This is a genomic window from Chitinispirillales bacterium ANBcel5, assembly GCA_029688955.1.
In the GTDB taxonomy this organism is placed as follows: Bacteria; Fibrobacterota; Chitinivibrionia; order Chitinivibrionales; family Chitinispirillaceae; genus Cellulosispirillum; species Cellulosispirillum alkaliphilum.
In genome coordinates this window covers 1-57,671 of the sequence record JARUKZ010000009.1, presented here as the reverse complement: position 1 = coordinate 57,671, position 57,671 = coordinate 1, and the positions used below count along the sequence as shown (strand labels likewise).

Below are 57,671 nucleotides of genomic sequence, written 5' to 3'. Positions count from 1 at the left end.
TCACATCAAAAGCCGGATTGAATACATCAACTCCCTGTGGCACAGTTTCCTTCCCGAAGAATGAAGCGATCTCTTCCCTGCCCCGCTCTTCAATAGGAATTTCGGTTCCATCAGCAATAGAAAGGTCGAAGGTAGTGGATGGAGCCGCGACATAAAAGGGGATTTTGTGTGCTGCAGCTATCAGTGCCACCCCATAGGTGCCGATCTTGTTAGCAGTATCACCATTTGAAGCAATCCTGTCAGCCCCTACGATTACAGCATCAATCATTCCTTTGTGCATTACAGTGGCCGCCATGTTATCACAAATTACGGTGATTGGGATGCCAGCCTTGTTCAATTCAAATGCTGTGATTCTGGAGCCCTGCAGAAGTGGTCTGGTCTCATCAGCGTATACTTGTATGGTTTTCCCTTGTTCCTTGGCAACATAGACAGGGGCAAGGGCGGTACCGTATTCAGCAGTTGCAAGGCCTCCTGCGTTACAGTGAGTCAGAATGGCCTTTTTTCCCTCAAGAAGCGTAAGTCCGGCTTCCCCGATAGCTCTACAGGTGTTTTTATCCTCCTGTAGTATAAGCTGTGCTTCCTTAAGAAGTTCTTCTTTAATCTGAGCAATTCCTAAGTTCTGAGCCGAAAGTTGTTTAACTCGTGCTTTCATTCGATCTATGGCCCAGAACAAATTTACGGCAGTAGGACGTGAGCTTGCCAGATAATCGGCATTTTTTTCAAATACCGTCACCAGATCATGCACCGAGCCCCGCTCAGGAAAGGAACGAAGTGCAAGGCAAAGCCCAAAAGCCGCAGCGATACCGATCGCGGGAGCCCCCCTTACCTTCAAAAGCTTTATGGCTTCATGCATCTGCTCAATTGTTTCAACCCTTAGATAAGCAAGTTCGCAGGGAAGTCGTGTCTGATCTACTAACGTTACAGCTCCATCTTTCCACTCAATTGTCCTTAAGCGATCCATACGGTTATTCTAAATACCTTTCTAAGTAAGTGAGTACCATTGCACCTTTGTGCTACAATTAAAAATACCTCTCTGCAGTGCAGAGAGGTACCACTATTTCGACTAACCTGATTTGGTATTTAAAAAAACTTACGCTTCCTGGAGCTCAGCTTTTGATTGTTCGATTACTTTTTTAGCCACATCACCGGGGACCTGTTCGTAGTGTGAGAACTTTTTGGTATAAAACCCTCTGCCCTGAGTTAGAGACCTGAGGTTAGTGGAATAGCTCTTCACTTCTGATTCAGGAACTTTAGCAGTGATGGTCTCAAGTTTACCTATGGGCTCCATACCGCCAATTTTCCCTCTTCTGGAAGAAAGATCTCCCATTATATCACCTGTATACTCAGAAGGTATGGTTACTTTCAACTCCACCACCGGCTCAAGTAAAATAGGATTTGCCATCTCAAATGCTTTTTTGAACACTTCCCTGCCTGCAATTTGAAAAGCCACATCTTTGGAATCTACCGGATGAGTCTTTCCATCAACCAGGGTTACCTTTACATCTACAATAGGGTAACCGGCAATAATACCTTCCTGCATTTTTGATTTGACACCCTTATCGACACTTGGTCTGAATGGCTGATCGATAACCCCACCAACTATTTTATCGATAAACTCATACCCTTCACCTCTGGGCTGTGGTTCCAGGTCAATGAAGACACGTGCGTATTGTCCAGCTCCACCCGACTGTTTCTTATGGGTGTATTCAACATATTTTACCGGTTTGGTAATGGTTTCTCTGTAAGAAATTTTGGTTGGTTTACGATCAACATCTACCTTAAACCGGCTCTTTAACCCTTCAAGGATGATTTCGATATGAACATCTCCCATAGCAGAGAGGATTGATTGATGAATATCGGGATGGTACTTATAGGTAAAACTTGGATCTTCTTCATGAAGTTTGCCGATACCCAAAGCGATCTTTTCTTCATCACCCTTATTTTTGGAGTCTATGGCCACACTTACAAGGGGTTCAGGAAATTCTAAGGGAGTTACAAAATATTTACTACCCTTTTCTACCAGAGTATCATTTGTATGTGTATCTTTAAGTTTGAGCAATCCGCCAATGTCTCCATACGAGATCTGCTGAGTATCAGTTCGGTCTTTGCCGCGCATAAAGTACATATTACCGACTCTTTCGGGCATTTCACGTTTTGAGTTAAACATCTCATGACCAGTCTGGACTTTACCGCTAAATGCCCTTACCAGATTTATCTCACCAAGATGCTCTTCAGAGAGCGTTTTAAAAACAAATGCCACAGCAGGTCCAGATTGGTTACATTCAACAGTTTTTACCTCATCCCCTTCACTAACCTCTATCTCTTTTCTGCTGTCGGCAGCAGGAGCAAGATTAACAATTTTTGTAAGTAACTGATCGACTCCCATATTCAATAGCGCGCTGCCGGCAAGCACCGGAAAAATCGTCCCCTCAGCCACACCTTTTGCCAAACCTTTGCGCAACTCTTCATCCGTTAACTCACCAGCCTCAAAATACTTATTCATCAGATCTTCATCGGTTTCAGCGATCGATTCCATCAGTGCGATTCTCAGAGTATCTACAGTGTCGAGCATTTCCTGTGGTATAGAGACACTTTTGGCGATTCCATTTCCTTCACGCTCATACTCAAAAGCTTCACGCGTGACCAGATCAATAACTCCTTTAAACTGAGCACCTGTGCCGATCGGAATAGCAAGCGGAGCCACAGAAGACCCGAAGTTTTCTTTAAGCGATGAAAGCACAGTATCGAAATCAGCATTATCCTTGTCCATACTATTGACAAAAAACATTCTCGAGACGTTTGTTTCATCCATGTACCTTGATACAAGCTCTGTCCCAACCTGTATGCCATCTACTGCATCAACCATCACTACCGCACTCTCTACAACCTTAAGAGCCAGTTTGGCTTCACCCAACAGATCGAGAAATCCCGGTGTATCCAGAAGGTTGATCTTGCAATCATTCCACTCACAGAAGCCAAGATGAGTGGAGATAGTCATATTGCGCTCTTTTTCATCTGCTCTGGTATCAAATGAACTGCTTGCATTGTCCACCTTACCCAGTTTTGAAGTAGCTTTTGAAGTAAAAGATATAGCTTCCATCAAAGAGGTTTTGCCAACACCACCATGTGAAAGTAAACAGAGATTGCGAATTGAACCAGCCTCATATTGTTTCATGAATCCTCCGTCTTGTATACACAAAGTAATAGATCAGGCAGCAGCACAAAGATACTTTAAGCCCTTAAAGATAATTTTAATATATTAATACGCTCCAAGATGTGCAACGGGGTAACCACAACTTTTATTAAATTTTTATGTTTGAACCTGTATACCTGCATTCAAAACCCTAAATATCCTACCAGGGACCAAGCACAAAATGAAACCTTCCGGAATCAAAAGGAAACAGAGGAAAGGCATAGTCTAATCTTGCTACAGCGAAAGGAAATTGCAGCAAAATCCCTGCTCCGGCAGAATAGTTTAAATCTGCAATACCAAAATCAGCTATTTCCCTCCATGCACCCCCTGCTTGGGCAAATACTGCACCGTGAACAAAACGCCAGATCCTAAAGCGCAAATCCATCACATTGATCAAAAGTGCGGCATTTGCTCCCCTCACATTGCCCTCTTGATCAACGGGCATAATATCCGATTCATCATACCCCCTAAGCGGCCATACCCCTCTTTGTCCTATCCAAAAACGCTCCTGAGTGGGAAGAAGTGTCATATCAGCATCCAAATTTGCTCCAAATACTACCTGAGCACCTGGTGCTATATACACAACATCTCCCAGCAGAGGAACAAAGAAGTTATTATCGATCCTTACTTTATAAAATTTATACCCTACGGGGATTATAACCCCTGCCAGTTCGATATCGGTTCTTGAAAGCGAGCTTAATCCCGGAAATAATGGATGAGCCCTTGTGTCCCTGGTGATACCACTGCCAAAGACAACACTACTTTGAAGATCTGTTTGGGGATAGAGTGGTGTGGGTGGTGGCTCATTAATCCAGCCTGGTCGTTCAGCTCTAAGCCAGGAGCGAAAGAAATAGGGCTCAAAACTTGTGCTGTAAACTGAGCTACCTCCAAAAAAGAACCCATCAACCTCATCAAGAATTCTTTGCTGTGCATAAGTGTTAAGGGAAAGAGAGCCGGGGAGGTTGAAGATGTAAGGATAGACGTAATAAAGCTCCCCACCTCTTTCATATTCAGCCAGGGTTCCGGTTAACCCTATCCTGTGTCCCAGAGAAAAAAGGTTTCTATATAAAAGCTCAAGCTGCAGATACCACCCCAATGTTCCATACCCACCACCAGCCTGAATATCAAACATATCCCTCTCCATAACAGAAATAAGCACCGGGGCAAAAACGGTGTCACCTGCTGGAGCTTCAACTACCTGCAATGGGTCAATCTGTACAGAATGGAATAGAGTTGTGGCAAAAACTTTTCTGGTCGACTCTTCAAGTATTTCAAGTGACAGAACATCACCATGAGTGAAAGTAAGTTCCCTTTCAACGACTAGTTCTCTTACATCATCCAGTCCAAAATAGATATACTCCCCTGCAGCAACGACCGGACCTTCATTAACTAGATACGTAACTGTACCATAGTTTGTAGTACCATCTATGGAAAATTCAAAAGTAACCTGAGCAAACATATACCCTCTGTTTCGAAGCGTATCCTGAAGCATATCCCCGGCAGTCAGCAAAAGTGTAGAGTCGAGTGGGTCGTCTGTCTCAACAGGAATCCGATCTAAATAGAACTGATCGTTGAATACCTCATTTTCCTCAAACCTAATTTGCCCTACAGTGTTGAGTTCTCCTTCATCTATATAAAGTGTAATATCAACAAGCATTTCTGCGGTGTCTCTTTGAAGCGAAAAATTCTCTACATTAGCGAAATGATAACCGATTCTTCTGTAAAGTGCTTCAATACTTCCGATATCACTTGCAAGCTCAGCAAAAGAAAATTCAGTTTGGGAAAAGAGGCCTTTGGGTTGCAGGTTCATTCTGTCCAGAAGTTCAGTATCTGATAGTACCTCATTGCCCCTGAAGCTGATTTCATTAACTATCCAAGTTTCCTGTGAATAAACCACTTGTACAGTTATAAAAATAACAAGCCACATTTTCATTAAATACAACACCCCTTCTAAAATTTAATATCAGAGGGGTGCAATTCCCGGACCTAACCCATTTCCTTTTTGGCACAAAAGTTGCAAAATGTGTTCCTTTAACTTCAGAATACAACCATTCTAAACCATCCAAACGGAGGTATATAATGAAAAATCTAAAAAAAGGTGTGATTATCAGCGCTGTTCCTCTTACAGTTTTAGGAATTTCAGGGATTATAGCTAAGAAAACGCTGGGTCACAAAAACGGGAAGGTAAGCCATGAGATTAAAGAAGCTGCCAACGAATCGGTACAGCAGATAAATAACGCCGTTTCGGAGTTAAAAGAGGATATTGAGAAAAAAAATGCTCCACAACTAGAGCGAAGTATCGATTCAATTGTTCAGAATACGAAAAATAAAATCGATAAAATTGGTGAGCAGCTAAAAAACAAAATTCATCAACAACAACTTAAATCCCGTCTCTCTCATCAGGAAGGCAAACGTGATTCCTGAGAAATTTTGCACACCATCTTTTTTTGTTTTCCCCGTCACTTTTAAGCATCGAAGAAGTTTATTTCTTTTGCTAAGAGAGACGGGGTTTAACTACTAAGGCACACTTTTTGCAGAAATCTTATCCCCAAAGCATTCCAGTTACAGTGCATCGGGTGAATACAAATGTCAGATGAAAAACAGCCAAAAACAACTAAAAAAAGAGGTTTACAATCTAACCCCAGACGCAAAAAAAAAGTCTCTTTACCTAAAGGACAAGTTTGGCAACAAAAGACCAGTCGCAATACCCTGGTTGTATTTCTTATCTTATCTTTTTTATTATTTCTTCCCCTACTCTCGATTTTTTTCATTCCCCTGATCCTTGCAACCACCTTTACCACTCTTATATACCCTGTATACAAAGGTATCCTTAAAATTACAGGGCAACGAAGAAAAACCTCTTCCTTTATCTGTCTTTTTCTCTTCTTTATCGGACTTCTAATTCCTGCATATTTGATCATTAATCTTGTAATACAACAAACACTTGAAGTGTATGCCAGTGCTGAGCCCGCTATAACTGACCTGCTTGAACATGGCAGAGAGAGTGATGTTGTACAGTACTTTGAAGAAACCCTAATCGGTGATTTTTTTCGTCTCCTTGATATTGATTGGGGTGAGGTGATTGAAGAGATGGTACGTCAAGCATCAAGTATGGTGACAGTTATTATAAACAGAACGTATGCAGGGGTGTTTGGACTTTTTTTTAATCTGCTGGTTATGGTCTTTACCATGTTTTACTTCCTCTTGGATGGCAAACTAATCTTAAGCAGAATCAAAGAGCTTATTCCGATAAAATTTGAATATGAAGAGATGATCATTGAACGCTTCAACCTGATCTCACGTGCCACCGTACTTGGAACATTAATCATAGGGCTTGCGCAGGGAACCGCCGGTGGCATTACTTTGCTCCTCTTTGGCATAGAAACATGGCTTTTGTGGTCCTTTGTGATGGTGATCCTTTCAATTATTCCCCTGGTTGGAGCGTGGCTGGTACTTATTCCAGCAGCAATTATTCAACTTCTATTTGGGAATTATTGGGCTGCTGCGGGAATATTTCTCTCAAGCACACTTATCGTTTCCAACCTCGACAACCTTATTCGTCCAAGAGTTGTGGGCAGAGGAGCCCGTATACACGATCTGATGATCTTTTTCTCAACTCTTGGAGGACTAAGCCTGTTTGGAGTGATGGGATTTATAATCGGTCCGGCAATAGCGTCCTTTTTTCTCACGTTTCTTGATATCTACAAACTAGAATTCAAAAACAAAGTTGAAAGCGTGAAAAACATTTGAAATGATGCATACGATAAACACCCGGCTGAAAACAATCTTTTCAGAGTTACAGCAGTATTATCATCTATGCTTAAACAGTGTTATTGGAATATTTAAAAGGCCCTTTTACTTCAGAGATGTTGTTGAGCAAATGGAGTACACCGGCTCAGGAACACTTGGTATATTAGTACTGGTATTTTTGTTTATCGGGATGGCCCTCTCCATTCAGATTGCTGCCGAATTTCAGGTAATGGGTTTTCAGATGTATACGGGCAGAGTAGTGGGGATAGCGGTCATTAGTGAAATAGGGCCGGTGTGTGCTGCGCTTGTATTTGCCGGAAGAACCGGCTCAGGGATGGCTTCAGAACTTGGATCAATGGTTCAGAAAAATCAAATCGACACCATGAGAGTGTTTGGAATGGACCCTGTAAAAAAATTGATCACTCCAAGAATACTCAGTGCATTGATTATGGTTCCAGCACTCACAATAATCGGAGACCTTATTTCGATTCTTGGAGGACTTTACACCACAACTGTAGTGAACAACCAAAGCAGTGCAGTGTACTGGGATTCAATTCGGGTAGTATTGGAACCACGATACATGATTGCAGGAATTACAAAACCATTACTGTTCGGTTTTATTATTGCAAGCATAAGCTGTTATTCAGGTCTTAGTACAAAGGGCGGAGCCAGTGGACTAAAAATCTCTACTACAAACGCCTTTGTTCTCTCAACGATAATGATAATTGTGGTAAATTTCATGGTTACGAAATTACTACTTATTCTGTTTGGATATTCTTGATGATTCGTTTTGAACATGTGAAATTTTTTCGCAACGATCGGGTAATACTTAAAGATATCAGCTTTTCCATAGGGCTTGATGAACGAGTTGCTATTGTGGGAGGCAGCGGTGAAGGGAAAACGACTATACTAAAGTTAATCTTACGGCTGCTTGAACCTGATCAAGGGAAGATTATTATTGATGATGAAGATGTAACAAGTCTTAAAGAGAGTCATTTAAAAAATATGCGACGCAAATTCAGTATAGTTTTCCAGGATGGAGCACTGTTCGATTCACTCAATGTAAAAGAAAATGTGGCCTATTATCTTAGAGAGTTCTCAAAACTTTCAGAGCCTCAGATAGATGAAAAAGTAAAACAGTTGTTAAATCTTGTGGGGATAGAAAATGCAGAAGAGATGATGCCTGAAGAGTTAAGCGGTGGAATGCAAAGACGAGTAGCTATTGCACGCTCTCTTGCCATGCATGAACCAAAGATGTTTTTGTATGATGAACCTACCAGCGATCTTGACCCAATGAGTGCCGCAAAAATCACCAACGTAATCAAAGAACTTGCCAAAGCTGGCAGTGGCTTTATAATGGTTACTCACGAAATTTCTGATGCACTTAAGACGGCGCAGAGGTTTATGTTTCTAAAAAATGGGTTCCTGCAGTTTGATGGTAGCAGAGAGGAGTTTTTAAACTCCAAAAATTCTGAGCTTAATGAATTTCTCTTAGACTGGAAAAACCAGTCCTAAGGACAACTTAGGAGATATTGATGTATCAGCGTCAAAAAAAACTGCTCTGGTCCTCTCTTAAATCGGGGGTAATTATTACCTCTGCAATCGTTATCGTTTTGCTCGCTATTTTTTTCTCAGGCAATATTTCATCACTGTTTTCACCAAAAGTACAATTTAGAGCATCAGTGGAAAATGTAGCTGGTATGCGCCCCGGCGCACCGGTATGGCTTTATGGCATAGAGATAGGAAGGGTAGATCAGATCAAACTCAAAGAAAGCGGCACCGATGTCTATATCTCAATTGATCACAATATCTCAGCACTTATCAGAGCCGATGCCTTTGTGATTGTTAAAACCATGGGTATGCTGGGTGACAAATACCTCGAAATAATGCCAGGCTCTCCCGATGCGCCCCCAGCCGACAGAACAACCGCACTTAAAGGAGTTAGCGCACTTTCGATGGAAGAACTTATGGACGGTGCAATGGAGTCCCTCATAAACCTCCAAAACATCAGTGCAAAATTCGATAGCATCATTGGTGATTTTCAAAAAAGCGAAGGGAGTTTAAATAAGCTGATTCATGAGCCTGACCTTTATAGTAACCTAAAAAAAAGCTCAGAAGAATTAGCAGCTTTCACCCATTCAATTCGTCACTCCACCGGCTCATTGAAAATGTTTATAGAAGATCCACAATTATATCATGACCTACAAAGCTCCACTGAAAAACTATCTAAGATTCTTCAAAGCGTTGAGCAGGGTGATGGAATCGCTGGAGCCCTGATTAATGAAAAAGAGCTTGCAGATGATCTCAGAAAATTACTTACCGAACTAACAACAACAGCACAAAATTATGGGTCAACAGCCCAATATTTAGACTCCCTTATCAGAGACATAAAAGACAACCCTGATGATTATTTCAATTTCAGTATTTTCTGAATCTGAGTTTTTGAAATAGTAATTCCCCCTCTATTCCAAAAATGATAAACTGAGATGTGCGCAGTTTATATTTTTGCACTGTAGCTTACTTTTTCTTTCAACTTTTAAAGAATCTGATCATGAATATAATTCTCATAGGTTTTGCCTCCTCAGGAAAGACAACGACTGCCAAAGCACTTGCTAAGCTCTTAAACTACCCACATCTTGACCTGGATGAACAAATTGAGCTGATGCATGAAAAAAAGGAAGGCAAGAGCCTCAAAGTACGTCAACTTTTTTCAAATTGCGGTAAAGAAGGGTTCACAAAACTTGAACATGAGGCGCTTAAAGCAATTGCGGGAGCTGAAAATACCATAATCTCAACAGGTGGCCATGCCCCCCTTTGTGCTAATAATCAGATGTTGCTTAAGAAGCTGGGCAAAATCATTTACCTCAGAGCGGATTCTCAAACTATTATAAAAAGAATGCAAAATAAGGGTTTCCCATCCTCAATAAAGGGTGGTAAGCAGGGACTTCTTGAAGAGATCAGGTTCAGAAATCCTGTTTACAGAGCAATTTCAGATATCATTATCGAATCTGATACCCTGAGTCCGGAGCAAACTGCTCAGGAAATTATTAGAATCTGCAACCTTGAATCACAGACAAAATCCATCAGGAGATAAATATATGTCAAGCACATTCGGCAAAATTTTGAGTGTTACAACTTTTGGAGAATCGCACTGCAAGGCTGTTGGAGCGGTCGTAGATGGGTTTCCTTCCCAAATATCTGTTAAAGAAGAGGATATTCAGGTCCAATTAAACCGAAGACGTCCCGGACAGAATGTTTATAGTACTCCAAGAACTGAAGCCGACAAAGTTTCTATCCTTTCAGGAGTTGAAAACGGTGTCACTTTAGGCACTCCTATAGCTCTTATGGTTTTAAATAAAGATCAGCGCCCCAACGATTATAACGCTATGGCACCAATCCCCAGACCATCACATGCCGATTTCACCTACCTTCAAAAGTACGGTATTAAATCATCGAGTGGTGGAGGGCGTTCAAGCGCACGGGAAACGATAGGTCGCGTTGCAGCAGGAGCGTTGGCGGAGAGCATGCTTAAACAGTTTTTTGGAACCGAAATAGTAGCCTGGGTGAGCTCAATCGGCAAAATAGACTGTTCTGGGATAGACCACAATACCGTTAACCGTCAGCTTGTTGATTCATCCCCAGTACGATGTCCCGACCCTTCTACATCTGAAGAAATGGAGAAGGAACTGATCAGTGCAAAGGAGGATGGCGATTCACTGGGTGGTATAATTAGCTGTGTGTGCAGAAATGTTCCTGCCGGATGGGGAGAACCTGTATTTGAAAAACTTGATGCAGTTCTGGCTCAGGCGATGCTTTCTGTCCCTGCCATCAAAGGCTTTGAGATAGGGTCCGGGTTTGGTGGCTCACGAATGCGTGGTTCAGAGCACAATGACCCTTTCTGTATGAAAGAGGGCAAAATTGGTACGGTCACCAATAACAGTGGTGGTGTTCAGGGTGGGATTTCCAATGGCGAGCCACTATTTTTCCGGGTTGCTTTTAAACCCGTAGCTACAATATCCAAAGCACAACGCACCATCGATTTTCAGGGCAAAGAAATAGCGTTTGAGGCTCAGGGAAGACATGATCCCTGTGTTGTGCACAGAGCAGTACCTGTTATAGAAGCTATGGCTTCACTTGTGTTGGCAGATATGGCTCTTGTTCAAAGTACCCGGTTTATTAAAAACAGGTAACTTTATCCTAACAGATTGGTGAAAGTACATGCCACTGATAAGGATATTTCCTGGCTGCGCTTTCAAGAGTACTGGTGATCACTTCTTTAGCATTTTCGAAACTGCTTGTTTCATCAATTCGCTTTGAGGCAATCTTTATCCCCCCGTTTTCTTTCACACAGTAGGCGATATAAATGGGTATTTTTGATTGAAGTGCATAATTTACCAGGTTAAGAGGCATCGATACTTTTTTTCCGAAAAGAGACACTTCCGTTCCCTTACCAGATATCTGTCTGTCACAAAGAATCCCCAGAGCCCCCCCCTGTTTTAAGGTTTTTAGGACAGCGCGAGGGTTGTCATGGCTTATGGTTTTAAGGTAGTATTTTGAACGCTGCTGTGTAAAAAAATCTGCTAGCGACTGTGGCCGCAACCGCTCTGCTACCACATTAAACTCACTTTTATTAGTACTATACAGAAGATGTCCAAACACCTCAAAATTCCCCATATGAAAGGTAAGGCCAAGGAAATTGGGCTCTTTGGGCGGAAACTGGTCCCCGGCATAATACTTTGGAATGCTTTTTGTAAAATGAACCATGTCCGGTAGTTCAGCCCAATACCTTCCATACTCTTTAAAAACTCTGTATATTTCACTTTTACATGGTTTACGCTCCAATATCAAACTGAGATTATAAGCTACAGCCCTGCACTTATCTGTGCACACGATAAATGCTATAGCTGATAACACATCAGTTATACAATACCTCACTCTGAGAGGAAAAATCGAGCATGCGTACAACGTCTTAAGCAAAAATAGCTTTCCGGATCCCAGCAAATTTTCTGCAAAAGAAACCTGGCTAAACAGCATCTCTCCCCCTCTCAATTTACAAGCACCTGTTGAACTCCTGAAGTTTTTAAGATTGAACTGGAGTAAATTTGCTCAAGTTTATCGACAATATTGGACCAACTATATTTAGTACAATCAACGCTTCCCAGTGCAGCCAAACTCTTGCGAAGATTCTCTTTTTCTACAAGGTTTGCAATACATCTGGCAAGAGCTTCGGGGTTTTCCGGGTCCACTAAAATACCATTAACATTGTCTTTTATAACTTTTCTGTACCCTTCATTGTTTCCTGCTATAATAGGTACACCTGAAGCCATAGCTTCAATTAATACTATTCCAAAGCTTTCTCTGTTTGTTGCTGGTGAGCAGAAGATGTGTGCAGTTTTATAGTACTTGGGTAAATCTTCAAAGGATACATCACCGAGAAATTCTACTTTATCTAACACCTGCGGATCGAGTTTATTCCGGTAAAAATTGGTCAATGTTCCATTTCCGACAACTAACAACCGATACTCTTTAGTAGTATAATTATTTATAAGTGAAACACTTTTTAGCAGTGAAGTTATCCCTTTTCGGGGTTCAAGCCTACCTACAAAAAGGATATTTGTTATCCCGTCGTCATAGCGGGTAATTTTTTCCTTTGTTTGGGAAAATCGGTTCACATCAACTCCGTTGGGTATTATTTCGTATTTTCCAGGAAGCACCTGATGTACAAAATCACGGGATGCTAATGAAACCGCTATACGTGAATCAAACTGAGAGCAAAATCGTTTAAAATAGAATCCCCCTCGATTTATCAAGAATTTTTCAGTCCCTCCCCCACTGGCATGGAAGGTACCAACCACTGAAGGAACAGGTATCCCCCTGTTTCTCCAATCCCTTATTCTCTCAAGAAATGAAAGCCCAAGAAGACAAAAGAGGGGTTGATGCATATGTATTACATCAAAGCTACCTTCCTTAAGAATTTTAGTAACAGCTTTTTTACTTCTTCCAAATAGCGGAACTTTAACGATGGATCCGTTTACGATTAGTGGAATCGGTATGCCAAGTTTAATGATATCATTGCGCTCCTCCACTCTATCTCCACCATTGAAAGGTGTGATTACCTTTACCTGATGTCCCCGTCTCTTAAGCTCTTTATACTGATGATACACATGCTCTGTAATACCTCCATACCAGGGATAAAAATAAGGTGAAACGATTGCGATTTTCATCATGTTTTCCCCAAATCAACTATAATTTTTAGTGTTTTTTGCATTCATTTTTACCGTTTTTGAGGAAAAAACCTCAATAATCATGCTTAAACCTCCACCAAAGATCACAGGTATTCCCTGTATAACCTGAAAAAGAATGGCAAACGCCAATGATTTTGATTTATTGACTGAAAACCATGACAGTGCAAGTATACTGAAAAATTGAAATGTTCCAATGTTGCCAGGCGCTATGGGTATAAGAAGCCCAATGTTTATGGCTAATAAAACTATACTGGCATTAAGAAAACTAATCTCTATATCCAAAGAACGTGCCATAAGCAGTACCATAGTAATCTGTATACCCCAGGAAACTATAGACAAACCAAGGACCCGCACTATGTCCGAAAAACTTTGAATCGCACCTGTTCCTTCAATGAATAACTCAAATGTTCTTTTAACCGCAGCAGCCGTTGTAGGTGAGAAACGCTTAAGTAGATACTCCAGCCATTTTACTACCCTCTCTCTGTGAAGTACTAAAAGCATCAAAACCACAATGGCAGCAATAACCCCAAGCCCAAGAATTACTGTTTGACGCTCAAAAAGAAGGGGAAAAGAAAAAAGGGTAGCAATAAGCACCATTATAAGCATTAAACTGGTGACTTCAAATACCCGCTGCACCAAAACAGCTGTCACCAAAGATATCTTACTTATTTCTGTTCGCCTTCCTAAAGAATACCCCTGAGCTACATCCCCTAGTTTAAAGGGTAGAAAAAGATTCGAGAACACACCAATCAGATATGTAGCTAATGCGTTTAGTAGTGAAACATTTTTCATAGGCCGCACGATTGCTTTCCATACCGCTGCCCGTACAATAAGATTAAGGGATGTCATAACCAGAACTGCACCGATCAGAAGAATATCGGCATCCCCAAAACTCTCCATAACATCATCAAACTCCACCCCCAGAACAGACCAGTAAATAGCAGCGCCAATACCAAGAATACCTACCAGAGTCTTTATGAATTTACTCATCTATTGTTGCCATCAGTTGATCTTTATTACCTGTAATGATCAGATATCGTCTAATAGGGATAATTTTCCACATAATGCTTCATTGCGGCTCCATCAGAGTAATTGATTTTTCTCTATTGTAATGCAACTTCTGTGCCATTAATTATTACTTGTGTGGCTAAATAAAAAATTTATCCTGCAAGTGGGTTAGATAAGGTCAAAAACACACTACTTTGAGGGACTGATACTTACCCGCTTAGACGTGTTTTAAGCGTCAAAAAAATTAATCGCCTAATGATGCTCAGGGGCGGATTTCTGGTGTATTTTTATTTTTGAGGTTTTAAATAGTTAATTAACAAATTAACTTTATTCCGAAATAATAATAGAAAAAGGCACATATATACCACTAAACCGATACCAGCGCATAATAAAAGTCTAAAAAAATCATTCAACGGATAAACGTTAGTGAAGAAAAACTGAACACCCAGAATTATAACTGCAGAAAACAAGGCACAGACAAAAGAAGGTAGTAGTGAATACAAATATTCAACAGGAGAAATTTGTGCGACTTTTTTCAGAATATACATAAGAATCGGAATTGTAATTATAGTTTTAGCTATAAGCGCAGCACAAACGCCCTCAACTCCATAGTTTGAACCAATAACCACAGCTATAGAAGCCAAAATAAACATCATGGAATACCATATGATCAACAGCTTTAGCTTCTTTTTGGGAATCAAAATGAAGCCCGGATAACCGCTGTATGCATAAGTAATTCCAAGTATAGACAGATATCTAAGCACACTAATGGACTGATCCCAATTGTTATTAGGTCTAAAAAAGGTAATCGTTGCAATTAATTCAGCAGAACAGATACCAATTAAGACGTAATAAATAGTGGATATACTTGTTACAAACAACATTATCTTGCAGTAAGCAGTACTAATTCTTTTGTTATCATCCTGGAGGCGGGAAAAAACTGAGAGTAATACAGAAGTTAAAACAACACCAAAAGCTATGTTTGGAATCGAAATGATATCATAGGAAATGGTATATACACCAAGTGTTTCTGGTCCAAAAACTCTACCTATAATCAGATTATCGATATTTGTGTTGAAATATCCGATGATTTTTTGAAGCATAAATACTGATGATGATAGTATGATCGGAAAGGCAAAGCTTATTTGATAATTTTTAATTTTTAGCTCACGCAAAACGATGAAACTAATCAATGAATTAAAAAGGTGAAAAATCAACAATGACCAAATAAGTGCCCATACCCCTAAACCAATCAGTGCAAATATAAGTGAACACAAGGAACTGATTATGGCACTTGTGATTTCAATCATGGAGTGCGTTTTAAATTTCAGCCTGCGTTGCATCAACGCTCTGTGTACAGTGGAAGCACCTCCGATTGGAACAGCTAATGAACCAACCCTTATTAAACTCGTCAATTCAGAAACAGAAAAAAGCGTGCTTAGATAGGGTGCAGCACTATAAAGGATACAATACAGAAATAGGCAAAAAATACCATTGAATAGAAATAATGGTCCTATCTCCTTGTCCGTAAGTTCCTTTTTTTGAATTATAGCTGTGGTAAGACCAGATGTTGAGATTACATTAACAACACCAAGTATAACAGTAACATACTTTATTAAACCAAATTCAACAGGAGTTAAAAGGTTTATGAGTAATGCCTGTGTAAAAAAAGCAAAACCATACCTAATCAGCTTTGCAATGGTTATTACAACAGTAGATCTCGCTGTAATTAACCCATAACTTTGCTGCTTAGAATCAGTTTCTGTACGATTTTCAGAAGAAATGGGAGGTTGTTTATTCAAAATCTTATTGTAATCTACTTAAAGATGAAACCTTTATAGAAAAAATACAATTAATGTGGTCGGGTTCCAAAAAATCTGGAAAATTGGATAGTTTATAAAATTTGTTTCTTAAAGCACAGAAAAAGTAGGCGTTTTTCCTCGATTTGGAATAAAATTTTTCTGCACCCCCCATCTCATCCGTTAGTAGATAGGGATTTCATTATAAAAATGCCGTCACTCTTCAGAAAACAAAAACGCCCACAAACGGTTCAGTAAGTGGGCTACCTATTTTATTATTTCAGATTAAGCTGCAAGCCGGGCAATCAAAAAGCAAAACTTACCCCAAATCCAATTGCGCCTAATCCGGCGATGACACCTGATGTAACAGATATAGCCAGCGCAGTACGTCTTTTCTGTTCGAGGTTATCCCACTCACGCAAATCCACGTTCTCACCCTCATTCTGATCTTCGACATACTGGTTAGCCCTGAGTCCTGAGATTATTGAAGTTACTCCCCCTGCTACTGCTACACCCAGGGAGGTGAACCGCAGCACAAGATGTCCTCTGCTTTCTTTTATCTCCTCATCTGGAGATGTCACCGGTATAGTAGTGGCTTCATCATCGTCATCTACATGTTTAGGAGGATCTAAGTCTACCGTAGTAACAGGTCTTTCTCCAAAAGAGTATGGGATATTGTCGATAACAGGCTTTATCTGGTCGTTAAGGGCAAAGTGAAATTGTCCGTTTTGCTGAAATAAACCATCCGCCAGTACAACATCACTGATTTGAGACTTAATACCAAAAACAGAATACTGAAGGGAGAAGTGCTCAAGAATGGCTCCATCAGCTTCTCTTGTTATTAAGATTCCGTTCCAATCAAAGGGGTTGGGGTACAGATCACTTTCAGGATTATAGGTTTGCTCATTGATGGAGGTAAAAATTACGTTCTCATCTTCTGTACCATTAACTATCAGTTCACCATTTACCCTAATACCTGAGAAGGCATTAAACAGAAAAATAATTCCTTCAGGAATAGTAACACTTTCACCCTTTGGAATAATTAAATCCTCTTCAACAATATAGGGGTTATTTTCAGAGGTAAAACTTATTTCATGAATTTCACCCGAAATGAGAGTTTGCCCATACGTTGAAGCTGCCAAACCAAGTACCATCAGCACGATTACAACATTTTTCTTCATATTTTTTAACTATCCTTTATTATGCTTAAAACTTAACGATCTTCAGTTTTAATAATTTTTTCCGGACAGATAAAGCCCGCAAACACCCGTTCATTAAAAGGATGGGGTGACCCGGAGACCTGGACATTAACCCCAAATTGAATCATCAGCATGTTTTGAACATTTCTATTCCAGTTAGCAGTAAATCTGTTGTGATTAACGACATTAATCCTGGCAGCTTCAAAGAGTTTTAGTAACCCCCATCTACCATCATACCTTATATCATCAATATAATTATTGCTAACCTTAATTCGTAAACCAAAATCATCATTTGCATCTCTTGGGGGCCACTGGAAGCGTACCCTTGAACTGGTTGGGTTTAGCTCATACTCCCTGGAGCCTATTTGCAAAACCGCGTCATACTGATTTTGAGAGACTGGTTGCATCATAATATTATGGACTCTAAGTGTTCCATCAGCATTAAAAAAGACTCTCCCTATCTGCTCAGCCTCTTGTAGTTTTTCAAAAAACTCCTCTTTAAAAGATATAGAAAGAGCTCCTATATCACGGGTTTTAAAGCCACTGCCCTCTTTTATGATATATGGAGAGAGATGGCGATTGAAAAATCCCCAAATCGTACCCGTATTGGGGCGAAAAAACTCCATCACAATATCAAAATCGGCCTTATTATCGGTGGTAACAAAGGGATACTTTCCGGTGATTGTATTAAAGGTAGAGGCCACTTCACTTTGCCATTTCTGATCAATTTCCTGTGAGATGGAGGTACTTAAAGCATCGCCGGTGTATTTAAGCGGTTGCAGCAAGAGCGGTTCAAGAGTCTGTTCAACACTTTGAGGCATTGAGGCCAGAAGGTTTTGGGTATGTCTCCACGCACCAAGAAGCGGATCCTGTTCTGAACCATCGAAAACATTGGTGACTTCACCAGACCTTGCAACTCTCAGTATCGATTCTGCAAGAACACTAAGCCTCTCCTGATAAGCCGAAAGTCCCCCATGCCTGTCTTGAGATTGTGCAAATCTTCTAATGGGATCTATAGAGGACTTTAGTTGTTGAGCAGGATCGTCTGAGCTAAACAGACCACCACTACGCGATCTGACTCCTTCGGCCAGCCGTCCGCCCTTTTTCTCAGCTACCTTTTTTAAAGCGCCCGTTGCAACATTTTCATCTGGCGTTACATCGATATCTGTTAGCTTAAGAAAATTATCAAACAAAAGATTAAGCTCACCTCTTTGTGCAGACAACTTCTGCAAAGTAGTACCAGAACGAAGCATATCACCCGTGGGCTCCAACGAAGTAAAGCGCAGAAAATCCAACCATTGATTTAATACATCGTTGAGATACAGCTGGGTTATCTCTGCTCGCATCTGATCCCGGTCAAAAGCTGGAACCGACCCTTCACTAACTGAACTTCCCAGCACCCAATCGACCCTGAAAGGATCTTCTGTAACAGCGTTAACTTCATCTTTAACAAACCTGTCCCAACCCTCTTGAGTATAAATCATACTCATATTTTTTTGAGCAGTCAAAATTCCTTCTGCACCCGACCCAAGCATATCAGAAAGTGAAAAATCCGGAGCAGAAGAGCGCAGCTGATTTCTTATAGACTCATACATTGTCCTTGCATCAGGCACTCTTGAAAGTCTTCGTCTGGCCCGCGCAACCAGGTTTGAGTTTTCCTGAAGAAATGGCATTTCACCTTTTTTAAGATATCTGCAGTAAGCGCTAAAGTTACTCCTTATCGCTCTTTCTACATTTGCTGGAAGACGCTCAAGGCGCTCACTTCTTAAAATTGCATTGATTAACCCGTTTTCAGCAATTTCTCGTATCAGCACAGTATCTATCCTATCAGGGTATTGTGCTATTGATTCAGACATGCAAAGGTAGGACTTAAGATGGCGGTATAAGACACTGTATTCTTCAGCTGAAAGATCGCCGTAACCTCCGCTGTAGCGTTGGATAGCATGCTCAAGATAGGATGCAGTTGGTATAATAAGGTATTCTCTTACTCTTGTAAAATAAAGATCTTTTATCAAATCATACTTTTCGGTTGGATCATAAAAACCAATACCAAAGGATAATGGAATCCTACCTCTTTCATAGCGTTTGTAGGTCTCAAAAAGGTCGCCAAGTTTACCCAAGTTTTCATAAGCTTCCAAACGATTTTGGGGATCTTTCATCAGTTCTTTAATTTGTGCATGGGTGTTTTCGTTGTGTGATAAAACATTACTGAAAGAAGAGATCAAATACCACGATATAAGAACAAATAAGGCTGTAAAAAGCGTGGCAAAAGACCAATACTTGATCAACCCCTTACGGGTAAAGGTATGAGTTCTTTGCAGAACTTCAGTGCCGTTGGGGAAAATTGAGTTAAAAAGACGGGAGGTAAAAAATGGATTTATCTTTGATTTTGCAACCTCTTTAAATGATGGTTGCTTATCTCCTTCCGAATTAGCAGCCCTGTGGGGGTTTAAGGGGTGATTAAGAATAGTATTACTGATATCATACGATGGTGCTGGTTCTTTTTCAGATTTATCAGTCTTCATTTCAAGTTTTTTACAACTAGTGAAATAAAACCCTTTAAATACCGGCTTTCCTTCAAACTCACTCTCTTTAAAAAGCTCTGCGAAGAAATCCCCGGCTTTGGATTGAAGACCCTCAAATTGTATTACAAAACGACAAATTAATCTTCTGAATTCATCTTTTTTTGCTTTAGATAAAAGTTTCAAACGAAGAGCTTTAAGATTGTTGCAAAGTAACTCGTATTCCTGTTGGAACATTATTCTTGGTGAAGCAGTAAGTTGCTCTCGTGAGAGTGTTGCACCAAGTACCTGATCAGCCCAGTTAACCGAACTGTCTTTAAAAAATTCATAGAAGCCAGTAACAGTATCGGTTTTTGTAAAAACCACGTATACAGGTAGTTCAATTCCCCAAAAATATATCAGCTCATCTATTTTCGCTCTTAAAGACCCGGCCAGTTCCTTTACATTTTCCTGATCCCCGTTTAGAATATCGTTTATATCTACCGCACATATTATCCCATCTACGGAATGTTCTTTACGACACTCCATCAGTGATTTATAAACCGCTTTAAAGGTATCTTCTGAATCTCGGTTAAGTAATTTACCTGGCACATCTAACCAAACAGCCTGATTACCAAATTTCCAGTTAATACCTGAAGCTGTTTCTCCGTCTTTATCCTCAGGGTACTTTAAAGGTACATTAAGCCCACTTCCTTTAATTAGTGAGCTTTTACCGCTCCCCTCAGGTCCTAAAATCATAAACCAGGGATTTCCATATAGAGCACTGCTTTTAAAAAGATTACTCCGTTTTACGCTACTTACATAACGATTAGTGGCAACACGGATCTCTTTAGAAATCGTTGAAAAAACCTGTTGATTAACAGTTAAAAGATCAGATTCTTTTCTGTTCTTTTTTCTCTTCTTCTTCTTAAAAAGTCCCATTTATTAAAACATTCCTGTTCTTCTCTGTTTTTTTAATCAAAAAAGATGCTCTTATTTCAGACCAGCTCGCCTGTTAGCTCGCTGACCTCTTTGTTTTGATCAAAACTGATTGTGAAATCTCCACTATCATCTACGTCAACCACAACCACTTTCTCTGTTTCGTTGTCCTCTAATCCAACATTTGAGAGTAGGTGTGAAGAAATAGCGGGGAGAAGAGAGCTGTTAATTACTACATCAATGTTCCTTGCACCAGACTGAGCAGCACTGCATCTTTGTGCGATTGCATCCACGACCTGATCACTGTAGCAAAAGTGCGCATTGTGAGTTTGCTGTAATCTATTTTCAACTTTGCTCAGTTTAATCCCAATAACTGATCGGAGCACATCCTCTGTTAGTGGCAAAAATGGAATCACATTACATCTGGCCAATAATGCAGGCTGAAAATGATGGGTTAACTCCGGACGTATATACTCTATTATCTGTTTACAGTCATTAATTCCTTCTGATTGTGCCTGAAAAATCGTATCAGTGCCTAAATTCGATGTCATAATTATGACGGTGTTTCTGAAGTTAATATCACGTCCTTCACCATCTCTCATCATGCCTTTATCAAAGACCTGGTAAAACATATTAAGCACATCCCTGTGGGCTTTTTCAACCTCATCCAAAATTATTATAGAATACGGCTTTTGTCTGACAGCTTCTGTAAGCACCCCTCCTTCTCCGTATCCTACGTATCCGGGAGGTGAACCTTTTAACTGAGAAACAGTATGTTTCTCCTGATATTCAGACATATTTATAACTGTTGAGAACTTTTCTCCACCGAAAAGTATATCTGCAAGAGCCATTGCACATTCCGTTTTACCTACCCCTGAAGGGCCTGTGCAAAGAAAAACACCAAGTGGCGCATCAGGATTGGTCATACCAGTCTTTGCTGAGCGTACCGTGGAAGAAATTTCGGATATTGCAAACTCCTGTCCCTTTACACGGCTATTTAATTTTTCATTAAGCTCAAGCAGTATCTTTGCTTCATCTTTTAACATAGAGCCTACAGGTATACCGGTCCAATCAGCAATGACCTGCGCACATATATCAGCCGAGACATGAGGGTAGACAAACTTCTGTTCTCCGGATTCAGTTTTATACTTTCTATTAAGCTCATTAAGTTTGGTTTTTAGTTCCTCGGCACAATCACAGTTTTCACCTTGTTCGAGCAATTTTTTCTGTATAGAAACAATCTCTTCAACACACGCTTTCTGGTCGTTGTAAACGTCTGTTATGCTATCTATTTTTTCTGTGCAGCCCTGTTTTATACTTTCATACATCTCCAGCTTATTTTTATCAACTTCAATTCCTGCGGAAACATCTTTATGTAACGTTTTAAGTGCTCTTTGAGCATCTGCCAAATCTTTTTTAAGTTTTTCTATCTGAGGTGGAGATGTTGTACGGCTCATTTTTACCCTTGTAGCAGCAGTATCAAGCACATCAACAGCTTTATCGGGTAACTGTCTCCCAGAGATAAAACGTTGTGAAAGCGAAACTGCAGCCCTGATCCCCTCTTCTGTAATATGGACTCCGTGATGAGATTCATAACTTTCCGCTATTCCTCTTAGCATAGCACAACACTTTTCCTCATCTGGCTCTTCAACCTTAACTACCTGAAATCTGCGTGTAAGTGCCGGGTCTTTTTCGAAATATTTTCGATACTCAAGCCAGGTTGTAGCTGCACATGTGCGAAGCTCACCTCTGGCCAAAGCTGGTTTAAGTAAATTAGCAGCATCTCCCATCCCCGCGGCTCCACCTGCCCCAATTAATGTATGTGCTTCATCAATAAAAAGAATTATTCTTCCCGCACTTTTTTTTGCGATGTCTATTATACTCTTTAGTCGTTTCTCAAATTCCCCTTTTACACTTGCTCCAGCTTGTAGTAATCCTAAATCGATCTCCCAGATTTCAACGTCTCTCAAAGAAACCGGCACATCCCCACCAGCTATTTGTTGTGCAAGCCCCTCTAAAACAGCTGTTTTTCCTACACCGGCTTCTCCAACCAATATTGGATTATTCTTTCTTCTTCGACTTAATATATCAATGACCTGAAAAATTTCGGAATCTCTGCCGAGAATTGGATCGATTTTTCCATCCTTAGCTTCTGCGGTAAGATTTTTACAATACTTCTCAAGTTCATTTCTAATATCTTCAGGATCATCACTATCTTTTCCAGAAAAGCTTTCACTTTCGCATGATTTTTCAGTTATTGTCAGCAAATCTTTTTTCAAAAGATCTTCATCGATATGCCTGAGCATAGCGGCATAGTTTGAGTAAGAGAGTTTCATCTTCTCAAGTGCCGCGAGGAAAAGCATACCGGAGCGAATAGATGAGCTGTTGTAACGTAAGGTCGCCTGATTCCAGGCCTGTTCAAGAAGATCTATTATGGTAGGTGAAAAGGTCGGTCTGGCACTATTACCTTTTTTAAATCCCTCAATTTCATTAATTAATGCTTTTTTTAAACGTGAAGAATCGACATCGTTAGCCCTCAAAATATTTACAACATCGTTATCTGCATCTTCCAGTATGGAATAAAAAAGATGTTCCCAGTTCAATTCGTAGTTAGTATTGCTTACACATATACCTATAGAATTTTGAAACTTTTTTTGACAATAGCTGTTTAACTTCTCCAACAGTGTCCGAATATCATTCACCACCATAAATCACTCTCCTACTTTAAATTTTCAGAATTTACCAGGCAATACAACAGAATAAGCTCCTGCAGTTTGAGAACTATTTGCACATGAAGCATTAATACCGAGCATCGATTCGTTAAAACCAAGTACAACAGGTATTAACTCTTCAGCCGTAAAACGGACCTCTATGTCATACTCCATAGGTTCGGGTGAAAAAAGTTTTACAATTTGTTCAACTTTATTAATCTTTTCTGAGCCAGAAAAGTACGTTTCGAAGTCTTTGTCGTTTTTAATGTTTATAATGATACGGAATTTGCCGGACCTGTCAAAGATTCGCTCACCTATCATTAATTCCTTCCCCAGTATAAGATCAGAACCCAAATTCCCGGCAAATCCAACAACAGCCCACCTTGGAACCCATTGTTCAACGCTAACCTCTACACCACCCAAACACCCGCTGATTATATCAGCCATAGAATCAGCATTTCTACATGCGCCTGCAAATACTCCGGAGTAGGCAAGCATCTCACCATCAGGAGCATCATTGCCTGAAAGGTTTAAGCCTGCCAGTGAAGCAATTCTGTTTATGAGTTGGTGCTGGTCATTTCTGGTACAGGTTGGTACAGTACGATACTTTTTGGAAGCTCTGTAGAAGAGAGTGTACATTCTATGGTCAAAAATATTGAGAAAATCGGTTAATGCATCTGATTCTTCAGAAAATTTGGCCCCGTGTTCGGTAAAGTAGTGAGGTAGTGGCGAACTTATACCAAGAAGTCCCATAAAGGAGAGAAAAAACTCTACACCAGTGCTCTTATCTACTTTGATGGAAGCAATATCACAATGGGGAAAAGCTATAGATGAATTAGCAGAAAATTTTAGAGCACACCGGATATCAGCCTTTTCTCCCGAAGTATTTATCGTATCAAAATACTCCTCTAATAAAGCAACTGCTTGATAAAAGTCAAAATCAGGACTTCTATTCTGAAGTTTTTCAATTAAAGCAGACACTTTTTACCCTTCAATTGATTCCATTCCATTGTTTTACCGGACGGTTTAAGAATGAACACTAATTCGCAAAATGAATTGATAGTGACGTAATGACTTAGAAATTTTGAAAGAATTAAGCCAAAGAGGTGTAGATCGCCAATATCTTTGAACGCCTGTTCCTGTAAACCAACATTGAATCTAACACCTCTGACAACACTTCCTCCAAAGATAAATTCCATAGGTTCTGTATCCACATCTTCAATAGCCTGAATTCTTCTAGCTCTTCCCTCTTGCCCAGACCAATCGTAAATTGACAAATATTTTTTAAGTGTCTCAGGTGAAGCAATGCTTGCCTGTGTAGCAGCAAGATGTGCCTGGAAATTCCATAACAACTCCTTATCTGCTGGTGGTATAAATGGAAGAGAAGGTCGGGTAATATTGCTGATTCGTGCAAACTGCGGAAATCCCTTCCCTGGACTGGTTATTTCACCTTCTTTGATATGCTCCCTAGGTATATGCCCGTTTGTGCACCATGCCTCTAAAATAAGACTCTCCTGGCTCAGATCCCCATCTTTTAACTGAGGCCCCCCAAGAACAATATTCATCTCACGGTTACCCGAGGGTGTATGCACAAAGCGTGTAGAGAAGGTCTTTTTGCTGTTGTTGCCGATATTTTTAAAGGTATACATTGGTTCATAAGAAAACCTTTCACCGGTCACTCTATCTACTCCGGTAACAGAACGAATACTGTGTGCATGAACCGAATTGGCATGGGAAGCATCTGCAATTACACGGTACTCAGATTTTAATCCTTCTTTTAAAATTGGCTCTACATTGCTTATATATATGTTTGAAGCCGGGCAACAATGCAATTTGAATATGCCCGGATAAACCGGATTATCTTCGTTTAGTTTTTCCCCTGTAGTAACCCTGACCGTGAATTGTGGTGGGGTTTGGGATGGAGCTGGTAGTTCATCTATACCGTTTATATCAACAAATAAGAATTTTTCATGGTATACGAAATACTCGCGTAAAAGGTTGTGTCCCCAAAATCCATTTTTAACAGAAGGTAAAAGTGTTTCCTCCTTACTTATTCCAGCAGGTGTGATCGCAGATTTGGGATCCAGGTTATATTTTTCACCAGTACTGAATTCTATCTCCACTTTTTTAACCTTATTAGTAAGGGCGCGGTGTACCATTAGCGCAGTAGGTAACTCAGCGTGCAGGAAAAGCCTTATAGTAGATAGATCGTAGTGATTCCAATCGACATCGGTGCTGGTATCAAACACAAACGTCATGATTTCATTGTTTAAATTGTCAGTATGCCTACTAAAGGTGCGAAGTTCAATGGGATTAATCACAACAGGATTAGTAGTTGTAAACCTGCATGTTACAGATTCCGGTCCTGTGGGGCCAGAGAGAACTTCTGATCGGGCAGGAATCGTGCGTGCTTCCTGAAGCATCCCGGTGCGTGCACCAAACTGAAGAATAGTTACAGAGGGTATTACTTGCAAAAACTGAGGCCAAAGCAGATTACTGAGTCCTTCTGTTATCTGAGGGAATGTATCATCCAGCTTTTCCCTGATCCTGGCAGCCAGAAACGCAAAGCCTTCAAATAGTCGTTCTACATACGGATCCCGGTCGCCAACGGAATCGATATTAAGATAGTGGGCACGGTCAGGGTGAGCATTTGCAAACTCTCTTCCTGATTCATACAGGTATCTCAGTTCTTCTTCATAATATTTTTCAATCATCTCTAATTACTAATCCATCTTTTTCCAGGGAATGATTTTTGAGGGGGCACTGGCGGAAAAGGTGGTTTGAAACCTAACCGGAGCCCCATTATTTTTCATTTTTGCACTTAGGATAAACACGATTCGAGCATGTTTATCTTTGCTCTGCTGCGGCTCAACCCTAATGTTTTTAAGCCTGGGTTCATATTTTTCTACCGTCTTTCTGATAGCCTGGCGTAAGGTATGGGTACCCACAGGCATTTTTCGATACATTTCAGAAATGTCTGGTAAACCATAATCAGGCAGATGGGGAATACTTCCACAGCGAGTATTAAAAAGTCTGCTAAGATGATCCATAATGGACTTGGTCATTTTTTGGCCTTGCGCAACATCATCAACAGGAGTGCCATCCAGGAACTCACCGGTCAAACTCTCAAATAACCCCTGCTTCACAATCTACCTCACAGTTAAAGCTAAGGACAGCTCTACTCTAAGTAGAGCTGCCCCATCATACTATACCCTTTATTTATCTACCTTCAAGCCAGGAATCGGTATGTTTGAATCCACCATCTGGATATTCCCAGGTTATTTTTCCATATCGAAAACTAACCTTTTCCATATGCACGAAGCGTTCAAATTCTTTTGCTTTAACATTGTGCATTATTGGTTCAACGGAACATACTTTCACACTTTCCAGCAGATGAGTGAAATACAAAACTTCTGCACCTTCATCATCAATTTTGTACCAGTCTAATTTAAGGCTGTCGTAAGTTAGCCCTTCACACACCGCCTTATACAATAGCGGCGATGCCTGATCGAAAGCTTTCACCACCTGAAAAGACTCATGCTTTCTGGTACCAGTGAGTGCACCAGTGTCAGGATCGGTAGGTATACGCACTTCATGATGAAACTCAATGACTTCAATACTGTTTTCTCTTCCAGCAACAGTACATCCACCTTTTACCTTACCTTCATTGATCCACATATAAGCAGGAATAGGCATAATACAAACTCCTTCATCGATTAAAAGGAAAAAAGTAAGTTAAAGTTAAAAAAAAGATGCTCATAAATGCACACCCTCTCGCAAAGCATCATTTACTCTTAGGCATTTGTGATACAAGTGAAAGATTAATATCAATCCCCTCTATCTGGAAATGAGGCATTACAGATAATGATACTGTAAAGAATCCAGGATTATCAGGTACCTCATTTACATTGACTTCAGCCGCTTTGAGGGGATGCGATGCAATAAGATCCGGTCCAGGATCTGGCATCTCCGTTACCAGGCCTTTAATCCAATTATTAAGTTCATCCTGGAGAACAGCACGACTTTTGGTGGTTCCAATATTTTCACGCTGTATTACTTTAAGGTAATGAGCAATACGTGAAACCATAAATATATAAGGAAGCCTTGAGTTTATCCTCATGTTGGCTGTCACGATAGGATCATCGTACTCCTGAGGTTTTTGAGCGGAATTAGCGGAAAAGAAACACGCGTAATTGCGATTTTTATAGAATGAAAGTGGAATAAATCCCTCGTTCGCGAATTCAAATTCACGTGTTTCCGGAATAAGAATTTCTGTTGGGATCTTCATCTGGGTACCTTTACCAACATCAAAAAAGTGAACAGGAAGATCCTCGACTTTTCCGCCTGATTCTGGTCCACGTATCTGCACGCACCACCCATTATCAATGAAAGAGCGTACCATATTTGCGGCAAAAGCAAATGAGGCATTACCCCAGAGGTATTTATTATGATCTTCGCCTGTTATTTTTTCGGTGTAATTAAATTCTTTAACAGGAATTGTGTCAGGACCATATGGTAAACGTAGCGCGAATTTTGGCAGTGTTAATCCCACGTAACGTGAATCTTCAGTTTTTCTAAAGGCGTTCCAACGCATAAATTCTGAACGGTCCATGAAAGTGTGAAGATCCTCAATCTTTGTCAAATCATGAATTTGGTCCTTGCCAAAGAATTTAGGTGTAGCTGAGCCGACAAAGGGACAGTGACAAGCGGCTGCAACTTTTGAAATATTCTGAAGGAAACCCACATCTTCGGGACCACTGTTGAACTCATAATTTGAAATCATTACTCCATATGGTTCACCACCGGGAGTATCGTATTCATCGGTGTAAACCTGCTTATAAAGTCCTGATTGAATCACCTCTGCAGCATCTTCAAAATCTTCCACCAACTCATCTTTGCCCATATCAAGCAGATCGATCTTCACATTTTTTCTAAAATCGGTACGATCTACCAGAAACTTTAAACTTCTCCAGGCTGACTCCATTTTCTGGAACTCTTCATGATGCATCACTTCATCAAGCTGATCAGAGATCTTCTCATCAATATCGGAAATAATTCCATCAAGTACATATTTATCGATTTTTTCTATTGTTTTACCACTCTGAACCACACTTTCGATAAAAAAGTTCAGTGCAGCACCGATTCTTTCATTAGTCTTACTTTCAGCCAAAGCTGTGGCTTCAGAAAAAGACATTACATCAACTGTCCCCTCCGGAACAGTAAGATCCATAGCCTGATATATATAGTCTAAGCTGTTTTCATCAACTGCTGCATTGTCATTTACTTCTTTTGTTTCTTCTGCCATAAGAAAGCTCCTGTTGTAGTCAATTTCTCAAATTTTTTCAACCAATACACCAAAGCATTTGTTTAGCTTTCAGATTCCTTTTCTTCTTCTTTGTCTGGAACAATAGATTTTAACTGTTCCATAAGCGCTTTAGAAGCTTCAGAATCTTTCAATACCTGCTCCAGTCTCTTTCTAAACTCTCTGTTATCCAACAAGTTTGATTTGAGATCTTTGACAAGATTTCTGGCAGCCAAAAGTCTGCTTATTGAAGGAATACTTTTTGCAATGTTTTCGGGACCAAAAGATTTCATAGTCTTAATCTTCAAATCTACCGGTAGACTCCTACCTTCCTGTCCGCTCAGCTTGTCATCAACATTATATTTAAGCGACAGATCCATCCCCTCCATTACCTGCTCAAAATTATTTTTGTTGATTCCGATTTTTTCCCGATCAACAACTCTGTCATCCTTGGGCTTCATACTAAAATCACCCATAACCATCATTTTAAGAGGAAGCTCCATCTTCTTTTTGGCATCACCTTTACCCACATCGAGCTTTAGATTAATTCGTGCAGGAGGAATTTCATTTTGAAAACTACCAGCCATTGCATACGCCCTTTCCGTAAACTTGGTTTACTATTTTTGTTTATATGCTGCCTTCGGGTCTATATAACTTAATTTTTTCATTATTAACTCTCTTTTCTCCATCAATCTGCCAGCAGCGTTTCCCTGTTTATTTACTGCCGCTAATGCATAGGATCTCAATAGAAGATTTAATGCTTCAACTGCAAGCGATGGTTCCCATACATCCAGAGAATGTTTATCTATCAAATCGTTAAGATGCTCCAGAATATGCAATGCTACATCAACCCGCTTAGCATTGATCATAACTGAAGAAACTGCAAGTCTGCGCCTAAAATTATCTCTTGGACAATTATTCTCCGCGATTTTACTCATTAAGTAATCTAAAGCATCTTCAATTTTACCTGATGATGCAAGCCCGTTCACTTCCTTACGTTCCTCAGCAACCTGATCATTGCTGCCAGATGCTGCGGATGTGCCACTTTGAAAAGAAAAAAGTTCTGCAACATCCCCATTCAACCAATCTAAGGTAGCCGGATCACAAAACGGAGTTCCATCAGAGTAACTCAGGTCCTTTATATCAGGCACTTTTTGTATAAAAAGTGCTGTTTCGGTGAGTATTGCATTACTTACAGCTGAATACTCGCTTCCAAGCTGGGATGCAGCAGTATACGCAATCCTTTGCAAATCAAGCCAAAAATGGGTAGGGCCGGAACTAAATGTCTTCTCGACTGTATCGAGCGCAACTTTAAAATCACCTTTACCAAGCAGGGAGTGTATAAAAGTACGTCTTTGAGGTGGCAGAGGATCAAGCCTTGTTTGCCCACCCTCATGTGGTGGTGCTTTATCGATACCCCATCTTGCCGCACGAATCAAGCGATAACCAGCCGATGACTTTGGTTCTTTTTCTATTAAGAACATAGCGCTTTTACGAACAGCATCAAGTGCGTCTTTAGGAGCTTGAAATTGATCTGTTGCAGGCACCGAAGCAGAAGATGTTGCAGGTGCGGAACTCTGAGGTGATGGTTGCGCACCGGCAGCAGTTGAAGAAGAAGTCGCAGGGGGTGGAGATTGCTCCGCTGGTTTCTCTTCTTTAGGCTCAGTCGTCTTTTCCCACTTCTGAGCACAATTAAATAGTTTTAAGGGAAACGGAGCCCCGTTGGGGTACTCTTTTTCAAGTATTTGCTTTAAAGCCGTAAGAGATTTCACTAAACGCTTTATGTCGTCATGGGCATTTTCCGGTGGCTTAGAGATCTCAACCACATCCATAAAACGATCTTCACTTATCCATTTTAAGGCAAGCTGTTTAGCTCTGGGGCGCAAAGGATGCAGGGCAGCAAAATCTTTTTCAATTAACTGCGCCAGTGCTTCGAAAACATCACAGAATTGTTCCCATTGTTCACGTTTTAGATAACACAATCCAAGAAAAGAAAAAAGGCGGATGTCTTTGGATTTTTCTCTTAAAAGCGATAACGATTTTTCTTCCAGTAGTTCATAATCGATATTACCAAGCTTTCCGACCTCAGCTTTTACTATATCGAAATCTGGATCGTAGTTTATGTTTTCTCCAAAAGAACTTCCCCCATCAAAGAGGGTCAGTAGGGTTGTAAGATGATCTGATGGGATAACACACTCTCCTTTTATAACCTCTTGCGTGATGTCATTTTATTTAGATGAATTTAATATATATATAAACAATATAATAAACAATTTAGGTGTTTAATAAAATAATTTGGACAGATGCGTAATGCCATATATTTCTTAAAACTTTTATGCTTTTTGTAATTTAGTTTCCGTAAGCCGCCATCACTGATCATTTGATCATCACAGTGGTGCTTTTATTGTGGTGTATTGTAATGCAATAGTGTATTTTCACTAAAAAGGATTAAAAAAGAATTATGCCCTACTACTATCTTGAAGTTACTCGCGGAACAGATATCGGCAAAAGGTACCTATTGTCTGATGGCGCCTTAAGTGTTGGTCGAAGCCGTGACAATAATATCTGCATCAATCCAAACGAACGTATCGTTTCAAGCCATCATGCAATACTCTATAAGTTCCCGGACACTATCTCTATTCAGGATATGTCCAGTACAAACGGAGTATACGTAAACGAAAAACGTGTGGAACAGCAAGATCTGTCTGAAGGAGATGTGGTTGGTTTCGGTGAAAAGGGGCCTCGTCTAAAACTTATAGTTTCTGAAGAAGAATTACCAACAACCAGCACTAATAAAAGTATTGAGGATGTATCAAACACTGAAGATACAGAACAATTTCATACCCAAAACACTGGTTTGGAGGTAAAAGAGAAAGAATCGGAGGACCTTTTTTCTAATAAGGGCACCCATACTCCCTTGCATAATAACACCGATAGCGCCTCTCTTACTATGGAGTATGAAAAAAAAATAATCTCAAAAAACATTACTCCTGATGAGATGAATAAATTGATGAAAAAAAATGAGAGAGTCGAAAAGATAATCCAAAAGGGAAATCTTAACCAAACTCAGACTCATTTTCTACACACCGCCTACAGTGCCCATCGCAAGTCACGGAAGAGTTTTTTCATTATAATAGGAATAATAATATTTTTATTCATTTCCGTATCAGGATATTTTGTAAGTCAGATTCTGCACTATAAATCTCAAGTTAATAAAGCAGTAGAGCTGGATAAGCAGTTAGATCACTATGAGAGTAAAATTGCAGAAGCAAGACAAAGCGGAGCAGATGTTGAAGAAATTTCCACACTAATCAACGAGTTAGAAACAACAAAAAACCAATTTAATTCTGTAAAAACTATTTTAAGACAGGAAGATCTTGAACAGTTTTTCCAGGATACCGTTGAAATGTTCATCAATAGCATACTCTCAAGATTTGGTGAATCAGACTATCTTATCCCCCCCAACATGATTGAACGCGTAAGATTCCATCTCGATAACTTTTCCGGGCCATTAAAACCTACTACAGGAAGATTTCTGCAAAGAAAAGAAAATTACTGGCCTATGATTGAGAGAATTTTCACCGAGAAAAAAGTTCCAATGGAACTTGCGTATATTTCGATGCTTGAGAGTGGTTTTAATCCCACCGCCCTGTCCCATGCAGGAGCAAAGGGGCTTTGGCAGTTTATGGCCCACACAGGTAGAAGGTACGGCCTTAGAGTTGACAACATAATAGACGATCGTACAGATCCCAAAAAGGCAACATATGCTGCTGCGGAGTACCTAAAAGACCTTATAAGCATATTTGGTGGAGGCAGAGGTTCTTTGATGCTTGCCATGGCAGCGTATAATGCAGGTGAAAACAGAATTATAGGTGCACTGCGCCAAATTGATGACCCGATGAGAAACAGAGATTTCTGGTACATTTACAGGCTGGGGATTTTAGCCGATGAGACAAATGAATACATTCCAAGTATAATTGCGCTTATGATAATTGATGAAAACCGCGAACATTTCGGTTTCAATTAAAAACAGAACCTTATTGTGCAGTATACTTAAGTGTTTCTATTTCCATCAAATCCTCTAAACACTCGAATGTTTCGGTGCCACGCCATAAAAGAGTAACCAGATTTTTAGGCTTATCTACAACAACTGTATCAAGGTATGGTTTTAATTCTTTGGCACCATTCCCTACATCAAGTGATATACAGGGAGTTTCACCAGGTAATGCTGTTTTAAATAGTGGAAACTTTGGGTCCAAATTTTTTAATTGTATTTGTTCATTTCCTACCAGACGCTTACCCCACAACCCTTCTGATGCTCCCTGGTAAAAACGAAAATCCATAGATGGTATTTTCATACTACGCATCTGCGGATTCTTTTTTTTCATATTCTCTAAATTTTCCATCGCGCCTTCAAGATGCTCTGGAAAAACACCACAGAAGGTGTATCTGGGATAAAAATTTCTCCTTGTCCAACCTAGTGAGGCCGGTAAAGGAAGTTCTTTCCACTGTGAAAATTTCCCCAAAATCATATCATCTGCAACAAGCGGATACTCCGGATTCTCCTGATTTGGTACCTTAAGCTCAGAAGCATCTTCAAGTGCACCTTTAAGCGTAAAGCCATTGCCGATAGGGTTAGGATAAAACACAAATGGTGTACCATCTTTAGAACAGGTAACACCCCCATAGGCATTTTTATACCCCAACGCTATTTCACTGAAAGGCTCCGGATCTGAAAAGGAAAGTCCTCTGAGAGGACGGTATTGAAGTTTTCTGTCTCCAAACACACGAATCGTTTTATTATAAGGCCCGGCGATTATCTGGCAGTCAAGATGATATGCCTGCTTTGAACCCGGAGCATGAGCGTTTCCTATAACTATGAAATCGGTTGATGGTTTAAACGCCTGAAGATCCGACTCGGCTAAAACTTCAGAATAGGAAGGATTTTGAGGATCTTCAAAGGTGTCAGTATCAACCATTTCAATCTGATCTTCAGAAACCTGCGCAACAGTATTATGCTCTATTGAGTAGGTTTTCTTGGCAAGAACTGAGAGTATAGGTTTTGCTGATGGACCACTTCCCTGAACAGATCGTGTTTGCCACATTCGTCTACCTGCCTATCTTCACTCTAATTAAACCCCTGGTACTTCTTTATAAGCCAGATAATCTTTCATTAGCAGTTCTAAATCTCGCATGGTCTGAAGGGTAAAATTGTTTTACGCTATTCCATGCAGCCATAGCATTGCGCCTTGATTCACCGGAAGGATTGTTTTTGTGAATTCTTTCCCGGGCCAAAGCTGTATAATATAGTGCATCACTTCGGATCTCTCTTGCGCCGATTATAGAACTGGGGCTGGTAAGAGCCTGTCCCAATATAGAAATGGCCTCTCTATCTTTTCCCTGGTTGTAAGCAACCCGCCCTCTTAGCAAGGCAACAAATCCATCTCTGCTGGTTACTCTATTTAGCACAGCAGAGGCTTTTGCCAATTGATTTGTTTCAACGTAAGCCATGGCAAGATAAATCTGCCCATTTTGAAACCCGGGATTATTTTCATTTACTGCCTCAAGTGCTTTAATCGCGTCTTGAAACTGATATGACTGAGCTGCAGCAATTCCTACGGCCACAAGATCATCATTATTATATTTTTCCTTCAGCTGATCCAAAGGCGATACTCTTGGTGGAGGTGGAGGTGAAGGCGGTGGTGGTGTTGGTGTTGATGGCCTGGTTGGTGTAGGCTCGGGTGTCGAAGGTTCTGCACCCCTTGGAGATGATGGCTCAGGTCTCCCACCAGGTTCTTCAGTGGCATCTTGTTCTGAGTCACCCTCTTTATCATCCTGTGGATCCGGATGATAAAGAGGGTCAAAAGTAGGAACTGCTGCAACCGTGTCAGAAGCTGCTGCCAGATCAGTTTCCTCTGTTGAATCGGATCTAAATAAAAACAGAAGCGCAACAATCAGTACGACAGTGCCCAAAACAGATGAACCGATAATATATAGATAATTAGTAAGCTCACTTTTTTTCGATGAGATTTTAGGTAGTTTTGGAAATGCGATCTTTTTTCCTGCTTTTTTATTGGAATCAGCAAACTCATCAGGATTATTCGCAAATCTATTAAGTATATCTTCGGGAGGCTCTGAGGTTAATTTTCTGTATACAGCACTAAGAGCAGCTTCAAGCTCATTAGCAGTTGTATACCTTTGTGTTTTACTCTGACTTAAACACTTCTCTATAACTTTTTCTAACTGAGGGTTTGATTTAATGGTAAAAGAATCAAACTTTCTGTATTGATTGATTACTTTCATTTTCATAAGAGAAGTGACGGTATCTTGTGGAAATGTTTTTTCTCCGGTAAGAGATTCATAAAGAATGGTACCAAGAGAATAAATATCACTTCTTTGGTCAATATTTTTGTCATCAAGTTGCTCCGGAGATAAGTATGGAAGAGTCCCTACTATATTTCCGGCAACAGTATGTAATCCAACCTCTGTTGGACGTGCGATACCAAAGTCAAGCATCTTTACAATGCCTGTGTTACTGAGCATTATGTTGGCAGGTTTAAGATCCCTGTGAATAATTCCTTTGTAGGTTTTACCATACAACAGAAACTCCTGATTGTGAGCATAATTAAGAGCTTTTGAAACCTGAATACCAATTGCAACACATACCTTAAGTGGTAATTTTCCGTATTGCTCGATAAAATCCTCAAGAGAAACGCCTTCAACCAGTTCCATTTCTATGTAGGGTAACTCATTCCACTCACCAACAGAATAGGTTTCTATAATGTTTGGATGGTGTAATTTGGCTGAAATTTTAATTTCAGTTTCAAATCGTTTTCTTGACTCAGGTTGCCCGGTTGAGAGAAAGACTTTTACAGCTCTAAATACTTCCAGCTGCTCATTCCAGATTTTATACACTCTTGCCATTCCACCTTCACCGAGCATATTAGCGATAACGCCGCTTCCCAGAGGCAAAGGCTCTGAGCCATCGGGAAGGTCAGAAGGCGGCATGGGGCCTGAAAGTGGAGTTGATGTTTTAGAGATTTGGGTGTATGGGTTAACTGAACCGGTTACCTTTTTTTTCACTACTCCATCTTGAGTGTTTTTCTGCTGGAGCAGTTCCTCACTCATATTTTCATCTATGGTTTTATCCAGATTTTGCTCTTCATGGGAATTGCCGCTTTTATTTTCCATAACCTGTTCCTACCTAATTAAAAGAATGCAATAATCTCAAATGCCAACACACATACAGAGCCGGTAATAATTCCAATATTCCTGCGTACCTCTGCAGAAGATGCTCTATTATCCCTGAATTCCGATCGAAACTTTCTGGCCAGTCCGTTTTCATAGATTGCCCATCCCATTCCAGCCAACGCACCAACTCCAAGCCCAATACGGGCCCATGCTTTAGGGGTAAATAGTTTTTGGGGCTCCTCCTCAATCTCCTCCACCACCAACTTCAGCGTGTCAGTGATAAAAGCAGATTGTCCTTCACGAACGACTACATTTTTTGTTGAAAATGAGCACTCCTGGTCTGGATACCTGATTTCAACAAGGTACTGACCGGGAATAATAAAGTCATTTGATACAGGTGTTGTACCAAGTGGTACCGTTAAAAAAACCTCTGCTCCCTTTGGTTCACTGTTCACCTCAAGCTTACCGTAGCGACGAGCAAGATTTTTTTCAAGCATTACACTTCTATTGGCTTCAATTACGACCTGCTCAGAATGGCTGATTCTCTGCACAGGATCCACAATTCGCACATTGTATCTTCCAGCAGGCAACCTTCTTTCATTAACAGGCGAATTACCTATAAAGTTCTCCCCCACCCATATCTCCACTCCCGGTGGATCTGTTATAACAGAAAGAGTACCCTCGTTTGCCCAAACAACACCAAAGAAGAGAACTACTATACTAAATATTTTAAATGGATAGTTTTTTTTCATATCATCTTCCATTATTGTTGTAAAAGAGACATACTTTGGGTCTAAATTAATTTACAGTACCTTAGATGCATATCCATTATGTACATCTCTTTAGCGATAAACTATATTATGATAAAGGCGCTTGCATCCAAAAAGGGTTATGCACAATATAATTTATCCGCAATATAATAATATGATTTCTTGTTATAACATATCAAATATTTCATTAATCCAAAAGACTGAGAAATCAAAACCGTTTATTTGGTCAGGGGAGAACTAAAATTATGTTCACTAACGACAAAGTAGTATGGAAAGAAGGACTATTTTTACAGCCTCAGCACTTTCAGCAGAGTGAACGGTTTCTGCTTTCATCCATGCAGTCCCGATTTTCTGCATATAACCAATTCTATTTTGGTTTTTTGCAGTACGACATCAATATGGATGCCCTGGCCAACAACACTTTTTCACTAAACACCGCAAAAGGTGTAATGCCCGATGGGACCTATTTTTCTATCCCGGACAGCGATTCCCTGCCTCAAACCCGAAGCTTTGAAGACTTTTTCTCCCATGAACAGATGTCACTGGATGTTTACCTTGCACTACCCCTTGCTATTCCCGGAAGGGCTACTGTAACAGAGCCAAATGTTTCAGTAACAGCAGCCAGATACAAGAGCAGAAATCAATCGCTTACCGATGAAGTGTTCGGGCAGCAAAAAAAAGATATAGAAACAGCCCAAACCAATTTCACCATTTTGTTTGCGAACGAATCCAGAGACAACTTTACCTCTATGCCCATTGCAAGACTGATCAGGACTGCAAACGGGCAGGTAATAGTAGATAAAAGTTTTATCCCTCCCATACTCCATATCTCAGCTTCAGGAACGCTCTGTTCTCAACTTAGGTCAATGCTTGAGATGCTTCTCGCGAAAAGCAGCAATCTCTCTCAGGGCAGAAAACAGCAAAAGGGAGGCTTTGCAGAGTTTGCTTCTACAGAAATGACTCCAATGGCTCTTCTTCAAACAATTAATACCTATACACCTGTTTTAAATCATCTGTTTAACAACCCCAATGTTCACCCTTATGACCTTTACTTAGTATTACTTCAGTTTAGCGGAGCGTTATGCACCTTTTCAGCAGACACCAGTATCGCTTCGCTGCCCCCATATCAACACTCATCACTATCAATGTCCTTTGTGCAACTTGAAACGGTAGTTCGCAATATATTGGGAGCTGATATAGAGGCCGGATGCTCAGTAATACCACTTTCAGAAATTAGCCCTGCTACCTACCTTGCCACAATCAATGACCAGAAGCTCTTTGATGTTGCAAGTTTTTATTTAGGTGTTCAGGCAGATCTGCCCCAAAAGGAGCTGGTTGTAGGCTGTCTTTCCCGAATTAAAATTAGCCCTCGTAACCAGCTCGATACACTTATTCAATCTGCTATGCCCGGTTTACCTATTATGTATGCTTCAAATCCTCCGGCAGATCTTTCTTCCAAACCGGGTTTTATCTATTTTTCAGTTAACCAAAAACATGTACTATGGGATGGAATAAAGGCTACCGGTTCTCTTGCCTTGTATTTTCCAAATGATTACCCTAATTTAAAACTTGAACTTCTGGCGTTAAACTCCTGACAAACGGAGGCTGATTCTGGCTACAAAATCATTTACCAAAACAATAATATCTCAGACCATGGACCTGAATCTATCCAAAGGAGGATTCAGGCGCGAAAGTCTCAGCACTCTCTGTACAGATCTGTTTTTAATTGTAATAAAGATGCGCGATGCTGAAGATTTGGGTGAAACCAAAGCTCTTAGAAAGCTCATTTTCTATTTTATCACTCAATTTGAAAAAAACTGTTCTGCCATCGGAATTGCGCAACAAACAACAGAAGCAGTAAAATATGCACTGATAGCACTGCTGGATGAAACTGTTTTATCGGTACCCGGTGAAGCCAGAGATGTGTGGATCGTTAATCCTATGCAGCTTGAAATCTACGGCGACAATATTGCAGGAAAAGAATTCTATGAGAAATTAGACCTGCTTCTTCAGGAACCAGCCAAAAATCTGGATGCCCTTGAAGTCTTTTACCTTTGCCTCTCTCTTGGTTTTGAAGGCAAATACAAGATAGGCAATGCAGAGGAGCGAGAGGAGAAAATCAGAGATCTTGCCAGAACACTTATCAAGCTGGATAAAAACAGAATTGATTCTCTTTCACCGCATGCAATACGTATGTCTGTTGCTAAGAAGAAAAAAGGTGTTCAGAAAACCGGCATTTTACCACTGTGGGTCTTTGGAAGCGCTCTTACTTCAATTTTAATAATAGCATGGTTTGTAATGCGATTCATAAGCTTAGATTCGGCAAAGTTTGTCACTGAGCTCATATCACGGTAAAGAGAGTACTGTAGCCTATAGAAGCTACAGTAGTTAATTAATCATCACCATACCACCCTTCAGGGTATTTATAGCATCTCCACTGACTTCGGTCATTGTACCGCTGATTTTAGTTTGCACGCCTGATTTGACTTCTGCCCCCAGATTGCCTTCCATTGAAGCATTCATATTCGCTTTAATACTGGTATTCATTCCCTCAATGGCAACATCGGTAGTTGCCTTTTGATTAAGCTTCAAACCTTCAAGTGACAGATCCTGTGTTGCTTTGACATTAATTTCGCCAGGAGTAGATGATAAATTGATGTTTTGTCCTTCAATGTTTATATCTTTCATGGCTTTGATAGTGATCTCTCCTTTGGAGTCGAGAATCAGGCCATCCGAACCATCAAGAGTAACACTGTTTTTTCCCTTTGAATCAGCAAGTACAATAGTCCCGGCATCATCATCAAGCTGTATGCAATGACCAGCACTTGTTTGAATAGTAATGCACTTATTTTCATCATCAGATCTAATTATATTACCATTTGCGGTAGTAATTACTATTCCCTCTTCGCCGCTTTTGTAACTCATTGAGATATTATTTTTCCCCGCGTTCCATGACGCGCACTCGTTTTCATCATCAAGATGTACTTTATTTCCATCTGTTGTTTGCAAAAAGAGCTGTCGGTTTTCATCATCAAGGACCGCCGAGTTCAGAGCTGCCGTTTTGATCTTTATCTTCTGTTTCTCCTCTGTATCATCCAACAGGATTTCGTTTTTACCAGCTGTACGGATAATGTTTTCCATACAGTTGTTGCTTGAAACAGGAGAGACATTGTTGGCATTGGGAACAGTACCCAGAGCAACAGGCCTGTTAGGGTTGCCGTCAATACATGCCATAATGAGTTCAGTTCCCTCATGGGAAGGAAAGTGGATCCCGTAGTTGGCACCACTATAGGGCTGAGCAAGACGAACTGGTTTTGAAGCCTCTGAATTTGGGGTACCACTTACATCAAAAGGCATTCGCACCTTATAGCGCCCCATCTCATCAAGACTCGCATACTGCGAGCCGTTTGTTTCCACCATTGCGCTTATAACACCAGACACTTTGGGAATATGGGCATTTGTTTTGGGTCTGAAGTTTTCAACCAACTCAGATGAAACAGCAGTAAATTTATTGGCGTATGTAGGCCTGAGTGCGCCTGTACCAAAGGTGTTGTGACCTCCGGTATGAAACACAGAGTAGATAAGATAGTTATCATTACACTTCTGGCGTTTATGTTGTTCTAAATCGAATCGTAACCCTGCTCTGAATCTGGCACTGGTGCTTTCACCGGAAACATCGGCACTGTTGGAAACGATTCTGTCCGCAACAACTCCGGCAGCCTGTTCTGCTCCATCAATATCCGAAAATTCTGTTCCATAGTTATAGACAGTACCTGCAATACCTCTATCAATTTTCTTGTGAGCAGAAAGATTAATTTCAGGTGTGCGATAATTGTAATTCTTCACCATCACTGCCCTTTGAACAGCTCTTTTCTTACACACCAACTTATTTACCGACTCCAAAGTTTCTGAACCACTACTCTCCAGTTGCCCCGATTGTGTCCTGAAAATTATTTCAGGATCTCCCGGAATGCTGCTAAAGGATGAAGAAGTGTCCGTAATCACCAGTTTTTCGCCTTTTACGGTGCAGGGATCCTGCATGTCATGTGGATCTTCAGAAAAAAAGTAAAAAATCCCAACCTCTTCCATGAGCCTGCTAATGAAATTGAGATCCGATTCCTGATACTGCAAAACTGATTCTCTCTGTGGATAAGAGTCATTGGTAGTTAATTCATAGTAATCGGTAAGCGCTGCATCATCCAGTACCTTCTGAATAATCTCAGGTACACTCATATTTAGAAATACTCTGGTTTGACTATTCATCTCTATCAACTTAAGCCTGGGTACCATCACCACCTTATAAATGCTCTCGTTGCCTTCTGTGCCAAGGTATTCAAACTCAAAAACTACTCCCGAATAAGAGTAGGAGTCATATTGGTGAAGTAAATAGAGAGAAGATTTTCTGTTTATTAGATCCTCAGCCTCGATATCGTCTCTTAATGATTTTAATATCACCGTAAAATGGTACGGGGTAGAAATCTTATCAGTACCATTAAAACTGATAACCCTGAAGGTATCTTCTTCCAGATCTCCGCAAAGAAAAAGATATTGTGTTTTATTGGCGCTTAATGTCGCAGGCATAAGTTTGCCCCCTTTTTGAAACGAGTCAGAGAGGTACTTTCTGGAAACCGGCAATTCAAAGTAAAATAATTAAGATACAGGGGAAGAAATGGTTTTTTTTAAAAAAACGGATTGCTTTGGTAAGAGCACAGTACAGAAAAAACATCTTTAACAGTAAAAGGCTACTAAAACCCCTTTTTCTGTTATCGGAAACCCACTCAAGAATCTCCGTAATAGCGCTTTAGCTGAGCCAGTATCTCTTTTTCTGTACTATTGTTTATAATTACTTTTTTGGTGTCAAACGGGGGTTCAAAATCTTTTTTCAGGGTCAAAAAACTCTCTGCGCTCAGGATACCGCTTCGGGCTTGCAGTCTGCTTAGAATCAATTTTTCATCAGCATCAACCCATACCATCTCCATGTCTTCAATTATGGATGAAAGAAAGCGGCGATTTCTTCGTTTATATGCTCCCTGTGTTACAATAAGAGTCTTGTAGGTTTTCTGAAGTTCACTTATTCGTTTGGCTATTATGGTAAAGTATTCATCTCTCATTCCATCTGTGAAACGCCTTTTTTCGGTTAAGGCTTTTTTCATTTCATCTGTAAGGTCATCATCTGCATGGTAAAGAAACCTGCCTGTAGCTCGTGCTGCCACATCCCCTACAAAGCTCTTTCCCGCCCCTGCAAGACCGAAGAAAAAGAGCACTGAGGGAGCTTTGGGGAGCTTTAGTGTCGCCATAATTATACCCCTGCTAAATACAATGAGTGGATTATCTTGAGCCTGATTCGACCTCAAATAACTCCATAGCCGTTAAAAAGTCACAAGGATAGGGTGCTTTGATCTCAATTGTCTTTTTACTGAAAGGGTGAATGAAGCGAAGAGATCTGGCATGAAGGGCTTGTCTGGAAAATGTTTTAAACACGGCAAACGCTGCAGCTCGTTCCATCGGTGCAATTCTTAAAAGCCGCTCTCTTCCACCACCGTATAGCGTATCACCCAAAATGGGAAATCCGCTATGACTGCAGTGCACACGTATCTGATGAGTTCTGCCTGTATGAAGCTTAAAGCGCATAAAGGAGATACCACATCTGGATTTATGGACATGGTATTCGGTAAGCGACTGTTTACCCCCCATGTGCACAGATCGTTTTAACGGATCACGCCTGCTTCGCGCAATGGGTAGATCGATACTGCCATCTGTAACGGGTGGTGTTCCTATACAAAAACCGTTGTAAATTTTCTCTATCTTTCTTTCAAGAAATATCCTGGCCAGTTCCAAATGCGCTTCATCGTTACGCGCAACCAGAATAACCCCACTTGTGTCCTTATCGAGCCGGTGAACAATACCGGGCCGCTCTGCCGATGATCCACCCGATAACTCTTCTGTTTTAAAAAGAAGTGCATTTACCAGCGTTTGATCTGGATTACCATTACCGGGATGTACAACCAGACCAGCAGGCTTATTGACCGCTATGATGTGCTGATCTTCATAGAGCACCTCAAGAGGTATATCCTGTGGCTCAGGCCTTGTATCCCCTTTAAACAGGGTGTCTTCAAGCTCAACCCGAATGGTGTCATCTTTAGTAAGTTTGGTACTTTTTGAAACCACTCTGTCATTTACCGTTACTTTTCCTACAGCAATTAACTTCTGAATCGATGATCTTGAGAAGCGTTTTATTTCATTGCAGAGAAAAAAGTCGATTCTCTCACCAACTTTTTGTGATTCAACGGTATAGCTTAACACCTCATTATCGGACATCAGTTAGAACTTTCCTTAGTTTCAACCTTTTTCTCTTCAGCACTGTTGGAAGTAGCGCTTACTTCCCTATGGTTTGGAACTGTTTCGCTTCTCTCTTTAAAATAACTGAGTAGTATTAATCCGATTCCAATGGTCAGATACACATCTGCCAGATTGAAGATTGGCCAGTAAACATCCTGTGATATCCCAACCTTTAAAAAATCGATAACACCCTTTTGGGGATGAATAATCCTGTCAAACATATTCCCAAGGGCACCGGGTAAAATCATTACCAAACCCCAGTGAAGAATAATTTCATGTTTAGCCAACGATCGGTAATAAAAGAGGAGGAAAATGACGGCAATAACGGAGAAACCGAGAAAAAACGACGTTGTTGGAAACCAGGAGATCCAGTTAGCGGGATTGAAGCCAAATAAAGCCCCTCTGTTATAGACCAGTAAAAATTGAAAATACTCACCTATCACAGATACCGGCACTCCCATCGTCAGCTTCGATTCTGCCAGGTGTTTTGTGTACCAGTCCAAAAAGAAACCCACAGCAGCAACCACAACCATTATAAGCCACTTATGTTTAAGTATTATTTTTCCCAATCAGGCCCTCCCTCAAAAATGAAAAAAGCTTTTTGCTTCAGCATTAAAGCGATTTGTATATTGAATGGCAGTATAAAAATTTAATTAAATATAATTTATGAATAAGCTACTCCCCTATTTGCAGTTAATTCGTTTAGCCAATGTAGTTATGACTGGTCTTGCAGTTTTTCTTGGCATTTGGCTTTCGATGAACCTTCACTTCCCCGGCACAGCTCTCTTGATGATAGCTGCAATGTCTGCTACAGGGTTTGGGAATGTAATTAATGATATCCATGATATCTCCTCTGATTGTATTAATCACCCACATCGTCCCCTGCCCAGAGGGCTCATCACAAAATCAGCAGCCAGTATTTATGCGCTTATTTTGGTTGTTATTGCTCTGGTATCGGCGCTTTTGGTCTCCTCATTTCACAGTGGAGCCACTTTAGTTCCACTGCTAATCCTCAGTCTGTATGCCTTCTATTTAAAAAAAACACCCCTTGCCGGTAATTTTTTAGTAGCCACGTTGGTCGCTTATGCTCTGCTTTTTGGGACATTGCCAGACTCAGGATGGGAGAAGCTTTTAATTCCTGCGTTGCTGGCTTTCTTATTAAATTTTAGCCGCGAAATAGTCAAAGATGTACAGGATTTTAAAGGCGACAAAGCTGCGGGCCATAAAACATCAGCAGTTCTTTCCTTAAACACCCTTAAAAAGATTCTGGTCATTACTTCTGCGCTCTACCTGACTTTGCTCTTTGTGCCATTTGCTCTGGGTGATTTTGGGCTTATCTATGTGATTGTATGCTCACTCTTTGTTCTACCACTACACGGGACATGGTTTTTGAACCTGTTTGGAAACAAACTTACCCGTAGAGCTGCTAAAACTTCAAAACTACTAAAATTTGAAATGCTTGCTGGACTGTCAGCTCTTGCCCTCGATAAGCTTTTTTGAATTGCTGATGGCTAAATACTGGTGCTTTGATTAGAGATCACAGTTTTGTGGTTTGAGCTTCTGTTCTTTGGGAATAAGATGGGATGTTAACCACGAAAGGCACGAAAAAAAACAAGAAATTGGGGAAAAAGGGGAGCTTTGATTAGAGATCACAGTTTGTTGGTTAAGGTTCTGTTCGTTGATGGGAAGATGATAAGATGTTGAACACGAAATGCACGAAAAAACAAGAAATTGGGGGGAATGGGGAACTTTGATTATAGTTCACAGTTTGGTGATTTAAGCTTCTGTTCGTTGAGGGGAAGATGATAAGATGTTGAACACGAAATGCACGTAAACAGCGGCTCTGTTCAACATGATTCTTTGTAAATTGGTCCGCGGATGGTGCCAAAGATGGTGCTTTTGGTGCATTTCACAAAGAATCCTTAAATTTTATATTCAATGCCACTAAGGGGGGGTGTTATATGAGTAAAGATAGACAAAATAAAGAGAAGAATTTTTGGGACAATTATGCAAAGAAATATGATTCATTAATACAAAAAATTAAACCGACATATAATCTGCTAATAGGATATATTCTCGAATACATTGATTCATCTAAAGATGTTTTAGAAATAGCATCGGGTACAGGAATTATTACTTTAGAGATAGCTGAAAAAGCAAATAAAGTATATGGTTGTGATATATCTCCTGAGATGGTAAATGTAGCAAATGAAAAATTAAATAAAACAAAAATTAAAAATATAAAATTTGAAGTACAAGATGCATATGAGTTAGATTATATGGAAGAGTCATTTGATATTGTTATAGCATCAAATGTTTTACATATTATGATTAACCCAGAAAGAGCATTGTCATCTGTATATAAGGTACTAAAACCTAATGGTATATTGATTGCACCAACATATTGCCATGGTGAAAACCTTATTACTAGATTCATATCAAGTTTAATGTCAATAGTAGGTTTTAAAGCTTATCAAAAATGGTCTATAAGTGAATTTGAAAATTTTACAGAATCTAATAAATACAAAATAATCGAATTTAAGATAATAAAAGGTAAAATACCCTTAGCATTTGTTGTAACTAAAAAAATATAAAAACAGTGGCACTGCTTCACATAACAGCAGAAGCCAGCCGTCATGGCTGGCTGAGAGAGCAGAAAAAGAAAGATGAAAGTTTAAGCGAATATTTTGAGGTTTTATTTAAATGAACAGATTTGATAAAAAGGTTCAGAATGCTTTAGGCTATTACGTGTATGCATTGATAGATCCTTTTAATGATGTAATTTTCTATGTAGGAAAAGCTTCCGGAAATAATCGTGCATTTTATCATCTGAACACAACTTCAAAAGAATCTGCAAAGAATCAAAAAATCAAAGAAATTCGATTAAAAGGCAAAGAACCTGTAATTGAAATATTACGATACGGCTTGGAATCTGAAAAATCAGCCTTTGAAGTTGAAGCTGCAATTATAGATACAATAGGTATTGACAACCTTACAAATGTAGTCAGGGGTCATGGAATTGAAAACGGCAGATTAACTATACGAGAAATCGAACGATTACACGGTTCTATTCCTGTATGCATTAATGAAATAAACGAAAAGTACATGACATTTTTCCTTAATCGCACCTATTCAACATCCTTAAGTGAAATTGACCTCTATGATGCAACAAGACAGTTTTGGTATAATGTCTCAAAGAATACTCGTACCAAACATAAAAATGGTGCTTTAGAATACAATGTCGCATTATCAATATATGACAGTGTTGTTATTAGAGTTTACTCGATTCTTGTATGGTATAAGGCTGGAAGCACCTTTTCTACTCGTACTGTAAAAAATTCAAATAATCGCTGGGAATTCGTTGGTAATTTAATCAATGATCATCCGCTAACAGGGAAAAAAATCGTTGATGAGAACGGGTTAAAAATTACCAGCAACCAACAAGGATACGGGTATATAAATTAAATTCAAGAAATATGAAAAATATTAGAGAGCGTCAGCTTAGGAGCAACGCGCGATTTTTCCGCAGGACAGAAGATGCCTGGGAAGAAGAGCGTTGAGGAATAGGATCACGGGGAATAGATTCAAGATATGGGAGTAAAAAAGATCTCTGCATCCCTTTTCTAAAATTCTTTCCCAAGCAACAAAAAATTACCTTAATTAGCAACATTTTGATCAAAAGACTGTTCAACTGGTCTTAAAAGCGACTTAGCAATCAAAAAAAGGGTTCTGATTTTGGCTCCTAAGTGACTTAGAAATAAAAAAAAGGGTTCTAATGAGGCTCCTAAGCGACTTAGAAATGAAAAAAAGGGTTCTAACGAGGCTTCTAAGTGACTTAGAAATGAAAAAAGGGTTCTAATTTTGGCTCCTAAGCGACTTAGCAATCAAAAAAAGGGTTCTAATTTTGGCTCCTAAGTGACTTAGAAATGAAAAAAAGGGTTCTAATGAAGCTCCTAAGTGACTTAGAAATGAAAAAAAGGGTTCTAATGAGGCTTCTAAGTGACTTAGCAATCAAAAAAAGGGTTCTAATGAAGCTCCTAAGTGACTTAGAAATGAAAAAACAGAGTCCAATTTACTTAACATTGTGAAGTAAAAATTAAAAAAAGGGTTGTGATATTATTATTCCTGCAACACCAAATACCACAAGAATATGCCGCGCCTTCAGCGCTTGGATTCCTTTTTTGCGCCGGCACCCGGGGCTACGGCAGAGAGCGTAAGGTAGGAAAGCCCATTCTAAGCCAAAATTCTTAACGAAGTATTATATGGTTAGTGCCGGTAAATTTGATATAGCGTATGTTTATTAGGGGGATGATGAATTGGTGTGTTTGCCTAAACAAACATATGGTAGGTTACGGCATTAATCCCAGGTAGGTATCTCCCCATTAATGGTACACTTAATAACCTGAAGGTAGCAGTTCAATGGAAAAGGTGCTTTGAAAAAAGGAACGGATGATTCGTTTGAACCACCCGTTCCTGTATGAAGTACAGCGAGTTAGAGCTGCCTTTATTCTTCTTTACCTTCACTACCTTCTTCAGATTTCTCCTCTGCGGATTCTTCAGCAGTAGCTTCTGGTGCTTCAGGTTTAGCTGCCTGTTGTTGTTCCTCAGACACAGGAAATGCTGCCTTGTGCTGTTCCAACAACGAGGAGTCTTTTTCTTTAAAATACTCATTGACACTGAGGACAATTTTACGTCCTTCAAGATCAAACTCAACTACTTTTCCAGGAATCTTATCGCCCACTTTAAATATTGCTGATGGATGGTTAACTTCCTGACCAAGCTGATTGAGAGGTATAAATCCTTCAACATCGGGTGCAATGTTTACAATCACTCCCCTATCAAGAATTCTTGCGATTTCACACTCTTCAATCTCTGTTCCTACAGTAAATTCCTGAGCAAGTTCTGTCCAGGGATCCTCTGTAAGCTGTTTAACCCCAAGGGAAATTCTTCTTTTATCCTGATCGATATCAAGCACCTTCACCTCTACGGTATCGCCTTTTTTCAGTACTTCACCAGGGTGGTTGATTTTCTTGGTCCAGGACATATCAGAGATGTGAATCAGTCCGTCTACGCCCTCTTTCAGTTCAATGAAAGCTCCAAAGGCGGCGATGTTTCGTACCTTTCCACTTACAATAGTACCGACAGGGAATTCTGATGGTACATTTTCCCATGGATCCGGTTCGAGCTGCTTGAATCCAAGAGAGATTTTCTGGCTGTCTTTGTCAATTTTAAGTACAACTGCTTCCACAATATCACCGATTCCAACAATTTTGGAAGGATGTTTAATGTGCTGAGTCCAGGACATCTCAGAGATATGAATTAATCCTTCGATTCCTTTTTCAAGTTCCATAAAAGCACCGTAATCGGTAATAGAAACGATTTTACCGCGCACTTTTGATCCTTCGGGGAATTTTTCCTCAATTCCCTTCCATGGATGTTCAGTAAGCTGCTTGAGTCCCAGTGAGATACGTTCTTTATTTTCGTTGTAATCGAGGACTTTTACATTGAGTTTATCACCCAGAGCTACGATTTCTGAAGGATGATTAACTCTTCCCCATGACATATCGGTAATGTGAAGCAGTCCATCTACACCACCAAGGTCGATAAAGGCACCAAAGTCGGTGATATTTTTAACGGTTCCTTCGCGAACCTGATTTTTCTCAAGCTCTGCAAGTATTTTTTCACGCATTGCATAACGATTTTCTTCCAGAATAACTCTGCGTGAAACCACGATGTTTCTTCTTGCTTTATTTACTTTAATAACGCGGAATTTGAAAGTTTCACCGATAATGGCATCCATATCGGGGATTTGTCTGAGATCTATTTGTGATCCGGGTAAGAAGGCATCGACACCAAACAGGTCAACGACCACTCCACCTTTGATTCTTCTAACAAGTCTTCCTTCAACAGTTTCCTGCTCTTCATAAGCATTGTAAATGCTGTCCCAGACCCTGAGAAAGTCTGCACGTGATTTTGAGAGAATAATTTGTCCCTCGCTATCCTCAACCTGCTCGAGAAAAACATCTATTTCATCACCCGGTTTGAATTCCTGATAATTTTTGAATTCGGAAATTGGAATGATACCTTCCGACTTAAAGTTTACGTCAACGATAACTTCCTTATCATTGATACGCAAAATTTTACCCCGCACAACCTGTCCCTCTTCAATACCTTCGAGTGACTTGTCGTAGTCTTTGAGTATTTCATCAATTTGACCGGGTTTGTAGTAACTTTCTTCAAAATCCGAAAGGTCAACTTCATTACCTGAAGCATCAACACCTACATAAGGCTTCTTTTCAGAATCAGTCATTTGTTCTGACTCCCTGTACATTTTGGTTAAGGTTTAAAAAATACACTATTTCAGGAATTCCGAGTCTCAGTACCGAGAAATGCGGATGCCTTTTTTACAATAAAATCTATCTGCTCTTCCAGAGTCATACCCGTGGTATCCAACTCTATCGCATCCTCAGCCTTACACAGAGGACTATTTTTACGTGTGGAGTCCTTTAAATCTCTGATCTCAATCTCTTTTATCAGTTCATCCACACTCTTCTCTATACCCAATTTGTCGAAGTCACGTTTACGTCTAAGTGCCCTCTCTTTAACCGATGCACACATAAAAATCTTTATTTGCGCATCTGGAAACACAGCGGTACCGATATCTCTTCCCTCGGCAACAACACTTCTTCCTGAGCTGATTTGGCGCTGTTGTTCAACAAGCGATTCCCGTACCACATCCCTGGCACAATAATCTGAAACATGACTGGTAACCGCTTCCCCTCTTATGGGCTCAGTTACATCCTCATCATCCATAAGAACCAATGTTTTTGAACCTGTTTCAGAAAAGCGTAGTTTAGTATTCTTCACAAGATCAGCCAGTTTCTCATCATCATCATGAGCTATATTTTCTCTCAGAGCCTTTAGGGTAATTGCTCTGTACATAGCGCCGGTATCTAAAAAGGTAATCCCAAGCTTACTGGCAACAGCCCTGGCAGTAGAACTTTTCCCCGAACCAGCCGGACCGTCTATGGCAATGATCATTCCCGGATACATCCTTTTTATCAAAATATTTCAAGGTATAAGCTATGTAAGATAATACATGTACAATATTTATGTCAAAAAATTTATTAAATTGGATAAAAATCATCTCCATGCCTCTTCTCCGCAACCCTACCCAAAAACAGCAATACCAGATCAATTGTAAATTATAGCAATGATAAGATTACTCAAATCGTGCAATCAAAATCAACACTTTTTTCAAATCGGACTTGATTACCACCTTGTCGTTTTATTAATATAAAGGTAAGCAACTATTTATCGCTATCAAGTATTCACTTACAAGGGAGGAGGCTTTTATGAAAGCCCGTCATGTAATCGCGGTTCTTCTTTTCACATCCATGCTGACCTATGCCGAACAACAGGAGAGTGAAGCAGCAGCAGAAGCAGAGGCACAAACCGAAGAAGCTGTTGCCGTGGCATCAGAAAAGGAAGCTGAACAGGAAACAGCCCCGGCTGCCGAGACAAGCACAGATGAAGCGCAGGAAGCAGCACCGGCTACAGCCGCCAGTTCACCTGCTGACAATCAAATCAAGGTGAGTCGTGTTGCTGTTGCTCCATCAATCGAAAATAGAGAACCTGAAGGTGCAGGGGATCAATTCTCATCTGACATTGGAAGACTGTACTGCTTTAGCCATATTGAGGGAGCAGTAGACTCAACAAAGATAACACACAATTGGTATTTTAACGATGAGCTTCAGTCTGCAGTAACACTTGGTGTTAATTCCCCAAGCTGGCGTACATTCAGCGCAAAACAAATATCTGAAGAAGAAACAGGCTCATGGCATGTAGAGATTATTCATGGTGAGAGTGATGTACTCGAAACCATTAATTTTACTATCGAATAGATTTCTCTCTCAGTAGTGTACCCATTGAGGGATGAGTTGAGTGATACATTCAGCTCATCCTTTTTTTTACCCTCCTCCCCTTTTTTTTGTCCTTATCACCTTAAGTATTTTGGAATTGCGATTTTTGGGGCAAAAAGTACATTTAAAGATCAAACTGGAAAACAGTTCACGATTTCTCAACAACCATCTTAGGAATTAAAGAATGCCAAGTTTTTGTCTTACCTGCAGCGTAAAAAAAGAGGATATCGATATCATCACTGCCATTGCATACGATCATGAAACCACAGGAACAATGGAAGAGGAGCTTACAGATGAGCTCAGTAAGCTCAAACTGTATTTTACTCACAAAAGCTTAGCAGAGAAGACACTGCTTTTTCTCAAAGACTCCTATTTTGTTTCTGATTGTGAAATTGGCTACATCGAGGACCAGGACTGGAATGCGAAGTGGCGCGAGTCACTAAAGCCCGTTGAAGTCGCACCCGGGTTCTGGGTCTCCCCGGCCTGGCTTGAACCGCCGGTTAAAAACCGATCAGCCTGGGTTAAAATTGAGCCTAAAATGGCCTTTGGCACAGGACATCATGAGAGCACCAAGCTTGCCTCTGAAGCAATCATTAACAATAAAGAATTAATTGATGGCAAACGGTTACTCGATATAGGAACCGGGTCAGGTGTGCTGTGCTTTTTTGCAGATATTTGCGGTAGTGCTTTTACCCTGGGAGTTGAAATTGATAAAACCTGCAGAGAAAACCTTTCTGAAAACAAAAGGGTAAATCAAAGTTTAGGAATGATAAATTTTTTAGTAGCCACTATAGACGCACTGTGTAAAATACCTCAATTTGACATAGTAACGATGAATATGCTCTATATTGAATCTGTGCCTCTTATTAAAGATATACGTAGCATTATTAAAAAAGGCGGTCACCTTATCTGGTCAGGCCTTCTTTTCTCTGAACGTACAGAGATTATCTCTATTGCTTCTGATTATGGCTTCAAGCTTGCAGGTGAATTAAAGGAAAATGAATGGTGGTGTGGAACTTTTGAGCTTAAGTAGAAGAATAACCCAGCCAGTTTAAGCTTAAGGGAGAAGAGCATGAATACGAGTAATGATCATACTTTTTTCATCAATTCTCATGTCTTCAAAGCTGCAAAAGAACAACTCATTTCTGGTCCAAACGGCTGGCTTCTGTTTGTGGCCTGCAACAATGGCATACACTTAGCACAATCAGTGAAAACAGAATATGAATCGATGCTCAAAAAAAACGGTAATGAGTTTGAAGAGATACCGCTTATAGGCACCTCAAACCAGCCGCTTACAACAGTATTTAAAGATACAGAAACATGTCCCAGACTACATAAACACGTGGCCGGTGCCAATGCATTTGTTTTTCAATGCATTCACGATAACACCTCCGCCAACAGCGTCAATGAGAACGTGCAGCAGCTTTTACAGGCAATACGAACCCTTCGGGCTCACCGTGCACGCACTATCACCGTAGTAATTCCATACAACCCCTATTCACGGCAGGACAAACCAAGCTTTATGGCAAGAGAGGCAACACTTGCAAGCCTTTTTGTCGATCAACTTAAAACTTCTGGTGCTGATGCATGTCTGACCTACCACCCCCATACACTCTCTCTGTATGGTTTTTACGAACCGGAGATGATGCTCATCGCCCTTAGCGGACTTGACCTCTTTGTGGAACTGTTTTCCGAGTTTAAGCATTCAACCGATACGGTAGCTGTATCAACCGATGCAGGAGGGACTAAATTTACTATCCACTTCTCAGATGCTATGAACATCCCCTACGCAATAGCTAACAAATACCGCCCGGGCAAAGAAAAAACCAGCCTTATCGGTATTATAGGAGATATTTCGGATAAACAGGTTGCAATTATTCTGGATGATGAAACCGTTACCGGATCATCACTGATTAATACCGTTAAATCTCTGCATGATACCTATGGAATCAAAAAAATATATGGAGCCATAAGCCATAACAAAATTCAACCTCAATACCTGGAAAAACTCATTGAAGCGCACCAAAAGTATGGGCTTTTTGAGCTGCATACCACCGATACCATACCGCAGATTGAGCCTGTAAAAGAGTTAAGTTTCATAAAAATTCACTCACTGGCCTCACGCTTTGCCGCTACAATTAACCGTCTTCATTTCAATCAATCAGTGAGCGAGCTGTTTTTAAACATCACTTAGTATCCATCATTCAAAAAAAAGTACCCAAAAAGATTCAGCCTGCTGAGTATAATGTTCTTTACAATTATGCTCTAATAGAATACTATCTATAATACTATTTAGCGTTTTTTTGCACCAAACTGACATACTGACTGGTCTTTGATGAAACACCTAGCCTTAAAAGAATTGGTGGATTATAAAATTTGCTTTTTGTGCCACATCTTTTCTCACCATCGGTGGAAGAGCAAAGCAACATACACTACTCCATCCAAATTTAGCCCCAAGATAAAACAGTGGTGCTGCGTACTGTTGTTTCTAAGTTTAGTGCTACCAGCTTATTCACAAGCAGACTTTGAAATCACTTCTCTGGAAGGGACTGCCCGGGTTCAGCGAAATCAAAGAGGTGCCTGGGAAACTTTAAGAGCAGGAGATCGATTGGGTGATAATGATCTGGTTGAATCATTGTTTCAAACGAGATTAACGATCAGATTTAATGAACTTGATATGGCTATTCTGGGCTCAAACTCAAAAGCTCTTTTGAATGTAGATAATCAGCAAGAGATCAGTGAAATCAATATTACAGTTTTCGAAGGTGGTGTTTTCACCAGAACCAACTCTGATGCATTAATAAGAGTTTATACCGCTAACGCAGTAAGCGAAATAGAGGATGGAGCTCTATCAACCCTTACGGAATCACAGGCCGGAGAAACCGGAATTCAGGTATTAGAGGGAAGAGCAACCATAAGAAACATCGCTCAGCAAAGAACAGTTATACTTCAACGTGGTTTTACCTCAATGGTTCTCCAAAACCGCGAGCCTACAGCACCTCTTTATATGACAACAAGACACCTCACTGTTCTTGAGCATTTTTTTGGAGAACAGTATATCTCCTCTTTGGTTGAAGCCGCAGGAATAGATCCAACCGATGATCAAGCCCCCAGAGAACGAAGAGCAGCGGAGAAAAAACTTGAGCCCTATGTTGATGAAGGGATGGATAACTATATCTTCAGTATTAATTCTATCTGGGGCAGCATACTCAAAGAAAAGTATGGCAATCATTCATTTTGGAGTTCCATAGAAAACACTCCCCCAAAGCGCACTACTTCGTTTGGAGTAAAAACTGCTGTTAGAGCGGGAGATGGTGCTGTAAGCCCATCGGTTTTTTTAACAGCCCACCACAGTTTTTCAAATTTCTATACAGGTATCCGAATCGGGATGCTGAAAAATGCACAAGGGCAGTTTATATTCGGTCCAACATCTATGGAAGGTATCATAGATATGGTCGATCATATTACTTTCAGCTCAAAAAACACTTCTATTCAACTGGGCTCTTTTTCGGACCTGACAGTATCAAGCGGCTTTATCGTAAGAAACTTTAACAGCAATAACTACAATTCGCTCTTCAGGGATGCAGGATTAGTCATTCAGCATAGAAGAAATCCTGATCTATTCTTAACTACATTTCTCCAAAACGTATTGGCCCCTGAGGTTGGAGCGGTGCATCTTTCATTGAAACCTTCGGTTTATAATTTTGGGTTTGGGTACTATTTTGACCTGAATCAAAGCAGTGAACCATCTGAAGAAAACCAAACTTATAACACCTCTCAACTCACTGCGACAGATGATCTCAATGAACCGTCTGTACATATAGTGGGTGTCGGGTTTGAGGGGGAATTGTTTTCCGATTATAACTTTGCATTTGGTACAACTGTTGAGTATGGTCATCTTTTGGGATCTTATGAAGGTTTTATAGTGAAGGTGCCCTCTTTTTTCCTCAATCTTAACCGGATACATGCAGCAGCTGGTATTATTACTGAGTCTGGCCAGTTTGTAACAGAGCAGTTTGGAAGAAGTTACATGAGACAGAGAACTATGTTTCAAAGCGCCGATTCGGGTAATTCCTTGTCACTGCAAACCCCAAACTCGATTCTATCAGAAGAGAGGAACACCCAGGGGTTTTTCCTTGATTTCAGGATTAACCCCACCCCGGGTACATCGTTTCAGGCATATTTTAAGCGTGATTACAAAACTGAAAACTCCTTTAATGTAATCGATACCACCCAGGAGGAAACAAAAAACTTCTCGTTTGACCTTTCTTTCACTTTCGATGAGACCTTTTTACCATTTATAAGCAATGGCATAATCTATGTTACTCAAGCAAACGGGGCACTGTATCCACCAAATGGTTCGTTCTTTAGTTCTCTAAGCTTTGAAAGTGGATTTGAGATCACAACCCTGCCTCTTTTTTTTAATTGTCTTCTAACTGCGGCTGCTAAGTTTTATTTTAGTGATCAAAGCAGTGATCTGCAAAAGTTTGGCGACACCAATTCTGTGTTTGAAGTACAGATTGGCATAACTCATAAGCTTTAATCCCACTTATGCGTTTTTAAACAGACAGTAGTTTTAAAAATTCACAGGGTTATGATGGAACAATTTAAAGAGAAGCTGATACAATCCGCTGTCAAAACAGCTCTTAATGAAGATTTAGGCGATAGTGGTGATGTTACGAGTAACGCGATTTTTAATGATGGCGATCGTGGGGATGCACTTATAAAGAGTAAGGGGTCAGGCATATTGTCTGGTTCATACTTAATCGCTCCTGTTTTTGATGCCTGCGGGGGGGATGTGAAAGTAGAGATGATTTCCCAAGATGGCGATATACTTAAACCCGGAACAGAAATATGCAGACTGCATGGTCCAGTTAAACAAATTCTTGCGGGTGAAAGAACCATTTTGAATTTTCTGCAACATTTAAGCGGCATCGCAACAGCTGTTTCATCAATCGTAGAAAAACTCTCTAAAACCAACACCAAACTTCTTGATACCCGTAAAACTCTGCCGGGTTTGCGTTTTTTTGAGAAGCAAGCAGTTGTGGATGGCGGAGGCTTCAACCATCGTTTCGGGCTTTATGACATGATTCTCATTAAAGATACTCATATCAAAAAAGCCGGTAGTGTAAAAGAAGCGCTGGTTAAAGCGTTCCGGTACAGAGAAAAATACACAGAGCTGAAAATTGAGATAGAAGTTCAGTCGGTAGAGGATTTCTGTATTGCACTGGATATGAAACCAAACAGAATAATGCTTGATAATATGAGTATTGATACAATGAAATATTGCGTAAACAAACGAAACACAGAACAAAAATCTGTAGAACTGGAAGCGAGCGGAAATATCTCTATTGACACCGCTTTTGCTATTGCCCAAACAGGAGTAGACTATATTTCATGCGGTTCAGTTACTCACAGTACAGCAGCTCTTGACCTTCATCTGATTATACTATAATTAACTTAGATTACTTAACAATTACTTCTTCTACAAAAAACACAGGAGTGTAAAAATGAAAGCAGTTATCACCGTTACCGCCGTCTATGACCTTCCGGACAATGCAAAGATTACCGAAGTTGAACAGGATGGAGTATCATATGGCCAGCACATAGAAATTAATGGACACAAGCTCCAGCCGGTTATCGAATTTTTGGAATATGAAGGAAAAGTGGAAGACTCACATAGTTGGGGTGAACCTAAAGAAGAGTTAGATGAAGTCTATGAAAACATAGAAACAGAGGAATATACAATCATTCCTCTTGACAGTGACGAAGAAGAGTAGGTGTATCAACAGGGGTGATATGATGAGGAAGGCGGGAGTGTAGATAAACCCGCTTTACCTCTTTCCCCCTCTTTCCCCCTCTTTCCCCCTCTTTCCCCCTCTTTCCCCCTCTTTCCCCCTCTTTCCCTCTACTTCTCTACCCCTCTTACACTCTGCCTCTCTGGCTATGCTTATATTGATTCTTAGTCTCTTAAAGTGCGCATCTTTTGAATCCCTGATTTGTGTTGATAATAGGAAGGCTACTTATGGGGCTAAAGGCGATACCAAAATTACTAATTAATGATCATAGGAAAGAGTTTCATGGGGCTAAAGGCAATGGATTGGGTCACCCTGTTTTTTTGACACACACACTCTCTTTTTCGATCTTCACGGAGGAACATGTCCTGTAAGGACGACTATCTAACGGTGCATCATTGATAGGAAATAGATAGCAGGATTTTTATGGGGCTAAAGGCGATAGATTGGGTCACCCCCGGGCGTCAATGGCGAAAGCGTGAAGGGATCCGTTTGGGGGGACCCTTGGGCTATTATCGCGGGAGGAAGGGAATCACAGATTGGTCAGGTGTCCCAAAAACCTTTTTGCCTTAGAAGATACAAGATCGCCCCGGGAATACCAAACGCCCCGGTTAGAAACCGCCCCGGGTAGGAAACCCGGGGCTAATATAAATAACCCCTTTGGGGTATTATATCGAAGTTCCGAATGATTTGTTTGGACAGGATGTAAATGCCATGATTTTAATGATTTGATCACACCGCAATTCTCTCTGCCTTAACCCAAACCTTGTGAATGTCTCTATAATAACCTGAAAGGTTTTCTTATATTAGCCCAGGCTTTCTTCTGCCCGGGGCTTTCTTCTACCCCGGGCTTTCCCTTTTCCTGTAGACGGATGGCACCCCCGACCGCTTTTACCCCGTACAATCCTACCATTTTGCGGTCCAATACGCTGCTTAACACTGATTTTTTCGCCCATAGTAAAAAAAAGCTGGTATCATCAATTGCTCAGATAGTAATTTAAAGTAAC

45 protein-coding genes (1 of these 45 running past the window's edge) are annotated in these 57,671 nt (G+C 40.3%); 19 read left to right on the top strand and 26 right to left on the bottom strand.

Annotation, left to right across the window (positions count from 1 at the left end; all coding sequences use genetic code 11):
- From mtnA to QA601_06725, 3 genes are all read right to left on the bottom strand, one after another.
- Positions 1–961, bottom strand: the 5' portion of a protein-coding gene (gene mtnA, locus QA601_06735; protein ID MDG5814764.1) for an S-methyl-5-thioribose-1-phosphate isomerase. Its footprint begins 89 nt before the window's first position; 961 of the gene's 1,050 nt are visible here — the first part of the coding sequence; it begins with the start codon at positions 959–961; its stop codon lies off the left edge, out of view.
- Positions 962–1,090: 129 nt separating this feature from the next.
- Positions 1,091–3,175, bottom strand: a complete 2,085-nt coding sequence (fusA, locus tag QA601_06730; GenBank protein MDG5814763.1) for an elongation factor G — start codon at positions 3,173–3,175, stop codon at positions 1,091–1,093.
- A gap of 178 nt (positions 3,176–3,353) precedes the next feature.
- Positions 3,354–5,126: a BamA/TamA family outer membrane protein gene (locus QA601_06725; GenBank protein MDG5814762.1), complete on the bottom strand. Its 1,773-nt coding sequence runs from the start codon at positions 5,124–5,126 to the stop codon at positions 3,354–3,356.
- Between the two features lie 146 nt (positions 5,127–5,272).
- On the opposite strand from QA601_06725, the gene QA601_06720 reads away from it, so the two are divergent.
- The 7 genes from QA601_06720 to aroC all read left to right on the top strand — a co-directional run bounded on the left by QA601_06720 (position 5,273) and on the right by aroC (position 11,133).
- Positions 5,273–5,617 (top strand): hypothetical protein, encoded by a 345-nt coding sequence (locus QA601_06720; protein MDG5814761.1) that lies wholly within the window; start codon positions 5,273–5,275, stop codon positions 5,615–5,617.
- Positions 5,618–5,779: 162 nt separating this feature from the next.
- The gene (locus QA601_06715; GenBank protein ID MDG5814760.1) at positions 5,780–6,943 is read left to right on the top strand and encodes an AI-2E family transporter; all 1,164 of its coding nucleotides are present in this window, start codon (positions 5,780–5,782) and stop codon (positions 6,941–6,943) included.
- Between the two features lies 1 nt (position 6,944).
- Positions 6,945–7,724 (top strand): ABC transporter permease, encoded by a 780-nt coding sequence (locus tag QA601_06710; GenBank protein ID MDG5814759.1) that lies wholly within the window; start codon positions 6,945–6,947, stop codon positions 7,722–7,724.
- Positions 7,724–8,458, top strand: a complete 735-nt coding sequence (locus QA601_06705) for an ATP-binding cassette domain-containing protein (protein MDG5814758.1) — start codon at positions 7,724–7,726, stop codon at positions 8,456–8,458. The genes QA601_06710 and QA601_06705 overlap by 1 nt, the downstream gene beginning before the upstream one ends.
- 20 nt (positions 8,459–8,478) lie before the next feature.
- The gene (locus QA601_06700) at positions 8,479–9,375 is read left to right on the top strand and encodes an MlaD family protein (protein ID MDG5814757.1); all 897 of its coding nucleotides are present in this window, start codon (positions 8,479–8,481) and stop codon (positions 9,373–9,375) included.
- 119 nt (positions 9,376–9,494) lie between these two features.
- The gene (locus QA601_06695; protein ID MDG5814756.1) at positions 9,495–10,037 is read left to right on the top strand and encodes a shikimate kinase; all 543 of its coding nucleotides are present in this window, start codon (positions 9,495–9,497) and stop codon (positions 10,035–10,037) included.
- A 4-nt stretch (positions 10,038–10,041) separates the two neighbouring features.
- Positions 10,042–11,133 carry a chorismate synthase gene (gene aroC, locus QA601_06690; protein MDG5814755.1) on the top strand — a complete coding sequence of 364 codons (1,092 nt, stop codon included), beginning with the start codon at positions 10,042–10,044 and terminating at the stop codon, positions 11,131–11,133.
- A gap of 7 nt (positions 11,134–11,140) precedes the next feature.
- On the opposite strand, the gene QA601_06685 is transcribed toward aroC, so the two are convergent.
- The 14 genes from QA601_06685 to tssA form a co-directional block, all read right to left on the bottom strand.
- A complete protein-coding gene (locus tag QA601_06685) occupies positions 11,141–11,977 on the bottom strand; it encodes a lysophospholipid acyltransferase family protein (protein ID MDG5814754.1) in 837 nt (278 codons plus the stop codon).
- A gap of 11 nt (positions 11,978–11,988) precedes the next feature.
- Positions 11,989–13,170, bottom strand: coding sequence for a glycosyltransferase family 4 protein (locus tag QA601_06680; protein ID MDG5814753.1), 1,182 nt, complete (start codon positions 13,168–13,170; stop codon positions 11,989–11,991).
- 12 nt (positions 13,171–13,182) lie between these two features.
- The gene (locus tag QA601_06675; GenBank protein ID MDG5814752.1) at positions 13,183–14,178 is read right to left on the bottom strand and encodes a lysylphosphatidylglycerol synthase transmembrane domain-containing protein; all 996 of its coding nucleotides are present in this window, start codon (positions 14,176–14,178) and stop codon (positions 13,183–13,185) included.
- 305 nt (positions 14,179–14,483) lie between these two features.
- The gene (locus QA601_06670) at positions 14,484–15,998 is read right to left on the bottom strand and encodes a lipopolysaccharide biosynthesis protein (protein MDG5814751.1); all 1,515 of its coding nucleotides are present in this window, start codon (positions 15,996–15,998) and stop codon (positions 14,484–14,486) included.
- Positions 15,999–16,300: 302 nt separating this feature from the next.
- The gene (locus QA601_06665) at positions 16,301–17,176 is read right to left on the bottom strand and encodes a hypothetical protein (protein ID MDG5814750.1); all 876 of its coding nucleotides are present in this window, start codon (positions 17,174–17,176) and stop codon (positions 16,301–16,303) included.
- 32 nt (positions 17,177–17,208) lie between these two features.
- Complete coding sequence (tssM, locus tag QA601_06660; protein ID MDG5814749.1) at positions 17,209–20,637, bottom strand: type VI secretion system membrane subunit TssM; 3,429 nt, start codon at positions 20,635–20,637, stop codon at positions 17,209–17,211.
- A 56-nt stretch (positions 20,638–20,693) separates the two neighbouring features.
- Entirely contained in the window at positions 20,694–23,342 is a 2,649-nt protein-coding gene (tssH, locus tag QA601_06655) for a type VI secretion system ATPase TssH (protein ID MDG5814748.1), read from the bottom strand.
- A gap of 24 nt (positions 23,343–23,366) precedes the next feature.
- Entirely contained in the window at positions 23,367–24,326 is a 960-nt protein-coding gene (gene tssG, locus QA601_06650) for a type VI secretion system baseplate subunit TssG (protein MDG5814747.1), read from the bottom strand.
- Positions 24,314–26,059, bottom strand: coding sequence for a type VI secretion system baseplate subunit TssF (gene tssF / locus QA601_06645; GenBank protein MDG5814746.1), 1,746 nt, complete (start codon positions 26,057–26,059; stop codon positions 24,314–24,316). The genes tssG and tssF overlap by 13 nt, the downstream gene beginning before the upstream one ends.
- A 9-nt stretch (positions 26,060–26,068) precedes the next feature.
- On the bottom strand, positions 26,069–26,491 hold the full coding sequence (tssE, locus tag QA601_06640; GenBank protein MDG5814745.1) for a type VI secretion system baseplate subunit TssE: 423 nt from the start codon (positions 26,489–26,491) through the stop codon (positions 26,069–26,071).
- 73 nt (positions 26,492–26,564) lie between these two features.
- Positions 26,565–27,041 (bottom strand): type VI secretion system tube protein TssD, encoded by a 477-nt coding sequence (gene tssD / locus QA601_06635; GenBank protein ID MDG5814744.1) that lies wholly within the window; start codon positions 27,039–27,041, stop codon positions 26,565–26,567.
- A gap of 88 nt (positions 27,042–27,129) precedes the next feature.
- Positions 27,130–28,650: a type VI secretion system contractile sheath large subunit gene (tssC, locus tag QA601_06630; protein MDG5814743.1), complete on the bottom strand. Its 1,521-nt coding sequence runs from the start codon at positions 28,648–28,650 to the stop codon at positions 27,130–27,132.
- Between the two features lie 62 nt (positions 28,651–28,712).
- Positions 28,713–29,234: a type VI secretion system contractile sheath small subunit gene (tssB, locus tag QA601_06625; GenBank protein ID MDG5814742.1), complete on the bottom strand. Its 522-nt coding sequence runs from the start codon at positions 29,232–29,234 to the stop codon at positions 28,713–28,715.
- 30 nt (positions 29,235–29,264) lie between these two features.
- Positions 29,265–30,809 carry a type VI secretion system protein TssA gene (gene tssA, locus QA601_06620; GenBank protein MDG5814741.1) on the bottom strand — a complete coding sequence of 515 codons (1,545 nt, stop codon included), beginning with the start codon at positions 30,807–30,809 and terminating at the stop codon, positions 29,265–29,267.
- 299 nt (positions 30,810–31,108) lie between these two features.
- Here tssA and QA601_06615 point away from each other — a divergent pair, with 299 nt between their 5' ends.
- Complete coding sequence (locus QA601_06615) at positions 31,109–32,674, top strand: transglycosylase SLT domain-containing protein (protein ID MDG5814740.1); 1,566 nt, start codon at positions 31,109–31,111, stop codon at positions 32,672–32,674.
- Between the two features lie 10 nt (positions 32,675–32,684).
- On the opposite strand, the gene QA601_06610 is transcribed toward QA601_06615, so the two are convergent.
- From QA601_06610 to QA601_06600, 3 genes are read right to left on the bottom strand one after another with little or no spacing between them, the layout of a single operon-like run.
- On the bottom strand, positions 32,685–33,752 hold the full coding sequence (locus QA601_06610) for a DUF2169 domain-containing protein (protein MDG5814739.1): 1,068 nt from the start codon (positions 33,750–33,752) through the stop codon (positions 32,685–32,687).
- A 46-nt stretch (positions 33,753–33,798) separates the two neighbouring features.
- Positions 33,799–35,838 carry a protein kinase gene (locus tag QA601_06605; protein ID MDG5814738.1) on the bottom strand — a complete coding sequence of 680 codons (2,040 nt, stop codon included), beginning with the start codon at positions 35,836–35,838 and terminating at the stop codon, positions 33,799–33,801.
- 17 nt (positions 35,839–35,855) lie between these two features.
- Positions 35,856–36,590, bottom strand: a complete 735-nt coding sequence (locus QA601_06600; GenBank protein ID MDG5814737.1) for a PEGA domain-containing protein — start codon at positions 36,588–36,590, stop codon at positions 35,856–35,858.
- A gap of 263 nt (positions 36,591–36,853) precedes the next feature.
- Here QA601_06600 and tssK point away from each other — a divergent pair, with 263 nt between their 5' ends.
- A complete protein-coding gene (gene tssK, locus QA601_06595; GenBank protein MDG5814736.1) occupies positions 36,854–38,203 on the top strand; it encodes a type VI secretion system baseplate subunit TssK in 1,350 nt (449 codons plus the stop codon).
- Positions 38,204–38,261: 58 nt separating this feature from the next.
- A complete protein-coding gene (gene icmH, locus QA601_06590; GenBank protein ID MDG5814735.1) occupies positions 38,262–38,963 on the top strand; it encodes a type IVB secretion system protein IcmH/DotU in 702 nt (233 codons plus the stop codon).
- A gap of 33 nt (positions 38,964–38,996) precedes the next feature.
- Here the strand turns inward: icmH and tssI are convergent, their stop codons facing one another.
- The 4 genes from tssI to lspA form a co-directional block, all read right to left on the bottom strand.
- Positions 38,997–41,189: a type VI secretion system tip protein TssI/VgrG gene (tssI, locus tag QA601_06585; protein ID MDG5814734.1), complete on the bottom strand. Its 2,193-nt coding sequence runs from the start codon at positions 41,187–41,189 to the stop codon at positions 38,997–38,999.
- Between the two features lie 197 nt (positions 41,190–41,386).
- A complete protein-coding gene (locus tag QA601_06580; protein ID MDG5814733.1) occupies positions 41,387–41,905 on the bottom strand; it encodes an AAA family ATPase in 519 nt (172 codons plus the stop codon).
- Positions 41,906–41,936: 31 nt separating this feature from the next.
- The gene (locus tag QA601_06575) at positions 41,937–42,926 is read right to left on the bottom strand and encodes an RluA family pseudouridine synthase (protein MDG5814732.1); all 990 of its coding nucleotides are present in this window, start codon (positions 42,924–42,926) and stop codon (positions 41,937–41,939) included.
- Positions 42,926–43,516, bottom strand: a complete 591-nt coding sequence (lspA, locus tag QA601_06570) for a signal peptidase II (protein ID MDG5814731.1) — start codon at positions 43,514–43,516, stop codon at positions 42,926–42,928. The genes QA601_06575 and lspA overlap by 1 nt, the downstream gene beginning before the upstream one ends.
- 97 nt (positions 43,517–43,613) lie before the next feature.
- On the opposite strand from lspA, the gene QA601_06565 reads away from it, so the two are divergent.
- The 3 genes from QA601_06565 to QA601_06555 all read left to right on the top strand — a co-directional run bounded on the left by QA601_06565 (position 43,614) and on the right by QA601_06555 (position 46,412).
- A complete protein-coding gene (locus QA601_06565) occupies positions 43,614–44,447 on the top strand; it encodes a geranylgeranylglycerol-phosphate geranylgeranyltransferase (GenBank protein ID MDG5814730.1) in 834 nt (277 codons plus the stop codon).
- Positions 44,448–44,908: 461 nt separating this feature from the next.
- Positions 44,909–45,541, top strand: coding sequence for a class I SAM-dependent methyltransferase (locus QA601_06560; protein MDG5814729.1), 633 nt, complete (start codon positions 44,909–44,911; stop codon positions 45,539–45,541).
- 109 nt (positions 45,542–45,650) lie between these two features.
- On the top strand, positions 45,651–46,412 hold the full coding sequence (locus QA601_06555; GenBank protein MDG5814728.1) for a hypothetical protein: 762 nt from the start codon (positions 45,651–45,653) through the stop codon (positions 46,410–46,412).
- 1,039 nt (positions 46,413–47,451) lie between these two features.
- Here the strand turns inward: QA601_06555 and QA601_06550 are convergent.
- Both QA601_06550 and cmk read right to left on the bottom strand, forming a co-directional pair.
- The gene (locus tag QA601_06550) at positions 47,452–49,257 is read right to left on the bottom strand and encodes a 30S ribosomal protein S1 (protein MDG5814727.1); all 1,806 of its coding nucleotides are present in this window, start codon (positions 49,255–49,257) and stop codon (positions 47,452–47,454) included.
- Positions 49,258–49,307: 50 nt separating this feature from the next.
- Positions 49,308–49,988: a (d)CMP kinase gene (gene cmk, locus QA601_06545; GenBank protein MDG5814726.1), complete on the bottom strand. Its 681-nt coding sequence runs from the start codon at positions 49,986–49,988 to the stop codon at positions 49,308–49,310.
- A 314-nt stretch (positions 49,989–50,302) separates the two neighbouring features.
- Here cmk and QA601_06540 point away from each other — a divergent pair, with 314 nt between their 5' ends.
- The 6 genes from QA601_06540 (at position 50,303) to QA601_06515 (ending at position 56,649) form a co-directional block, all read left to right on the top strand.
- Positions 50,303–50,851 (top strand): DUF2914 domain-containing protein, encoded by a 549-nt coding sequence (locus QA601_06540; GenBank protein MDG5814725.1) that lies wholly within the window; start codon positions 50,303–50,305, stop codon positions 50,849–50,851.
- A 202-nt stretch (positions 50,852–51,053) separates the two neighbouring features.
- A complete protein-coding gene (locus tag QA601_06535; protein MDG5814724.1) occupies positions 51,054–51,902 on the top strand; it encodes a 50S ribosomal protein L11 methyltransferase in 849 nt (282 codons plus the stop codon).
- Between the two features lie 39 nt (positions 51,903–51,941).
- Entirely contained in the window at positions 51,942–53,063 is a 1,122-nt protein-coding gene (gene prs / locus QA601_06530) for a ribose-phosphate diphosphokinase (protein MDG5814723.1), read from the top strand.
- Positions 53,064–53,351: 288 nt separating this feature from the next.
- Positions 53,352–55,412 (top strand): hypothetical protein, encoded by a 2,061-nt coding sequence (locus QA601_06525; GenBank protein MDG5814722.1) that lies wholly within the window; start codon positions 53,352–53,354, stop codon positions 55,410–55,412.
- Positions 55,413–55,463: 51 nt separating this feature from the next.
- A complete protein-coding gene (gene nadC / locus QA601_06520; GenBank protein MDG5814721.1) occupies positions 55,464–56,324 on the top strand; it encodes a carboxylating nicotinate-nucleotide diphosphorylase in 861 nt (286 codons plus the stop codon).
- Positions 56,325–56,379: 55 nt separating this feature from the next.
- Positions 56,380–56,649, top strand: coding sequence for a hypothetical protein (locus QA601_06515; protein ID MDG5814720.1), 270 nt, complete (start codon positions 56,380–56,382; stop codon positions 56,647–56,649).
- Positions 56,650–57,671: the final 1,022 nt, after the last annotated feature.

What these genes read in the sequence shown, in the direction of transcription:
- QA601_06675 (MDG5814752.1), bottom strand. Translation starts at nt 14,178, where the DNA reads ATGAGTAAATTCATAAAGACTCTGGTAGGTATTCTTGGTATTGGCGCT.
- QA601_06575 (MDG5814732.1), bottom strand. Translation starts at nt 42,926, where the DNA reads ATGTCCGATAATGAGGTGTTAAGCTATACCGTTGAATCACAAAAAGTT.
- QA601_06700 (MDG5814757.1), top strand. Translation starts at nt 8,479, where the DNA reads ATGTATCAGCGTCAAAAAAAACTGCTCTGGTCCTCTCTTAAATCGGGG.
- QA601_06665 (MDG5814750.1), bottom strand. Translation starts at nt 17,176, where the DNA reads ATGAAGAAAAATGTTGTAATCGTGCTGATGGTACTTGGTTTGGCAGCT.
- QA601_06550 (MDG5814727.1), bottom strand. Translation starts at nt 49,257, where the DNA reads ATGACTGATTCTGAAAAGAAGCCTTATGTAGGTGTTGATGCTTCAGGT.
- QA601_06680 (MDG5814753.1), bottom strand. Translation starts at nt 13,170, where the DNA reads ATGATGAAAATCGCAATCGTTTCACCTTATTTTTATCCCTGGTATGGA.
- QA601_06715 (MDG5814760.1), top strand. Translation starts at nt 5,780, where the DNA reads ATGTCAGATGAAAAACAGCCAAAAACAACTAAAAAAAGAGGTTTACAA.
- QA601_06685 (MDG5814754.1), bottom strand. Translation starts at nt 11,977, where the DNA reads ATGCTGTTTAGCCAGGTTTCTTTTGCAGAAAATTTGCTGGGATCCGGA.
- tssB (MDG5814742.1), bottom strand. Translation starts at nt 29,234, where the DNA reads ATGGCTGGTAGTTTTCAAAATGAAATTCCTCCTGCACGAATTAATCTA.
- QA601_06515 (MDG5814720.1), top strand. Translation starts at nt 56,380, where the DNA reads ATGAAAGCAGTTATCACCGTTACCGCCGTCTATGACCTTCCGGACAAT.
- QA601_06535 (MDG5814724.1), top strand. Translation starts at nt 51,054, where the DNA reads ATGCCAAGTTTTTGTCTTACCTGCAGCGTAAAAAAAGAGGATATCGAT.
- QA601_06605 (MDG5814738.1), bottom strand. Translation starts at nt 35,838, where the DNA reads ATGGAAAATAAAAGCGGCAATTCCCATGAAGAGCAAAATCTGGATAAA.
- QA601_06720 (MDG5814761.1), top strand. Translation starts at nt 5,273, where the DNA reads ATGAAAAATCTAAAAAAAGGTGTGATTATCAGCGCTGTTCCTCTTACA.
- nadC (MDG5814721.1), top strand. Translation starts at nt 55,464, where the DNA reads ATGATGGAACAATTTAAAGAGAAGCTGATACAATCCGCTGTCAAAACA.
- fusA (MDG5814763.1), bottom strand. Translation starts at nt 3,175, where the DNA reads ATGAAACAATATGAGGCTGGTTCAATTCGCAATCTCTGTTTACTTTCA.
- tssI (MDG5814734.1), bottom strand. Translation starts at nt 41,189, where the DNA reads ATGCCTGCGACATTAAGCGCCAATAAAACACAATATCTTTTTCTTTGC.
- tssH (MDG5814748.1), bottom strand. Translation starts at nt 23,342, where the DNA reads ATGGTGGTGAATGATATTCGGACACTGTTGGAGAAGTTAAACAGCTAT.
- QA601_06695 (MDG5814756.1), top strand. Translation starts at nt 9,495, where the DNA reads ATGAATATAATTCTCATAGGTTTTGCCTCCTCAGGAAAGACAACGACT.
- tssD (MDG5814744.1), bottom strand. Translation starts at nt 27,041, where the DNA reads ATGCCTATTCCTGCTTATATGTGGATCAATGAAGGTAAGGTAAAAGGT.
- QA601_06540 (MDG5814725.1), top strand. Translation starts at nt 50,303, where the DNA reads ATGAAAGCCCGTCATGTAATCGCGGTTCTTCTTTTCACATCCATGCTG.
- QA601_06580 (MDG5814733.1), bottom strand. Translation starts at nt 41,905, where the DNA reads ATGGCGACACTAAAGCTCCCCAAAGCTCCCTCAGTGCTCTTTTTCTTC.
- icmH (MDG5814735.1), top strand. Translation starts at nt 38,262, where the DNA reads ATGGACCTGAATCTATCCAAAGGAGGATTCAGGCGCGAAAGTCTCAGC.
- QA601_06710 (MDG5814759.1), top strand. Translation starts at nt 6,945, where the DNA reads ATGATGCATACGATAAACACCCGGCTGAAAACAATCTTTTCAGAGTTA.
- cmk (MDG5814726.1), bottom strand. Translation starts at nt 49,988, where the DNA reads ATGATCATTGCCATAGACGGTCCGGCTGGTTCGGGGAAAAGTTCTACT.
- QA601_06600 (MDG5814737.1), bottom strand. Translation starts at nt 36,590, where the DNA reads ATGAAAAAAAACTATCCATTTAAAATATTTAGTATAGTAGTTCTCTTC.
- prs (MDG5814723.1), top strand. Translation starts at nt 51,942, where the DNA reads ATGAATACGAGTAATGATCATACTTTTTTCATCAATTCTCATGTCTTC.
- QA601_06705 (MDG5814758.1), top strand. Translation starts at nt 7,724, where the DNA reads ATGATTCGTTTTGAACATGTGAAATTTTTTCGCAACGATCGGGTAATA.
- QA601_06560 (MDG5814729.1), top strand. Translation starts at nt 44,909, where the DNA reads ATGAGTAAAGATAGACAAAATAAAGAGAAGAATTTTTGGGACAATTAT.
- aroC (MDG5814755.1), top strand. Translation starts at nt 10,042, where the DNA reads ATGTCAAGCACATTCGGCAAAATTTTGAGTGTTACAACTTTTGGAGAA.
- tssF (MDG5814746.1), bottom strand. Translation starts at nt 26,059, where the DNA reads ATGATTGAAAAATATTATGAAGAAGAACTGAGATACCTGTATGAATCA.
- tssM (MDG5814749.1), bottom strand. Translation starts at nt 20,637, where the DNA reads ATGGGACTTTTTAAGAAGAAGAAGAGAAAAAAGAACAGAAAAGAATCT.
- QA601_06725 (MDG5814762.1), bottom strand. Translation starts at nt 5,126, where the DNA reads ATGAAAATGTGGCTTGTTATTTTTATAACTGTACAAGTGGTTTATTCA.
- QA601_06565 (MDG5814730.1), top strand. Translation starts at nt 43,614, where the DNA reads ATGAATAAGCTACTCCCCTATTTGCAGTTAATTCGTTTAGCCAATGTA.
- tssK (MDG5814736.1), top strand. Translation starts at nt 36,854, where the DNA reads ATGTTCACTAACGACAAAGTAGTATGGAAAGAAGGACTATTTTTACAG.
- QA601_06610 (MDG5814739.1), bottom strand. Translation starts at nt 33,752, where the DNA reads ATGTGGCAAACACGATCTGTTCAGGGAAGTGGTCCATCAGCAAAACCT.
- QA601_06555 (MDG5814728.1), top strand. Translation starts at nt 45,651, where the DNA reads ATGAACAGATTTGATAAAAAGGTTCAGAATGCTTTAGGCTATTACGTG.
- tssC (MDG5814743.1), bottom strand. Translation starts at nt 28,650, where the DNA reads ATGGCAGAAGAAACAAAAGAAGTAAATGACAATGCAGCAGTTGATGAA.
- QA601_06615 (MDG5814740.1), top strand. Translation starts at nt 31,109, where the DNA reads ATGCCCTACTACTATCTTGAAGTTACTCGCGGAACAGATATCGGCAAA.